The sequence below is a fragment of the Planosporangium thailandense genome (assembly GCF_011947195.1).
Classification (GTDB): Bacteria; Actinomycetota; Actinomycetes; order Mycobacteriales; family Micromonosporaceae; genus Planosporangium; species Planosporangium thailandense.
The window spans coordinates 57,672-112,480 of the sequence record NZ_JAATVY010000005.1; the positions used below are offsets into that span (position 1 = coordinate 57,672).

61 protein-coding genes and 1 pseudogene (2 of these 62 cut by a window edge) are annotated in these 54,809 nt (G+C 71.6%); 34 read left to right on the plus strand and 28 right to left on the minus strand.

The genetic code is table 11. The features are described from left to right. The 6 genes from HC031_RS09970 to HC031_RS09995 form a co-directional block, all read left to right on the plus strand. Positions 1 to 66 carry the end of a DUF2637 domain-containing protein gene (locus HC031_RS09970; protein WP_167924944.1) on the plus strand. 744 nt of this gene lie to the left of the window's left edge, so the window shows 66 of its 810 coding nt (coding positions 745–810); its start codon lies beyond the left edge, outside the window; its stop codon occupies positions 64 to 66. Positions 67 to 366: 300 nt separating this feature from the next. Further along, positions 367 to 1,245, plus strand: coding sequence for a replication-relaxation family protein (locus HC031_RS09975; protein ID WP_167924945.1), 879 nt, complete (start codon positions 367 to 369; stop codon positions 1,243 to 1,245). A 66-nt stretch (positions 1,246 to 1,311) separates the two neighbouring features. Then, positions 1,312 to 1,776 (plus strand): integrase core domain-containing protein, encoded by a 465-nt coding sequence (locus HC031_RS09980; protein WP_167924946.1) that lies wholly within the window; start codon positions 1,312 to 1,314, stop codon positions 1,774 to 1,776. A 655-nt stretch (positions 1,777 to 2,431) separates the two neighbouring features. Further along, positions 2,432 to 2,977 carry a sugar ABC transporter gene (locus tag HC031_RS09985; protein WP_167924947.1) on the plus strand — a complete coding sequence of 182 codons (546 nt, stop codon included), beginning with the start codon at positions 2,432 to 2,434 and terminating at the stop codon, positions 2,975 to 2,977. Between the two features lie 6 nt (positions 2,978 to 2,983). Then, positions 2,984 to 3,310, plus strand: coding sequence for a hypothetical protein (locus HC031_RS09990; RefSeq protein ID WP_167924948.1), 327 nt, complete (start codon positions 2,984 to 2,986; stop codon positions 3,308 to 3,310). A 22-nt stretch (positions 3,311 to 3,332) separates the two neighbouring features. Next, positions 3,333 to 4,172 carry an MBL fold metallo-hydrolase gene (locus tag HC031_RS09995; RefSeq protein ID WP_167924949.1) on the plus strand — a complete coding sequence of 280 codons (840 nt, stop codon included), beginning with the start codon at positions 3,333 to 3,335 and terminating at the stop codon, positions 4,170 to 4,172. Here the strand turns inward: HC031_RS09995 and HC031_RS10000 are convergent. The 3 genes and pseudogenes from HC031_RS10000 to HC031_RS10005 all read right to left on the minus strand — a co-directional run bounded on the left by HC031_RS10000 (position 4,156) and on the right by HC031_RS10005 (position 5,575). Then, a complete protein-coding gene (locus HC031_RS10000; protein WP_240942338.1) occupies positions 4,156 to 4,827 on the minus strand; it encodes a LysR substrate-binding domain-containing protein in 672 nt (223 codons plus the stop codon). The genes HC031_RS09995 and HC031_RS10000 overlap by 17 nt on opposite strands. A 75-nt stretch (positions 4,828 to 4,902) precedes the next feature. Beyond that, positions 4,903 to 5,091 (minus strand): annotated as a pseudogene (locus HC031_RS34765) (LysR family transcriptional regulator); the annotation flags it as partial. Positions 5,092 to 5,284: 193 nt separating this feature from the next. Then, on the minus strand, positions 5,285 to 5,575 hold the full coding sequence (locus tag HC031_RS10005; RefSeq protein ID WP_167924951.1) for a site-specific integrase: 291 nt from the start codon (positions 5,573 to 5,575) through the stop codon (positions 5,285 to 5,287). Between the two features lie 299 nt (positions 5,576 to 5,874). Here HC031_RS10005 and HC031_RS10010 point away from each other — a divergent pair, with 299 nt between their 5' ends. From HC031_RS10010 to HC031_RS10025, 4 genes are all read left to right on the plus strand, one after another. After that, positions 5,875 to 7,443 carry a PP2C family protein-serine/threonine phosphatase gene (locus tag HC031_RS10010; protein ID WP_167924952.1) on the plus strand — a complete coding sequence of 523 codons (1,569 nt, stop codon included), beginning with the start codon at positions 5,875 to 5,877 and terminating at the stop codon, positions 7,441 to 7,443. Then, entirely contained in the window at positions 7,431 to 7,760 is a 330-nt protein-coding gene (locus tag HC031_RS10015) for an STAS domain-containing protein (protein ID WP_167924953.1), read from the plus strand. Before HC031_RS10010 ends, HC031_RS10015 begins: the two co-directional genes overlap by 13 nt. Before the next feature lies 1 nt (position 7,761). Continuing rightward, positions 7,762 to 8,136 (plus strand): ATP-binding protein, encoded by a 375-nt coding sequence (locus HC031_RS10020; RefSeq protein WP_167924954.1) that lies wholly within the window; start codon positions 7,762 to 7,764, stop codon positions 8,134 to 8,136. Positions 8,137 to 8,590: 454 nt separating this feature from the next. Continuing rightward, the gene (locus tag HC031_RS10025; RefSeq protein WP_167924955.1) at positions 8,591 to 8,983 is read left to right on the plus strand and encodes a response regulator; all 393 of its coding nucleotides are present in this window, start codon (positions 8,591 to 8,593) and stop codon (positions 8,981 to 8,983) included. A gap of 826 nt (positions 8,984 to 9,809) precedes the next feature. Here HC031_RS10025 and HC031_RS10030 read toward each other — a convergent pair. Then, the gene (locus HC031_RS10030) at positions 9,810 to 10,088 is read right to left on the minus strand and encodes a hypothetical protein (RefSeq protein ID WP_167924956.1); all 279 of its coding nucleotides are present in this window, start codon (positions 10,086 to 10,088) and stop codon (positions 9,810 to 9,812) included. A gap of 29 nt (positions 10,089 to 10,117) precedes the next feature. Here HC031_RS10030 and HC031_RS10035 point away from each other — a divergent pair, with 29 nt between their 5' ends. Beyond that, positions 10,118 to 10,777 (plus strand): class F sortase, encoded by a 660-nt coding sequence (locus tag HC031_RS10035; protein WP_167924957.1) that lies wholly within the window; start codon positions 10,118 to 10,120, stop codon positions 10,775 to 10,777. Between the two features lie 16 nt (positions 10,778 to 10,793). Here the strand turns inward: HC031_RS10035 and HC031_RS10040 are convergent, their stop codons facing one another. Continuing rightward, positions 10,794 to 11,462, minus strand: coding sequence for a response regulator (locus tag HC031_RS10040; protein WP_338090573.1), 669 nt, complete (start codon positions 11,460 to 11,462; stop codon positions 10,794 to 10,796). Then, on the minus strand, positions 11,453 to 12,655 hold the full coding sequence (locus HC031_RS34330) for a histidine kinase (RefSeq protein ID WP_167924959.1): 1,203 nt from the start codon (positions 12,653 to 12,655) through the stop codon (positions 11,453 to 11,455). The genes HC031_RS10040 and HC031_RS34330 overlap by 10 nt, the downstream gene beginning before the upstream one ends. A 208-nt stretch (positions 12,656 to 12,863) precedes the next feature. Here HC031_RS34330 and HC031_RS10050 point away from each other — a divergent pair, with 208 nt between their 5' ends. Next, a complete protein-coding gene (locus HC031_RS10050) occupies positions 12,864 to 13,592 on the plus strand; it encodes a hypothetical protein (RefSeq protein ID WP_167924960.1) in 729 nt (242 codons plus the stop codon). 54 nt (positions 13,593 to 13,646) lie between these two features. On the opposite strand, the gene HC031_RS10055 is transcribed toward HC031_RS10050, so the two are convergent. Together HC031_RS10055 and HC031_RS10060 are read right to left on the minus strand one after the other, a co-directional pair. Then, positions 13,647 to 14,024 (minus strand): TraR/DksA family transcriptional regulator, encoded by a 378-nt coding sequence (locus HC031_RS10055; RefSeq protein ID WP_167924961.1) that lies wholly within the window; start codon positions 14,022 to 14,024, stop codon positions 13,647 to 13,649. Positions 14,025 to 14,061: 37 nt separating this feature from the next. Next, positions 14,062 to 14,553 (minus strand): universal stress protein, encoded by a 492-nt coding sequence (locus tag HC031_RS10060; RefSeq protein ID WP_167924962.1) that lies wholly within the window; start codon positions 14,551 to 14,553, stop codon positions 14,062 to 14,064. A 95-nt stretch (positions 14,554 to 14,648) separates the two neighbouring features. On the opposite strand from HC031_RS10060, the gene HC031_RS10065 reads away from it, so the two are divergent. Beyond that, on the plus strand, positions 14,649 to 15,341 hold the full coding sequence (locus HC031_RS10065; protein ID WP_338090574.1) for a DsbA family oxidoreductase: 693 nt from the start codon (positions 14,649 to 14,651) through the stop codon (positions 15,339 to 15,341). Positions 15,342 to 15,343: 2 nt separating this feature from the next. On the opposite strand, the gene HC031_RS10070 is transcribed toward HC031_RS10065, so the two are convergent. Then, entirely contained in the window at positions 15,344 to 15,817 is a 474-nt protein-coding gene (locus HC031_RS10070) for a VOC family protein (RefSeq protein WP_167924963.1), read from the minus strand. Here HC031_RS10070 and HC031_RS10075 point away from each other — a divergent pair. After that, on the plus strand, positions 15,816 to 16,685 hold the full coding sequence (locus tag HC031_RS10075) for a helix-turn-helix domain-containing protein (protein WP_167924964.1): 870 nt from the start codon (positions 15,816 to 15,818) through the stop codon (positions 16,683 to 16,685). The genes HC031_RS10070 and HC031_RS10075 overlap by 2 nt on opposite strands. Position 16,686: 1 nt before the next feature. Here the strand turns inward: HC031_RS10075 and HC031_RS10080 are convergent, their stop codons facing one another. Then, the gene (locus HC031_RS10080) at positions 16,687 to 17,562 is read right to left on the minus strand and encodes a Scr1 family TA system antitoxin-like transcriptional regulator (RefSeq protein ID WP_167924965.1); all 876 of its coding nucleotides are present in this window, start codon (positions 17,560 to 17,562) and stop codon (positions 16,687 to 16,689) included. A 205-nt stretch (positions 17,563 to 17,767) separates the two neighbouring features. Between HC031_RS10080 and HC031_RS10085 the strand changes: the two genes are divergently transcribed. After that, a complete protein-coding gene (locus HC031_RS10085) occupies positions 17,768 to 18,658 on the plus strand; it encodes a serine hydrolase (protein ID WP_167924966.1) in 891 nt (296 codons plus the stop codon). Positions 18,659 to 18,669: 11 nt separating this feature from the next. Here HC031_RS10085 and HC031_RS10090 read toward each other — a convergent pair whose 3' ends face one another. From HC031_RS10090 to HC031_RS10115, 6 genes are all read right to left on the minus strand, one after another. Continuing rightward, positions 18,670 to 19,089 carry a PPOX class F420-dependent oxidoreductase gene (locus HC031_RS10090; RefSeq protein ID WP_167924967.1) on the minus strand — a complete coding sequence of 140 codons (420 nt, stop codon included), beginning with the start codon at positions 19,087 to 19,089 and terminating at the stop codon, positions 18,670 to 18,672. Between the two features lie 23 nt (positions 19,090 to 19,112). Beyond that, the gene (locus HC031_RS10095) at positions 19,113 to 19,814 is read right to left on the minus strand and encodes a FadR/GntR family transcriptional regulator (protein ID WP_167924968.1); all 702 of its coding nucleotides are present in this window, start codon (positions 19,812 to 19,814) and stop codon (positions 19,113 to 19,115) included. A 67-nt stretch (positions 19,815 to 19,881) separates the two neighbouring features. After that, entirely contained in the window at positions 19,882 to 20,391 is a 510-nt protein-coding gene (locus HC031_RS32500; protein ID WP_205862541.1) for a PH domain-containing protein, read from the minus strand. A gap of 126 nt (positions 20,392 to 20,517) precedes the next feature. Beyond that, the gene (locus tag HC031_RS10105; RefSeq protein ID WP_167924969.1) at positions 20,518 to 21,408 is read right to left on the minus strand and encodes a hypothetical protein; all 891 of its coding nucleotides are present in this window, start codon (positions 21,406 to 21,408) and stop codon (positions 20,518 to 20,520) included. A gap of 53 nt (positions 21,409 to 21,461) precedes the next feature. Then, positions 21,462 to 22,127, minus strand: a complete 666-nt coding sequence (locus HC031_RS10110) for an RNA polymerase sigma factor (RefSeq protein WP_338090575.1) — start codon at positions 22,125 to 22,127, stop codon at positions 21,462 to 21,464. A gap of 193 nt (positions 22,128 to 22,320) precedes the next feature. Then, positions 22,321 to 22,494, minus strand: coding sequence for a hypothetical protein (locus HC031_RS10115; protein WP_167924970.1), 174 nt, complete (start codon positions 22,492 to 22,494; stop codon positions 22,321 to 22,323). A gap of 201 nt (positions 22,495 to 22,695) precedes the next feature. On the opposite strand from HC031_RS10115, the gene HC031_RS10120 reads away from it, so the two are divergent. The 4 genes from HC031_RS10120 to HC031_RS10135 all read left to right on the plus strand — a co-directional run bounded on the left by HC031_RS10120 (position 22,696) and on the right by HC031_RS10135 (position 28,776). Continuing rightward, positions 22,696 to 24,489: a protein kinase domain-containing protein gene (locus HC031_RS10120; RefSeq protein WP_167924971.1), complete on the plus strand. Its 1,794-nt coding sequence runs from the start codon at positions 22,696 to 22,698 to the stop codon at positions 24,487 to 24,489. A 92-nt stretch (positions 24,490 to 24,581) separates the two neighbouring features. After that, positions 24,582 to 26,063 (plus strand): FHA domain-containing protein, encoded by a 1,482-nt coding sequence (locus tag HC031_RS10125; RefSeq protein WP_167924972.1) that lies wholly within the window; start codon positions 24,582 to 24,584, stop codon positions 26,061 to 26,063. Between the two features lie 37 nt (positions 26,064 to 26,100). Then, positions 26,101 to 26,616 carry a hypothetical protein gene (locus HC031_RS10130; protein WP_167924973.1) on the plus strand — a complete coding sequence of 172 codons (516 nt, stop codon included), beginning with the start codon at positions 26,101 to 26,103 and terminating at the stop codon, positions 26,614 to 26,616. Between the two features lie 42 nt (positions 26,617 to 26,658). Beyond that, positions 26,659 to 28,776, plus strand: coding sequence for a RecQ family ATP-dependent DNA helicase (locus HC031_RS10135; protein ID WP_338090576.1), 2,118 nt, complete (start codon positions 26,659 to 26,661; stop codon positions 28,774 to 28,776). Positions 28,777 to 28,795: 19 nt separating this feature from the next. Here the strand turns inward: HC031_RS10135 and HC031_RS34335 are convergent, their stop codons facing one another. Further along, complete coding sequence (locus HC031_RS34335) at positions 28,796 to 29,779, minus strand: NlpC/P60 family protein (RefSeq protein WP_167924974.1); 984 nt, start codon at positions 29,777 to 29,779, stop codon at positions 28,796 to 28,798. 120 nt (positions 29,780 to 29,899) lie between these two features. Between HC031_RS34335 and HC031_RS10145 the strand changes: the two genes are divergently transcribed. After that, on the plus strand, positions 29,900 to 31,078 hold the full coding sequence (locus HC031_RS10145) for a methyltransferase (RefSeq protein WP_167924975.1): 1,179 nt from the start codon (positions 29,900 to 29,902) through the stop codon (positions 31,076 to 31,078). Here HC031_RS10145 and HC031_RS10150 read toward each other — a convergent pair. Together HC031_RS10150 and HC031_RS10155 are read right to left on the minus strand one after the other, a co-directional pair. Continuing rightward, entirely contained in the window at positions 31,071 to 31,442 is a 372-nt protein-coding gene (locus HC031_RS10150) for a carboxypeptidase-like regulatory domain-containing protein (protein WP_167924976.1), read from the minus strand. The genes HC031_RS10145 and HC031_RS10150 overlap by 8 nt on opposite strands. A gap of 100 nt (positions 31,443 to 31,542) precedes the next feature. Further along, entirely contained in the window at positions 31,543 to 33,180 is a 1,638-nt protein-coding gene (locus HC031_RS10155) for a DEAD/DEAH box helicase (protein ID WP_167924977.1), read from the minus strand. A 299-nt stretch (positions 33,181 to 33,479) separates the two neighbouring features. On the opposite strand from HC031_RS10155, the gene HC031_RS10160 reads away from it, so the two are divergent. Further along, positions 33,480 to 34,136 (plus strand): ferritin-like fold-containing protein, encoded by a 657-nt coding sequence (locus HC031_RS10160; protein ID WP_167924978.1) that lies wholly within the window; start codon positions 33,480 to 33,482, stop codon positions 34,134 to 34,136. Positions 34,137 to 34,245: 109 nt separating this feature from the next. Here the strand turns inward: HC031_RS10160 and HC031_RS10165 are convergent, their stop codons facing one another. From HC031_RS10165 to HC031_RS10175, 3 genes are all read right to left on the minus strand, one after another. Further along, entirely contained in the window at positions 34,246 to 34,473 is a 228-nt protein-coding gene (locus tag HC031_RS10165) for a DUF3107 family protein (protein WP_167924979.1), read from the minus strand. A 52-nt stretch (positions 34,474 to 34,525) separates the two neighbouring features. Next, the gene (locus tag HC031_RS10170) at positions 34,526 to 35,164 is read right to left on the minus strand and encodes a TetR/AcrR family transcriptional regulator (RefSeq protein ID WP_167924980.1); all 639 of its coding nucleotides are present in this window, start codon (positions 35,162 to 35,164) and stop codon (positions 34,526 to 34,528) included. Positions 35,165 to 35,655: 491 nt separating this feature from the next. Beyond that, positions 35,656 to 36,213 (minus strand): hypothetical protein, encoded by a 558-nt coding sequence (locus HC031_RS10175; protein ID WP_167924981.1) that lies wholly within the window; start codon positions 36,211 to 36,213, stop codon positions 35,656 to 35,658. A 1-nt stretch (position 36,214) separates the two neighbouring features. Between HC031_RS10175 and HC031_RS10180 the strand changes: the two genes are divergently transcribed. The 5 genes from HC031_RS10180 (at position 36,215) to HC031_RS10200 (ending at position 42,977) form a co-directional block, all read left to right on the plus strand. Then, positions 36,215 to 38,203, plus strand: a complete 1,989-nt coding sequence (locus tag HC031_RS10180; protein WP_167924982.1) for a hypothetical protein — start codon at positions 36,215 to 36,217, stop codon at positions 38,201 to 38,203. 208 nt (positions 38,204 to 38,411) lie between these two features. Further along, positions 38,412 to 39,479, plus strand: a complete 1,068-nt coding sequence (locus HC031_RS10185) for an alpha/beta fold hydrolase (protein WP_167924983.1) — start codon at positions 38,412 to 38,414, stop codon at positions 39,477 to 39,479. 235 nt (positions 39,480 to 39,714) lie between these two features. Then, positions 39,715 to 40,647 carry a DUF3152 domain-containing protein gene (locus tag HC031_RS10190; protein ID WP_338090577.1) on the plus strand — a complete coding sequence of 311 codons (933 nt, stop codon included), beginning with the start codon at positions 39,715 to 39,717 and terminating at the stop codon, positions 40,645 to 40,647. A gap of 139 nt (positions 40,648 to 40,786) precedes the next feature. Then, positions 40,787 to 41,965 (plus strand): adenylyltransferase/sulfurtransferase MoeZ, encoded by a 1,179-nt coding sequence (moeZ, locus tag HC031_RS10195; protein ID WP_167924985.1) that lies wholly within the window; start codon positions 40,787 to 40,789, stop codon positions 41,963 to 41,965. A 172-nt stretch (positions 41,966 to 42,137) separates the two neighbouring features. Continuing rightward, positions 42,138 to 42,977 (plus strand): helix-turn-helix domain-containing protein, encoded by an 840-nt coding sequence (locus HC031_RS10200; RefSeq protein WP_167924986.1) that lies wholly within the window; start codon positions 42,138 to 42,140, stop codon positions 42,975 to 42,977. A 9-nt stretch (positions 42,978 to 42,986) separates the two neighbouring features. Here HC031_RS10200 and HC031_RS10205 read toward each other — a convergent pair whose 3' ends face one another. Together HC031_RS10205 and proB are read right to left on the minus strand one after the other, a co-directional pair. Beyond that, complete coding sequence (locus HC031_RS10205; RefSeq protein WP_338090592.1) at positions 42,987 to 44,258, minus strand: glutamate-5-semialdehyde dehydrogenase; 1,272 nt, start codon at positions 44,256 to 44,258, stop codon at positions 42,987 to 42,989. 77 nt (positions 44,259 to 44,335) lie between these two features. Beyond that, positions 44,336 to 45,436, minus strand: coding sequence for a glutamate 5-kinase (proB, locus tag HC031_RS10210; RefSeq protein WP_338090578.1), 1,101 nt, complete (start codon positions 45,434 to 45,436; stop codon positions 44,336 to 44,338). 56 nt (positions 45,437 to 45,492) lie between these two features. On the opposite strand from proB, the gene HC031_RS10215 reads away from it, so the two are divergent. Further along, a complete protein-coding gene (locus HC031_RS10215) occupies positions 45,493 to 45,810 on the plus strand; it encodes an MGMT family protein (RefSeq protein ID WP_167925160.1) in 318 nt (105 codons plus the stop codon). A gap of 27 nt (positions 45,811 to 45,837) precedes the next feature. Here HC031_RS10215 and HC031_RS10220 read toward each other — a convergent pair whose 3' ends face one another. Further along, complete coding sequence (locus tag HC031_RS10220; protein WP_338090579.1) at positions 45,838 to 47,355, minus strand: gamma-glutamyltransferase; 1,518 nt, start codon at positions 47,353 to 47,355, stop codon at positions 45,838 to 45,840. 124 nt (positions 47,356 to 47,479) lie between these two features. Between HC031_RS10220 and HC031_RS10225 the strand changes: the two genes are divergently transcribed. Beyond that, positions 47,480 to 48,034, plus strand: a complete 555-nt coding sequence (locus HC031_RS10225; protein ID WP_167925162.1) for an NADH-quinone oxidoreductase subunit B — start codon at positions 47,480 to 47,482, stop codon at positions 48,032 to 48,034. A gap of 59 nt (positions 48,035 to 48,093) precedes the next feature. Here HC031_RS10225 and HC031_RS10230 read toward each other — a convergent pair whose 3' ends face one another. Together HC031_RS10230 and HC031_RS10235 are read right to left on the minus strand one after the other, a co-directional pair. Next, positions 48,094 to 49,341: a hypothetical protein gene (locus HC031_RS10230; protein WP_167924989.1), complete on the minus strand. Its 1,248-nt coding sequence runs from the start codon at positions 49,339 to 49,341 to the stop codon at positions 48,094 to 48,096. Further along, positions 49,334 to 49,906, minus strand: coding sequence for a SigE family RNA polymerase sigma factor (locus tag HC031_RS10235; RefSeq protein ID WP_167925163.1), 573 nt, complete (start codon positions 49,904 to 49,906; stop codon positions 49,334 to 49,336). Before HC031_RS10235 ends, HC031_RS10230 begins: the two co-directional genes overlap by 8 nt. Before the next feature lie 181 nt (positions 49,907 to 50,087). On the opposite strand from HC031_RS10235, the gene HC031_RS10240 reads away from it, so the two are divergent. Continuing rightward, positions 50,088 to 50,804, plus strand: a complete 717-nt coding sequence (locus tag HC031_RS10240) for an NADH-quinone oxidoreductase subunit C (protein ID WP_167924990.1) — start codon at positions 50,088 to 50,090, stop codon at positions 50,802 to 50,804. 1 nt (position 50,805) lies between these two features. Further along, complete coding sequence (locus tag HC031_RS10245) at positions 50,806 to 51,768, plus strand: complex I subunit 1/NuoH family protein (RefSeq protein ID WP_167924991.1); 963 nt, start codon at positions 50,806 to 50,808, stop codon at positions 51,766 to 51,768. A gap of 3 nt (positions 51,769 to 51,771) precedes the next feature. Here HC031_RS10245 and HC031_RS10250 read toward each other — a convergent pair whose 3' ends face one another. Beyond that, a complete protein-coding gene (locus HC031_RS10250) occupies positions 51,772 to 52,335 on the minus strand; it encodes a Uma2 family endonuclease (RefSeq protein WP_167924992.1) in 564 nt (187 codons plus the stop codon). Positions 52,336 to 52,412: 77 nt separating this feature from the next. On the opposite strand from HC031_RS10250, the gene HC031_RS10255 reads away from it, so the two are divergent. From HC031_RS10255 to nuoL, 4 genes are all read left to right on the plus strand, one after another. After that, positions 52,413 to 53,021: a NuoI/complex I 23 kDa subunit family protein gene (locus HC031_RS10255; protein WP_167924993.1), complete on the plus strand. Its 609-nt coding sequence runs from the start codon at positions 52,413 to 52,415 to the stop codon at positions 53,019 to 53,021. A gap of 76 nt (positions 53,022 to 53,097) precedes the next feature. Next, positions 53,098 to 53,613, plus strand: coding sequence for an NADH-quinone oxidoreductase subunit J family protein (locus HC031_RS10260; protein ID WP_167924994.1), 516 nt, complete (start codon positions 53,098 to 53,100; stop codon positions 53,611 to 53,613). Continuing rightward, a complete protein-coding gene (nuoK, locus tag HC031_RS10265; protein ID WP_167924995.1) occupies positions 53,614 to 53,988 on the plus strand; it encodes an NADH-quinone oxidoreductase subunit NuoK in 375 nt (124 codons plus the stop codon). After that, on the plus strand, positions 53,985 to 54,809 hold the start of the coding sequence (gene nuoL, locus HC031_RS10270; RefSeq protein ID WP_167924996.1) for an NADH-quinone oxidoreductase subunit L. It continues 1,041 nt past the right edge of the window; the window shows 825 of its 1,866 coding nt (coding positions 1–825); the start codon lies at positions 53,985 to 53,987; its stop codon lies beyond the right edge, outside the window. The genes nuoK and nuoL overlap by 4 nt, the downstream gene beginning before the upstream one ends.

Sequence of the window (54,809 nt, forward strand, 5' to 3'; positions counted from 1 at the left end):
GCGCGGTCTGCACCTGTCAATGGGAAGCCGGTGTCGACGCCAGCGGGCAGTGCCGCCGATGTGTGACTTTCAGCGGTTCGCCGCCCCGCCTCGGGCGGTCCTGTCGGCGCCGTCGGCCACCGTCGTGGATCTCTCCGGCGGCGCGGTGTCTGTCACCAGCCGGTCGCCGGTGAGAGAGGTGTCCGGCGAGACAGCCTGCGGAGTCGGAGCGGCCCCGGCGGTTCGGGTCACCAGGCTCGGGGTGGTTTGCCGTTTGATCCTGGCGCGAACGGCAACTCCGGCTGGGCTGTCAGTGCCGCTCGTGGGCGGTTTCCGACGATCGGGCCGACCGGCGACTGACACCTATGGTGTCACCGGAAGCAGCCCATGGGCGTCGACGTCGGGGCGGCGGTGGTGACGATGGCCGATCGTGCCTTCCTGACCCGGCTCCGGGCCGGCGATGGCCCGTCCCACCGGCTGCTGGTCTTGCTGGACCAGCATCGGGTGATGACCACCGGCCAGCTGGCCCGCGTGACCGACGCTCCTGAGCGGACGGTGCGGTATCGGCTGGAGCGGCTGCGTGAGGCGCGCCTGGTGGACTGTGTGCGGCCTGGTCGTGAGAGCGGGTCGGCGCCCCGGCACTGGTGGCTGCGACCGGCCGGCGCGCGGATGGTCGCTGGCACGGCGGCGGCTGAGGGCAAGCCGGCCGGGATGTTCGTGGCGCACGCGGCCGCCATCACCGAGGTCTGGCTTTCGCTCGTCGAGTACGGCGGGTCCGTCGGCGTGACCGTGGAGAGTCGGTTGACCGATCGGGCCGGCTGGCAGGGGTGGGACGGCACCCGTCCCTGGTCCCGGCGGCATCGGTTGACCCCGGACGCCGTCGTTCGGCTGGCGCTCGCCGGCGGTGAAAGTCCGGCGGTGCTCATTGAGGTGGACCTGGCCTCGATGACGCAGACGCTGTTGCGGCAGAAGGTGGAGCGGTACCTGGCTTACGCTGCGGCTCGGGCCTGGGGCGGCGTCTTCGCCCAGTGTCCGCCGTTGCTTCTGTTGACGAAGACCGCGACGCGGGCGGCGACCTTCGTCCGCACGGCCCGCTCCCTACTTGAGCAGCATGAGCGCCAGTACGGCGGCGCGGATCCGGCAGACGAGCCGGTGGTCGCCGCGTGCGGTCTGGTGCTGGAGCCGGCTCGGGCAGTCACCGAGGCGTGTTGGATGCTGTCCGATATTGCGGCGAGCGAGGTGACGCTGAGGGAAATCTGGGCCTGACCCGCTTTGACGGACATCCGAGATCAGGGGCATGACCCCGAAAGGATGTCCACCATGATGGAGAGCATGGCAAAGAAGCCGCCCCGGCCGCGCCGCTCGTTCACCCCGGAGTTCAAGGCCGAGATCGTCGAATGCTGCCGCAGCGGTGACCGCTCGATCGGCCAGGTCGCCAAGGCCCTGACCAACGCCGTCACCCGCCGCCGACCCGCGGCCGGGGTGGTGTTCCACTCCGACCGCGGCTGTCAATACGCCAGCGCTCAGTACGCCCGCCTGGCCAGTCGGCTGGGGGTGACGCTGTCGGTCGGGCGCACCGGCCAGTGCTGGGACAATGCCCTGGCCGAGTCGTTCTTCGCCACCATCAAACGCGAGCTGATCAACACCCGGGCCTGGCCGACTCGGACCGGCGCCCACCGCGCGATCTTCGAATACATCGAAAGCTGGTACAACCTGCGCCGGCGCCACAGCGCCCTCGGCTACCTCAGTCCCGCCAGCTACGAGACCGTCCACCAGTTCACGGCTCACGTCGCCTGACCATCACACCGACCCTGTCCGTCAAAGCGGGTCAACCCCACTTCATTCTCGCCCGGCGCACTGTTCCGAACACCACTAGCTTCGGATTCCGCACGGGGAGGCGAGACGCTGGCACAGGTCAAGGCCCGGCGCGGCACGATCGCGCTGAGTCATCAGGTGATCGACCTCGTGACCCGGAACGGCCGGCCTTCCGCGGAAGCGACGTTCGCGCTGATCGAGGAGTTCTTCGGCGCTGGGGACGCTACGCCCCAGCCATCGCCCGATGCGAACGCATCACCGGACGACCCGCCCCAGCCCAGCGATCCTGAACGGGAGCGCAGGGCTGCGGCCCGCATCGGCCTTCGTGGAGTGGCTGATGGGCCTGGAATCCGGATGGGTTACCGGACCTGAGCTCGAACTCACGCATTCGCAGCAGCTAACCGCGCTCGGCAACGGCGTGCTGCCCCGTCAAGCGATCGCTGTGCTCAGATGCCTGCGCATCTGACTGGCTCTTTGAACTTGGAGCGCGGCGCGAACCTTAGGCTGTCGCCTACCAGACGTTGCACTAGTGACTATAGGTAATACTGAAGTGCAATAGCCTCGATGCTGGAGACGTGTAGATGGGCAATATCCGACCTATAGTTTTGACTAAAGGTCATAGTGACAGGAGTACCGGATGATCTACAGTGTTGAGTGCAGTTTCGCGGAGCCCTCGCGCGAGGGCGAGTGGAACGAGTTCTACTCCTACCGCAAGCTCCCCGCGCTCATCTCCGTCTCGGGCTTCCACACGTCGCAGCGGTTCAAGGCGATTAGCGCGGGATGCCCCGTCTACCTCGCCATCCACACCATCGACGGTCTCGATGTGCTCGACGGCGAGGAGTATCACGAAAAGGGCGGCGGCAACTTCGCGCGCTGGCAGCCCGACATCACCGACTGGCATCGCAATCTCTATGACGGAGTCGACCTGGCGCCGGACGTCACGACCGGCGAAATCCTCCTCCTCACCTCGGCCGGCCCCGATGTCCTGACCCGGCTTGGGCTCACGCCCCAGGCGATGCACGCGGTCGCGATGGAGAGGAACCCGGAGCACCGCTGGCTGGCGAGCGCCCCTGCCGCGGACATCCCCTTCCTTTCACAACTCCCGGACGCGGTTCACGTCTATCTCCCCATGACCCCGCGGCTCACCTCGGAATCCGCCCCGGCGAGCACGACGGAGGCATAGCCGCCCATGCCGAACATCACGATGTACGTCGACATCGAGGCGATGCCCCCAGGAAACTCGATGGACAGCCTCACGACACAGTGCACCGACCTCTGCACCGGCACGCTGCGGGCAGCACTCGACAACGTCCACATCATCTACGTCCCGGTCCGCCGCGGCCGAGGGCACCCCGTCTTCGCTGAGGTGCTGTTCCGCGAGGAACCGTTCCGCACCCCCGAGGTTATGGACCGCTTCATGCAGCAGCTCGATGACGCGATTACGACGCACACCGGGCGCATCGCACGCATCCGCTGCTTCAGCTTCGGCAAGCAGCACATCCACGCACGCAACTAGCACGTTCAGAAAGTGAGCGACGATGACGGAGCATCCCTTCCCCCACGTCACGATCGGCAACTACGCGATCACCGCCCTCAGCGACGGATATCTCACCGCAAGCCTGGATCTGCTGGTGAACATCGATCAAGACGAGGCCTCTGAGCTACACCGACGAAGCGGATCGCATGACCACTCGCCGATGCACATCAACAGCTACCTGTTGCACGGAAACGGTCATGTCGCGCTCGTGGACGCCGGAGCCGGAGGCGTCAAGCAGTGGGGAGGCGAACTGGAGGAGCGCCTGCCCCTAGCGGGGGTGCAGCGTTCGGACGTGGACACGATCCTGCTCACCCACGCGCACCCTGATCACATCGGCGGGCTCACTGACATCGCGGGTCGCGCAACCTTCCCGAACGCCGAGTTGGTCATCGACGATCGGGAGGTCGCCTTCTGGCGTGACGACGCGAACCTCGCGCACGCGAGCGAACGCGCCCGCGGGAACTTCCAAATCGCCCGCAGGGCGCTCGATGCCTACGCGGACCGACTCCGCTCATTCACCGCTAACGAGGCGTTGCCTGGCATCGAGGCGGTCCCGCTGCACGGGCACACGACAGGTCACACCGGCTACCTCGTCGGAGGTCCGGCACGAAGCATGTTGTTCTGGGGCGATACAGTCCACTTCCCACTGATCCAGGCGGCACGGCCAGAGGCCTCGGTGATCCTGGACAACGACCCGGTCGGCGCTGCAGCATCTCGGCTGAAGACCCTCGAGATGGCGAGTGCAGAACACCTGCTCGTCGCCGGCGCGCACCTGAACGAGCGCGGCTTCGCCCGCGTGGCCCGGTCAAAGAACGGATACGTGATCACGTACGAGGACTGATCGAGTCCTCCGCGGCAAGCGGCGGCGCATCCGAGGTCGCCTCTCTCACCAGCCAGTTGGAGAACTCGCCGAGCAAGTCCGGCTGGCGAGTCGTTGCTCCGGTCACAAAGATGAAGTCTTTCCCTGTGTCACGTCCCGGCGGCCCAAGAGGAATGAGTTCTCCGGATCTGATCCCATCGGCAACGTAGAGATACGGCACTAGCGCGACGCCAAGCCCGGCGAGAGCCGCCTCAATCAGCATCGAGAATTGCTCGAACCGGCCTCCTGCTGTTGCGTTCTGAAGGTCGATCCCGAACTCGCGCGCATAGTCGGGCCAACTCTCCGGCGTTGCCGTCTTATGCAGCAGCGGCAGCGTGGACAACACGGTGCCGTCGCGCCGGCGGGACGGCAGGACCAAGTCCGGCCGACACACCGGGATCAATGCGCTACGGAACAGGTGTCGTGACTCATTGCCAGCCCATGCCGGATGGGCGAATGCGATAGCGGCATCGAATGCGGTTCCATCCAACACAAACGGGTCGTTTCGAGTGCTGAGATTGATCACGATGTCAGCATGTGCGCGCGTGAACGACGGGAGCCTAGGAATCAGCCACTTGGTCGCGAACGTGCCGATCACGGCGAGCTCCAGCATCTGTTTCCGAGACGGGGTCGTCATGACTTGGAGAGTCGACTGCTCCAACGAGGCAAGCAACCGCCCCACCTCCTCCGCGTAGTGAGCCCCATGGGCGGTCAGCTCAACCCTGTTGCCACCGCGGGCGAACAAAGGCACGCGCAAGAAGGCCTCCAGCCGCGCGACCTGCCTGCTTACCGCCCCCTCCGTGACGACGAGTTCTCGCGCGGCGAGAGAGAAACTTCCATGCCGCGCTGCCGCCTCGAATGCGAGCAATGTAGATGTGCTCGGAATCTGCCTCGATGGCACTACTCATCTCCAAAAGAGTGATCTATGGTCAGGTTGATGTGTCAAAATGTCGGATCTGATCTGCTATTTTAGCGCATCAAGGCCACCTAGCCTTGACTTATAATCAAGGCAGTCGGAGGTTTGAGGGCCACCACAACACGCTGCGCGGTGGCACCATAGAACTGCAACGCCCCCAAGGCGCACAGCGTCCTCGTCAGGATCTTGCACCGCCGACGGGCGTCGCCTGCTCGTCGCCGGGCTGCGGGACACGGTTGCTGTCGGCGTTTGAGTTCCTGCGAACGCTGCCGACGACACGAGCCATCGTCCTCCAGGCCAAGATCGTGCATGTTATGGAATTCGTCTTCGGAGTGCCGAGGACGATCTCGCCGCGTATCTCGCGCGCGGTGGTCTCCACCGTGACGCGTCGACCGACCGTGTCGAGATTGCCCACCCGCAGCCCCGCCAGCTCACCGGCCCGCAGGCCGCTCTCGGCGGCCAGCTCCACCAGCAGCCGCCAGCGGTTGGCCCCGCGCCGGCAGGGCGATAGCGCGGTCGAGCCGCGACGGCGTGTGGCACATCCCGGGTCTCGGCGCGTCATCGGTGCTTCCGCCAGCGGTTTCCCGTCCTGATATACGATCTCGCGACGCGAACCGGCCGCAGCTACGGGCTGTCGGTGTGCGTGGCTCGCATCGCAAGGCCGGATCAGGAGAAGTGGATGTCCCGAGGGCTGCGGGTGGCTCCGCCCGGCAACGTGGCCGGACGGAGGGGATATTCGATGCGGATGGACAGGCGGCACTCCGGCTGATGTCCGTGAAACCGCTGCGCCGCACGGGCATCCTGGTCGCCACCGTGTGCCTGGTGGTCACGGTCGTGGTGTCGTGGGCGTCGTGGACGGTGAACAAGCACAGTAACCAGCGGCTGCTGTCGCTTCAGATGCGCCAGGTTGCGACGTTGATCGCCAATGAGGTGCCGGTCGTCTCGTCGATGTTGCTGGACGCCGCGCACGTGGCCGATGCGACGCAGGCCGACCCGGCGGTCTTCCAGCGATTCGTGGCCCCGCAGCTGGCAAGCAGCACATCCCTGGCGTCGGTGTCGCTGTGGCGGATCGACGGCAACCAGCGAAGCCTGGTGGCCAAGGCGGGGGTCGAGCCGCTGCTGCCCTCCGACCGTTCAGCCGACAGCTTCTTCGCCAAGCTGAAGCCCGGGCGCCAGATGTTCATCACCGGCGTGCTGCCAGGTAGCCCGGCCCACTTCGGCTACGCGGTGCGGACGGGTGGTGACACCTCCGGATTGGTCGTCTACGCCGAGCAGCGCCTGCCCCCGAATCGTCACGTCGCCGTACCGAAGAACTCGCCCTTCGGCAGTCTGCGCCTGGCGGTCTACCTCGGGCGGAACCCGACGGGCTCGCAGCTTCTGGAGGCCACCGCTCCGGTACCGATCCCGGGAAACACCCACACCGAGGTCGTGCCGTTCGGTGACACCGTGCTCACCCTCGTCGGTTCCTCGTCCGAGCCGTTGGCCGGCCCGCTCTCGGCCACACTCCCGTGGATCGTGCTCGTCGTCGGGTGCGTCGTCGCCGTCGTCTCCGGAGGGGCGATCGAGTACGTGAGCCGACGCCGAGCCCTCGCCGAGCGGCTGGCGCGCGAGAACGCGCGGCTCTACCAGGAGCAGCGCACCATCGCCAGTACGCTGCAGCACGCCCTGCTACCGGAGGTTCCGCAGCTCGACGGTGTGCAGGTCGCTGCCCGGTACGTGCCGGGGGTGGCGGGCACCGACGTCGGCGGGGACTGGTACGACGTCATCCACACGGAACCCGGGCGGTGTGTGCTGGCGGTAGGGGACGTCTCCGGGCGCGGTCTGCGCGCCGCAACGACGATGGCCCTGCTCCGCTTCGCCATCCGCGCCTACGTCGCGCAGGGCGACAACATCGAGACCGTACTGGCCAAACTCGGCGGTCTGCTGCAGTTCGACACCCACCGTCAGTTCGCCACCGTGCTGCTCGGTGAGGTCGACACGCGAACAGGGCGCATCACGGTGGTCTCCGCCGGTCATTTCGCCCCGCTGCTGATCACCGGGGACCGCGCGGAGTTCCTCGCCTGTCGCGTGGAGCCACCGATCGGCGTCTCACCCGACGTACGACCCGTTCCGGCATCGGTCACCGTCGACGGGCCAGCCACTCTGCTGGCCTTCACCGACGGCCTGGTCGAGCGCCCGTCCGAACTTATCGACCGGGGCCTGGAGCGATTGCGCGCGGTTTCCCTCAAGACGGGCGACCGCCCGCTGAATGATCTACTGGACGGCTTGACCGCCGCCCTCATCCCCGACGGCACGGAGGACGACACGGTGATTCTGGGGCTGCGATGGGCACGGTAGCGCACCGGCCGCGGGCCTGGCTCGAATGGGCCGAAACCGAGGAAGGCGAGCTCGTGGTCCGGATCGGCGGCGAGCTCGACCTGGACAGCGTCCCGGGGGTCGACCCTGCCGTCGACGGGCTGATCGCGCGTCACAACGGGCGGCACGTGACGGTGGACCTCGGCGAGCTGTCGTTCTTCGACTCCTCCGGAGTCACCGTGCTCATTCGAATCGCCAACGGCTCGGGGTCGATGCGGATCAGACACGCCAACCCCGCGGTTCGGCGGGTCATCGAGGTGCTCGGCCTCGCGTCATGGCTCGGACTGGAGTCTGACTGAGATGCCGGGGCGTCGTTTCGACCAGTCACGATCGGCCGTGCCGGCCGCCCGCCGCTACATCGTCGAGGCGCTCTCCGCGATGCCTTTCGACCTGGTCAGTACCGCCGGATTGCTGGTGTCCGAGCTCGCCTCCAACGCGGTGCTTCACGGTGGCGGCGCCTTCGACGTGTCCGTGGAGTACGTCCCCGACAAGGGCCTCGTGCGGATCGAGGTAACCGACTCCGGCGATGGGCAGCCGACCGTCCAGGCCCCGTCGGTCACCGCCGAGCACGGCCGCGGGCTGCTGTTGGTCGACAAGCTGGCGAACGCATGGGGCGTGCAGCGCGGCTCGACCCGGAAGACGGTGTGGTTCGAGCTGGTGTCACCGCCGGCGTAATTGCGGCACCCGTCGAGCCGCTGGCGCTGTGCGGCAGGGGTTCGCGGCGTCGAGATGACGGTACGCCTCGATGACGCGCCGAGCGGCCGCGTCATCCGGAACCCGGTCCTCGAGCGGTTCGCGGTACTCGCTCCGGATTTCCGACGCGGTGTCGTCGGAGACGATGCCGGTCCCCGTGCGCCCAAGCGGTCGATCGTGCCGCTCGGATCCTGCACGCAGCCGACGCCTCGCTCGGCGGGTCAACGCAGTGCGGCGATCCGCTCTTGCGCCAGACGAAGAGCCGGCAGCGCCGTTACCGTAATGCCCAGACTGCACTAAGTGCACCTTTTTCTAAAGTTATGGCTTTTAGCGCCGAGATGGATGGCAGCACTGCCGGCGTCCGGTGGCTCGGAGCTGCCTCGCCGTCCACACGGTAGATCCATGTCCCAGATCGGCAGAAGGGAGCACCGAACTCGTGCGCGCGCTTGTGGTTGACGACTCACGGGCCGTGCGTCTGATCCTGGTCCGCACGCTCACCCGACTAGGTTTCGAGGTGTATGAGGCGCGAGATGGACGCGAAGCCCTCGACCTGCTCGCAGTCGACGGCGACGACACCACTCTCGTGCTGGTCGACTCGAACATGCCGGTCATGAACGGCCTGGACCTCGTCACGGCGGTGCGCGCCGACGAGCGCCTGCGCCACATCAAGCTGATCATGGTGACCACCGAGACCGAACGGGCCAACGTCCTGTCGGCCCTCGCGGCCGGTGCCCAGGAATTCGTGACCAAGCCGTTCATCCCGGACGCGATCGCCGACAAGCTCGCCGTGCTCGGGGTTTCCTCCGACTACGCCCCGGTCCCCGCCTGACTCTGTCATTTTGACCGATGGCCGCCGGTATGAGGTGGCTCAGCCGGGTGTCCGGGCCGGGTTCGCCAAAAGCCGGGCCGGGTTCGCCAAAGCCGGGCCGGGTTCGTCGAAAGCGATGTGGGAGGCCGCGACGGATGTCGCGGCCTCCCATCGGCGTTTCACCCACGGGTACGGCCGGGTGCCACCCTCAGATCCGCCAAACGCCCGACGACCTGCTGCAGGTCGTTGCTCATCCGGGCCAGGCGCACGCCGTGACCTGTACGGGCGACTCACCGATCCGCGGCGCATCCGGTACAGGCGCGTTTGTGGTGGTCTTTTTCGCCCGGCGCGTCGGACGCCGGAATAACATCCGACCCAACCTCGGGCGAGCCGCCACCCTGACTCCGCGCGCCACTGCGGGTCCTCCGGCGGCCGGCCCGGCTCCCATTTAGTCCGCTCCCGGACGGATAGCCCGCCACACCGGGGGTAGCTCACACCCTGCCGGTCTAACACTGATGGTGTAGCTCACCTACCCGGCTTCTCATACGGCCGGCGCAGTCCGCACCACGCGTGGTCGCACATCGCGGAACCCCAGCAGTTCAAGGTCAGTGATCCGACTTTGTAAGGGGGCAGTGGTGCACAAGCCGATCCAGCACGGATCCTCGCCGCGAGCGGGAGATCACGATCGTCGGCGCGGTCGGGTACGGCTGCGTCTGTTGGCAGTGGTGTCGTTCGCCGTCATGGCGGTAGGGGCTGGCAGCGGCGTAGCCGCGGCGAGTGAGCATCCGGAGTCGCTGTCGCTGTGGCCCGTCCAGGAACCGTCGGAGTCGCCGTCGCCGGAGGCGAGTCAGTCCACGTCGGAGTCGGCGTCACCCGAGGCGAGCCAGTCCAGCGACCAGCCCTCGCCGGATGCCGGCACGTCCACGTCGGCCTCACCCTCCATGGGGCCGACCGGGTGCGGCGCCGCCTCGCCGTCACCCGCGGCCGGTGGATGCCCGACGCCAACGCCTTCTCCGCAGGCCGTGACGCCGAGCGGCGCACCCAGCACCGGCGGTGGCGGTACCGCGTCCCAGGCCATGTTCCTGGTGACGGTGGCCGCCGCGGCGATCCTCGTCCCGCTCGGCATGGGCCTGACCCGGCGGCGTCGGACGACAGATGAATGATCGCCAGCCGCTGGTCCGTGGCGCCGGCCTGCTCGCCGTGCTCGTCGCCGTGCTGATGGTGGGGGCGCGCGGGCAAACCACGCCGGACACGTCCCGGCTGACCTGGGCTGCTCCGTCGACCGCCCCACGCGGGTCGGCGGGGCGGCCCGCGCCGCCGGCGTCGGGCGGACCGCAGCCGGAGGCGTTGCCCCGCTCCGCTCCACTGCGGGTGTCGATCCCCGCCATCGACGCCGAGTCCGCACTGGTCCCGCTGCGGTTGAACCCAGACCGGACCGTCGAGGTACCTCCGGTGGAGGACCCGATGCAGGCCGGTTGGTACGCGCTCGGTCCGACGCCCGGTGAGGCGGGAGCGAGCGTCATCCTCGGGCACGTGGACGGGTACACCCAGCCGGGGATCTTCTTCCGCCTGCGGGACCTGCGCTCCGGCGACCAGGTACTCGTCGCCCGCGCCGACGGCGCCACGGCCCGGTTCGTGGTGTACCGGACCGAGCAGGTGCCCAAGGACGCCTTCCCGACCGCGGAGGTGTACGGCGGCACCAGCCGTCCGGAGCTTCACCTCGTCACGTGCGGTGGAGCGTTCGACCGGCAGGCGGGTAGCTACCTCGACAACATCATCGTCTTCGCGGTGCTGGCCGGCTCCGGCTCCGGCTAGCACCGCGTCTAGCCCATCAGCTTTCGCCGGGCCGGACGAGGCCGGTTTCGTACGCCGCGACGACCGCCTGCACCCGGTCCCGGACGCCGAGCTTGGCGAGGACGCTGGAGACGTGGGTCTTCACGGTCGCCTCGCCGAGGTAGAGCTGACCGGCGATCTCCGCGTTGGACAGGCCCCGGGCCACGAGGCGCAGCACGTCGCGCTCGCGCTCGGTGAGCGTATCCAGCACGGCGGCGCGAGGCGTGCGCACGGACGGCGCGGCGGCGAACGACTCGATCACCCGGAGCGTCACGGACGGGTCGAGCAGGCCGCCGCCGGTGGCGACCGTACGCACGGCCTCGATCAGCTGTTCCGGCGGTGAGACCTTGAGCAGGAACCCGCTCACGCCGGCCCGAAGCGCCGCCTCGACGTAGTCGTCTTCGTCGAACGTGGTGAGCACCACGACCCGGACGTCCGGGTGGCCGGCGAGTACCCGGCGGGCGCCTTCGATGCCGTCGACGTGCGGCATCCGGATGTCCATGAGGACGACGTCGGGGCGTGTCGACGCCACGACGTCAACCGCGGACGCGCCGTCCGGGGCCTCCCCGACCACCTCGATGTCGGGTTCGGCGGTGAGGACCATCCGCAGGCCGACCCGGACCATCGCCTCGTCGTCGACGAGGACGACCCGGATGTTCACTGCCACCTCCGTGGGATCGGAAAGCGCGCCGTCACCGCGAATCCGCCCTCGTCGCGCGGTCCGACCCGCAGGGTCCCGTCGAACATCGCGGTGCGTTCGCGCATGCCGATGAGGCCGTGGCCACCGACGGCCCCGGCGTGGGACGTGGCGCCGGTCCGACCGGCGGGCAGCGCGACGGTGGCTGCTTCGCGGCCCGGCCCGTCGTCGGTCACCTCGACGGTCACGGCGTCCGCGGCGTAGCGGATGGACACGTCGGCGTGGCTGCCCGGGGCGTGCCGCAGCACGTTGCTGAGAGCTTCCTGCAGGACGCGGTACGCCGAGACGTCGAGCGCGCGGTGCAGTTCGGCGGGCTGTCCGTCCACCCGCAGCGTGACGGACAGGCCGGCCGCGCGTACGTCGGCGATCAGATCCTCGGCCCGGGCCAGGGACGGCGCCGGCGCCGCGGGCGCGGCCGTACCCGATTCGCGCATGATCCCGACGAGCGAGCGCAGCTCCTCGACCGACTGACGCCCGAGCCGTTCCAGCCCGAGCATCACCTCGCGCTCGGCGGGCCGGGTCTCCAGGACGTCGTTCAGTTGCCGGCGCAGTCCGCCGATCTGCAACGTCATGACGCTGACCGAGTGGGCGACCGCGTCGTGGATCTCGCGGGCGATGCGGGTGCGCTCCTCGATCACGGCGGCCTGCGCCACCGTCTCCCGCTGGGCGTCCAGCGCCGCGGTCATCTCGATCAGCGTCCGGCTGCGCTCCTGCTCCCGCCGTACCAGAGCACCGCTCCACCAGGCGGCCACGAAGATCAGTGGGAAGAACATGTTCATCCAGGAGAAGCCGTCGCGGACGGTGTCCGAGGCGGCGAAGATGACCATGGCGGCGGCGAGCCCCCAGCGTGACCGGCGCGCGGGCTCGGCGTACCCGGCCCAGCCGACCGCGACGAGGGTCGAGATCAACCCGGTCCCGCCGGGGCCGGGGATGTCGAGCAGGATGCCGACGGGGTAGAAGCCGGCGACCATGACCGCGCCGGCCGCCGGCCACCAGCGGGCGAGGATCAGCCCCGCCGGAACCCACGCGGCGACCGCGACCAGGTGCACCGGGGTCGGGTCGAAGCGTGCGTCCGAAAGGGCCTCGACGACGGCGAGCACCGCAAAAGCCGGCGGCAACAGCCAGGCCAGGCGGCGGAGGTCACGACGTCGAGGTGTACGCACGCCGTACACCCTAGGGGCGCCGGGTTGCCGAGCGTGATCCGTCGGACGACGGAGATCCGGGCAGCCGTTCTCCGTCGTACGGGGGAGGCGAACCGGCTGCGCCGCGACGGAGGTGCGCTGAGTGGGCCGCTCGGCACGATCGTCTGTGTCGCCGACCGGCGGCGCCGACCGTCACGGTCCGGCCCTATCCCCGAAAGGACCTCACACCATGGCCACCAGCCAGTTCGCCGTCACCGCCACCGCCGACACCGACACCGACACCGACACCGCGGACGTCACGACGCCCGCCGGCACCCGCACGCGTGGCGCGCTGCGCCTGCTCGCCGGGGTCGCGCTCGTGGCCGGGCCGGTCCTGTTCGCCGCCGGCATGGCGACCTCACCCGAGGCGGCGAGCGCCTCCGACGCCGACTACATCGCCTCCCTGGCCCGGGACGCGACACAGACCCAGGTGTCCGCCCTGTTCCTGCACTACGCCAATCTGCTGATCGGCCTCGGCATCCTGGCGGCGCCGGCCCTCGTACGCGGCCGGCGCGGCTTCTGGCCGGCGCTCATCGGGGCGGTACTCGCCGCCATCGGGTTCGCGAACCTCTCCGGCACGCTGCTGAGCGACTGGTGGAACCTCTCGGCCGGCACCCACCTCTCGTCGGACCAGGCGGTGGCCGTGTTCCACGGCTTCAAGCAGGCGTCGCTGCTGGGCCCGTGGAACGCCACCACCCCGTTCAACCTGATCGGCCCCGTGCTCGTCCTCGTCGGGCTCGCCCGGGCGGGCGTCGTGCGGTGGTGGACGGTGCCGCTGCTGGTCGCCGGCGTGATCGGTCTGATGGTGATCCCGCCGAGCCTGCCGCAGGTCACCGCGGCGGCCGTACTCGTGGGCTTCTCGCCGCTGGCCCTCATCGGCGCGCGCCTCGTGGGGCGCTACCGCGCCGGCACGGTCTGACACGCTGACCGCACAACGGGCCCGCCACCCCGCCGGGTGGCGGGCCCGGACACGTCAGGACGCGCAGCGGATGCAGGTCCGCGCCGCCGGTCGCGCGGCCAGCCGCTCGGCCGCGATCGGCTGCCCGCAGCGCTCGCACCGGCCGTACGTACCCGCGTCGAGCTGCTCGAACGCCCGGTCCAGGTCGGCCAGGCGCTCGCGGGCCCGGGTGAGCAGGGCCGCCACCTGGGCGCGTTCGAAGGCGATGGTCGCGCCCTCAGGGTCGTGCTCGTCGTCGGTGGCCACCGAGGTCGAGGCCTCGATGATTCCGCCGAGGTCGCGGGTGAGCGCGGCGACCTGGGCGACGGTGCTCGCCCGCTCCTCGGTGAGCCGGTCCCGCAGCAGCGCCCGCTCGGAGTCGGACAGCGGAGCGCCGGACGTCGGTTCGTTCATCTGACGATCTTCGCGCAGTGGATGGCGGACCCGTACCTCACCCGCGCGCCGACCGGTGGTCCCGGACCACCACCACCGGGCAGGGCGCCCGTTGGATCAGGTCCCGGGACGTACTGCCCAGCAGCAGTTCGCTGAGGGCCCGGTGGCCGTGTGTGCCCACGACGACGGCCGGGCTGTCGCGCTCCCTCGCCAGGCGGATGAGCGTGTCGGAGACGGTGGCGTCGTCGGCGACGACCAGGCTCTCCGCGTCGAGGCCGGCCGCTCTGGCCAGGGTCGCACCGTGCTGTGCGGTGCGCTCCGCGGCTTCGTACGCCGCCTGGTCGAGTTCGAACCCGGCGCGGACGTCCAGGACGGTGGGTGGCTCCTCGAGTGCGGCGATGGGCTGCGTCGCCCGTTCGAAGGCCCGGCCCGCCTCCCACACCACGACGACGAGGACGTGGTGCCGGAAGAGCAGGGCCGCTGTCTCGCGGAGCGCGTGTTCGGCGGCCGGCGTGCCGTCGTAACCGACGATGACGGGGCCAGAACTCATGGCAGTTGTCACGTTACGCCTGCGCCCGAACCGGCCTCCGGTGCCGCGACCGGCGCGCGCTATTGTTGAGCATTCAATAACTTGGAGTGCCTGACGTGATCACTGTCGAAATCTGGTCCGATGTCGTCTGCCCGTGGTGCTACATCGGCAAGCGTCGGTTCGAGCGCGCGCTCGAGAGCTTTCCGGGGGAGGTCACGACCGTATGGCGTAGCTTCCAGCTCGATCCGGAGGCGCCGGCCCACGAGGACCGTCCGCTCGTCGAGTCGTTCGCGGCTCGCAAGGGGCTGTCGGAGAGCCAGGTCCGCGCCATGTTCGCGCAGGTGACCGAGGTTGCCGCCGGCGAGGGGCTGGCGTACGACTTCGACCGGGTCCGCGCCGCCAACACGCTCGACGCGCACCGCCTGCTCCACTTCGCGCGGGCGTTCGGCGCGCAGGGTGAGCTCAAGGAGCGGCTGCTGCGGGCGTACTTCACCGAGGGTGAGCAGGTGGGCGATCTCGAGGTGCTCGCGCGGCTCGCCGGCGAGGTCGGCCTCGACGCGGCGCAGGCGCGCACGGCGCTCGAGAGCGGGGCGTACGCCGACGGGGTACACGAGGACTTCCGCACCGCGCGGGAGTTCGGCATCACCAGTGTGCCGTTCTTCGTCTTCGACCGGCGGTTCGCGGTCTCCGGCGCGCAGCCGGTCGAGGTGTTCACGCGGGCGCTCGAGGCCGCGGCGGCGGAGGCGTCCACCGTGGACGCCACCGACGCCGACGGCCGGGCGTGCGACGACGACAGTTGCGCGGTCTGAGCTCAGCCCTGCTCGGCCACCCACGCGCGGGCCGCGGCCTCGATCTCCTCGGCCGACACGTCCCGGTCGTGCCGCGCCACGCACCAGCGGATACCGAACGGGCAGCGCACGACGCCCATCCGGTCACCGGAGAAGGCGTCCTGCAGCGGCGTCACGACCGTCGCGCCGCCGGCGACGAGCCTTTCGAACACCGCGTCGACATCGGCTGTCCAGTACGTGATCGTGAAGTTGTTGCCCTCCGGCGGCGGCGCGAGGAGACCGTAGCCGGGTGACGCCTCGCCCAGTTCGAAGACGCACCCGCCCAGCCGGATCGCGGCGTGCATGACGGTGCCGTCGGGCATGGTCGCCCTGGTCAGAAGCTCGGCGCCCAGCGTCTCCCGGTAGAACTCGATCGCCTTCGCGCAGTCGTTCACCGCGAAGTAGGTCACGAGTCGCTGGCTGCCGGGCGGGGCGACGGTCGCAGAATTGTCAGTCATGTGCGCCATGCTGACGGGCATGGGGACGACCGGGCTTGGACAAACGCGACACGCGGCGACGACCAGTGAGTACGGGATTCTCGGCGGCCGGGGCGCGGACTTCCGGCTCGACCGGGTGCCCGCCGCCGCCGACCTCGCCGACCTGGTCGAGCGGCACTGGCTGGTCAGTTGGCGACTGCCCGCGGGCCGGCGCGGCTCGGTCACGCTGTTGCCGCACCCGTGCGTCAACCTGGTCTTCGACCGGGGTGTGGTCGCGGTCGCCGGGGCGGGCGGCGAGCGCTTCACCTACGAGTACGAAGGTGCGGGGCGGGTCTTCGGCGTCAAGTTCCGGCCGGGCGGTTTCCTGCCGTTCCTGGCCGGTCCGGTGTCGCGCCTGACCGGCCGGTCGTTCCCGCTGGCGACCCTGTGGGGCGCGGCCGACTCGCGGCGCTTCGCCGACGACCTGGCGGCGAGCGACGACCTCGACGACCTCGTCGCGGTCGCCGAGCGGCACCTGCGGGCCCACTGGCCGCAGCCCGATCCCGAGGTCGCCGTGGTCGGCCGGATCGTCCACGCGCTGCTGCACGACCGGTCGGTCCGCCGGGTCGACGACGTGAGCGCCCGGTTCGGCGTCTCGCCACGCTCGCTGCAACGGCTGTTCCAGCGGTACGTCGGGGTCAGCCCCAAGTGGGTGCTGCAGCGGTACCGGTTGCACGAGGCCGCCGCCCGCCTCGCCGAGGGCACGGCCGGCACGTGGGCCGAGGTCGCCGCCGACCTGGGCTACTTCGACCAGTCGCACTTCATCCGCGACTTCACCCGCGCCGTCGGGATGACCCCGGTGGCGTACGCGACCGCCTGTGCGCAGGGACGGGCGCCGGTGAGCGCCTGACTCAGGAGGCTGCCGCCGCCGGCTCCGGCCAGTACCGCTCGAGGTCGGCGGCGAGCGATCGGAGGTACCCGGCCGACTCGGTCGGGTCGAGCGCCGCGCTCTGCAGCGCCGCGAACAGCGCGGCATACCGCGTGATGTCGTCCGGTGCGGCGAAGAAGGCGTCCCCGGCCGGGCACTCGACACGTACGAGGGGCCGGCTCCCGGCGGCCCGGAAGTCGTACATCATGAAGCCGGTGCTGGCGAAGACGGGCAACGGCCGGCCGATGGGGATCACGCGCAGGTCGAGCCGGGGCAGGCGCCGCGCCCGGACCGCCAGCGACAGGATCTGGTGGCGGACCGCCTCCACCGGCGCCACGGCAAGCAGGAGCGCCCGGGCGTCGAGGACGACCTCGTACCGGACACCGTCCACGGTGGTCAGTACCTCCTGGCGGCGCATCCACGCGTCGGCCCGGGCGTCGGGATCGCTGTCGCCGGTCGCCTGGGCGACCGCCCGGGCGTACTCGCGGGTCCGCAACAGACCGGGCAACTGGACCGGCTGGTGATGGCGGATCCGGGCCGTCCCGAACCCCGGTGCGGCGCCCGGGTCGGGGTGCCCGTCGTCGCGGCCGGTTCGCACGATCCAGGCGCCCTCGCCGTTGTCGGCCGCTGTCGCGCCGAGCAGTTCGGCCCGCAGTTCGCCGTCCGCGCCGTACACCGCGAGCAGGTCCGCGACGTCGCTGACGGTGATGCTGTGCAGGCCGCCCTCGGCTCGCGAGACCTTCGACTGGGACCAGCCGAGCGTCCGAGCGACCTGGTCGCCGGACATGCCGGCGGCGACGCGCAGCCGGCGAAGCTCGGCCCCGACCCTTGCCCGCGCGGCGGTGGCCTCCGGTGGCACGGCGCCTCCTTACCCACGCATGCATGAAACTGCTTGAGGCTAGCAGGGCAGAAGGTGGGTAAGAGTTTGATTCCGAGCATTTTGCCGATTCGTCGTGTGCGCACAGCAGCCGGGAAGTGTCCGGAAAAGAAGTGCATACTTCGACACAGCCCGGGTAGGCCCGGCGGCCGTGATCAGATGGCGTCTCTTGTTGACAGGTGTGGCGTTGACCGCGGGAGTGAGCGCCGCGGTCGTCGTCGTCGACCCGTTCACGCTCCAGCGCGCGCCCGGGCGCGAAGCGGCGCCGCGACCGTCCCCTCTGAACGCGCTCGTCGTACCCGTGCAGACCCCGTCGGCCAGCCCCACGGCGGCCCTGTCGGCGGTCCGATCCCCGCAGGAACAGCGGCAGCAGAACGAGGCCGCGTTGACCGCGGCGCTGCAGAAGTACGACGAAGACACCTATGCCGATCTCGCGGTGACGGTGGTGGATCGCAGGACCGGCCGTACCTTCAGCTTCAACGGGCAGCGGCCGTTCGAGACCGCCAGCACCGTCAAGGTGGACATCCTCGCGACGCTGCTGTTGCAGGCACAGCGCGCCGGGCGGACGCTCACGTCGTCGGAGAAGAGCCTCGCCAGGTCCATGATCGAGGAGAGCGACAACGACGCGGCGACCGCGCTGTGGAAGAAGACGGGGGGCATCTCCGGCAGCGCCGGTGTATTCGGTCTGATCGCCACCACGCCCGGCGCGCGCGGCAAGTGGGGAGTCACCACCACGACGACGGAGGACCGGGCCAGGCTGATCGACACCCTCGCCGATCCGGCAGGCCCGGTCGCGAACGCCGACTACCTGTTCGGCCTCATGAGAAACGTCGCCGACGACCAGTCGTGGGGCATCAGCGCCGCCGCCCGCCCGAGCGAGACCGTCGCCGTGAAGAACGGCTGGATGACGAGGGACGATGACGACGGCCGATGGGAGATCAACAGCATCGGGCGGATCACCGGCGCCGACACCGACGTCACGATGGCCATCCTGTCGCGCGGCCACGCCAGCCAGCAGGCCGGCATCACCATGGTGGAGGCGGTCGCCAAGCTGGCGCGGACCTACCTGGAGTGGTGATCCGGCGTACCTCAGCCGGTCCGCGCCGGTTGGCCGGTGTCGCGCCGCTGCATGCCCGGCCGGTCCGGGTCGATGCCCCACGAGAAGATCCGGCGCGGATGGATTCGGATCATCTCGGCGCTGGCGTACGACGCGGCGGCCGGCACGTCACGCAGCGCCTCCGCCCACCCGCGGACCTCGATGCCGCGTACCCGCCACGGGTCGAGGGAGGCGATGTCGTCCACCACGAAGGAGACCTGGCTGTTGGCTTCCACGTTCCGGAACTTGCGGCTCGCGCCGAGGTTGTAGCCGGTGATGTCGATGGTGCCGGTCTCGGCGTTGTAGCGGAATCCGACCGGGTTGTTCTGCGGTGCCCCGTCGGGGCCGACCGTGGCGAGGCGCCCGAGGCGTTGGCTCGACAGGTAGCGGTGTTCGGCTTCGGTGAAAACCATGCCCTCAAGCCTTCAACCTGAAGTCAGGTTGAGGTCAAGGAGCCGTCGCAGGCGAGCGTCCGCAGCAGGTGGCGGCGCACGTTGGCGACGTGCGCCGCGGCGGTGACGCGGGCCGCCTCGGCGTCGCCCGTGGTGAGGGCCGCCACGATTCCGAGGTGGTCGTCGTACGTCGCCGCACGAAGGTCGGCCGGCGGCGCGGTACCCAGGATGCGGGGCTGCAGCGCGGGCGGGGAGATCGCCTCGACCAGGGTCGCGACCGCCTCGTTGCCGGAAAGCTCCACGATCCGCCGGTGAAGGGCGAGGTCCGCGTCGAGGAAATCGGACACGGGCGCGTCCGGCGCGCCCCGGCGGACAAGCGTCGAGAGCGCTTCGGCGTCGCCGGTCGTGATCCGTGCCGCGGCGAGCGCGGCCGCGTACGGTTCGAGCGCCGCCCGCAGGTCGAGAAGCTGGACGAGCTCGTCGTCCGGGAGGATGTCGGCGGCGAAGCCCAGCGGCCGCAGCAGCAGCGGGGTGCGCAGGCTCGACACGTACGTTCCGTCGCCCTGCCGGCTGACGAGGACGTTCATGGCGGTCAGTGAACGCACCGCCTCCCGCAGCGCGCTGCGCGACAGGCCCATCCGGTACGCCAGGTCGTCCTGACTGGGCAGGCGGCTGCCCGGGGACAGCTCGCCCGAAGCGATCATGTGCTTGATCCGGATGACCGCCTCGTTCGCCACCGTCATCATGTCGGCCCCTCTCCGACGAGGCCGGCTCGACCCCGTCAGGAAGGGACGGTAGGCATCAGATGTTTCGTCAACCGGTCACGATGTTGCGGGAATGTTGCCGGTACATGGTCAGGTGCCGGCGCAGCTCCTGATACGCGGCGTGGAAGGCGTGCCGGCGAAACGCGAAGTCGATGCCCTGCGCCCAAAGCGTGGTCTCGATCGGGCCACCGTCGTGCGGGTCGATCTGGACGCTCATGCCGCCGGCGACCCGCAGACCGCCGATCGAGTACCGGGTGTCGCGAACGGTGATCCGGTCCACCTCCGACCAGGGCACCGTCCGGCGACCCAGCAGGCCCAGGACGCGTACGCCGTGGCCGCTGACGTACACGCCCATGCGCAGGATCCGGTAAGAGGCGACGACCCAGAGCGCGAACAGGGCGAGTACGAGTACCCAGATGCCGGAAGGGGTCCAGCCGACGGCCGGCTGGAGTATGCGCTCGGTCGTCCAGCCGAAGAACGCCAGACCGAAGAGCTCCCATGCCACCACGACCCAGCGACCCGGGCCGGGGGAGTAGGGGCGGTGCCACTGCGAAGTCACCGGACGAGTCTGGCAAACCGCGCGTGCCCGTGTACCCGCTATTCGGCCAGTACCTCCCGAATCCGGGTTGATTCCGGTGACCGCCACGCCCACCGTTGGGGGGGGAACGGTGGGCGTGGCGGTCGCTTACCGGTGTCCTCCCCGGGAGGAGGACACCGTCGCCGACCGTGTAGCGGGGGTGGAGGAGGGGCTACGGTCGGCGGCGTTGGGGTCGGGCTGACTCGACGTCGGCACCGGAGAGGGCCGCGGCGAGTGCGACTTCGAGGCGGACGGGCTGGGCCTTGCGGACAGGCTGGCGGAGCGGGGCTGGGGCGACAGCGGCGCGGTCGGGCTGGCCGGGTTTGCCGGCGTGGCCGCGCTCGCCGGGCTCGGCAACTGCGACGCCGGCCGGACCGGTACGCCCAGCAGACGTGAGCAGTAGGGCCCCACCGCCGCGGGATCGCCACCGGCCAGGGCGATCAGGGTGGCCAGGGCCTGGCTGTCGAGGCCGCTGCTGCCGATCCCCGCCGGCCCGGTCGGCCGGTCGGCGAGCAGGAGCAGGCAGAGGTTCTCCGGCGACGGATGTGTCGACGGCAGGGGTGTCGGCGTGCTTCGCGGCGATGCCGACTGACGACCGGCGCCCGATGTGGTCGCGCCCGGCGCGAGCCCCGCTCCGGAGGTCGCCCTGCCGCCGAACCGGGAGCCGAGGCTGGAGACGCCCGGAATGCGCGGCAGGGCGTCGACGGCGGCCAGGGCCACCCCGCCGGCGGCGGTCAACGCGAACGCGGCGGTGACCTTCACTGTGAGGAGCCTCGTGACGAGCGTTCGGCGCCTGGACGGGTGCCCCGGGGCGAGAGCGGGCGCGCGGAAGGCTGCGAGGGCCGCCTCTTCCCCGTCCAGTTCGTGCGGACGTGCCGGAGCGGTCGCAGCGGTGAGCAGGTGAACGAGTACGTCCGGAGCGCCCGCGTGACCGAGGTCGCCTCGTAGTAGCGACTCGGCGGCGCTGGCGTCCAGTCCGGGAACTGCGCCTCTTCCCATCCCACGTCCTTTCAGCGTTCCAGCTCCGTCCGGTGTTACTCCCTTCGGAGAATTCATCGTTTCCGCAGCCTGACGGTGGTCTCCCGGCGCCGGCCGGCCGGCCGGTCGGGGTGACCGAGGCGTTCGGCGAGGCGGCGCAGCCCGCGGTGCGCGGCGGTCCGGATCGCGCCGGGCCGCTTGCCCAGGACCTCGCCGGCGGCTTCCGCGGAGAGCCCGACGACCACCCGCAGCATCACCGCCTCGGCCTGGTCGCGCGGCAGGGTGGCGATCAGCGCGACCGCGGTGTCGGTCGACAGCGCGTCCAGCGCTCCGCCGGCCGTGTCGTCGGCGGCCGCCAACTGCGTGAGCTCCTCGACGGGTATGTCCACTCCCGGCCGCCGACGTACCCGCCGCAACAGGTCGAGGGCGCGATGGCGGGCGATGGTCGCGGCCCAGCCCCGGAAGTCGTCGACATCACCGCGGAACCCTTGTATTCCCCGGGCGATCTCCAGCCAGACGTCGGCGGCGACGTCCTCGGCGTCGCACGGCACGAGCGTGCGCAGGTAGCGCAGCAGGCGTGGCTGCACCTCCCGGTACAGCAGCCGGAAGGCCTCCTCGTCACCGCGCTGCGCGGCTGCGATCAGGTCGTCGCTCTCGAGCCGGTCCCCGTGGGTCGCCCCGGCGGTGGACAGTCCACATACGACAAGATCGAGGGACTGGCCGTATTCGCCCCGAGTCACCCGGACATGATGGGGTAGCTCCGGTCGGGTGGGAAGCTGTCGAATTCCTCGGCGCGGTTCCTGCTGCGCGTAGTGGCAGAGTCGCGTCGCGTCACCAGGGGCGTGTCCCGTTTGCGGGATAACGGGCCGAATGCTCTTCGTTGCGTGTGGCGGTCCTGACTGTGGGTAAAAGCCCGTTATGAGCACACCACGATCAGGCGACGAGCGGGCCGAACTCCAGCCGCGAACAGGGGCTGAACAGCCCTGGGACCCCGAGGATCTCGCGGCGGCCGAGGGGAAGGACCCGACGCCGGAACATGTGAATTTCGCACGTCGAGAGCTGGAGCGCCTCGGACCTGCTGCGATCGAGAAAACTGTCCCATAACATCAGCCGCACTACGGCCGTCCGGTGCTCCTGCCGGCGGCCGACATCGACCGGGGCCGGGGGGCTCCGGCCAGCCGGTGGCAGCGAGTCACTGTCACGAGCGTCGACGGCGTATGCGGGGGAGCCGCCGTTGTAGTCGCGCAAACTGAAGTTCTCGACCGGATCGGCTCCGGTCATCCTCGCTGGGGGGCAGGGGTCAGTCAGGTGGAGGCGGTCCAGGTACTCGGGGGTCGGTATCGACTGGTGGAGCGCCTCGGCACGGGTGGCATGTCCGTCGTGTGGCGGGCCTACGACGAAGTGCTCGGCAGGCCCGTCGCCATCAAGGTCCTCGCCGCCAAGCTGGCGGCCGACCGGGACTCGCGGGAGATGATCCGGACCGAGGCCAAGGCCGCCGCCCGCCTCTCCCACCCGCACGTGACGGGTGTCTACGACTACGGCGAGTCCACCACTGAAGACGGCACCACCGTTCCGTACGTGGTCATGGAGCTGATCTCCGGACGTACCCTCGCCGAGCGCCTGGGCGGCGGACCGCTGCCCTGGCGGGCGGCGCTGCGGGTGGGTGCGGAGGTCGCGGCGGCGCTCGCTGCCGCGCACGCGCAGGGGCTCGTCCATCGCGACGTCAAGCCCGCCAACGTCATGCTCACGGCGACCGGTGCGAAGGTCGTCGATTTCGGGATCGCCGCCGTCGTCGGCGAGGCGGGCCAGTCCGAGCCGGACGGGACGGTGCTCGGCACCCCCGCCTACCTCGCGCCCGAGCGGCTCGGAGGCGGCCCGGTCCAGCCCGCCTCCGACGTCTACGGCCTGGGCGTGCTGCTGTACCGCGCGCTGACCGGCGCACCGCCGTGGGATGCCGAGACCACGACGCAGATGATCAACGCGCACATGTACGCGGCGCCCGAGCCGTTGCCGCCGATCACCGGGCTGCCCGCGGGGATCGCCGAGCTGTGCCGGCGGTGCCTGGCGAAGGATCCGGCCGACCGGCCGTCGAGCCTCGACGTCGCGCGTACGCTCGCCGCGGCCGCCGGTGTCAAGGTGCCGCTGCCCGCGGGCGCGGACGATCCCGACGATCTCGTACTCGATCCGGAAGCGCCCGACCCGGTCCTCGACGCCCTGGCCCGCCGCGGCCGGCGTCGGCTACGGCGTCGGCGCGCGCTCCAGGTGGTCGGGGCCACGGCGGGCGTGGCGACCGCCGGCCTCGTCCTGGCCACCTGCGCGGAGTTGCCGCGCGGGCAGAGCAGCCCCCTCGCGATCGCCGACCGGGCCGGCACCAGCCCTGCGCCCTGCGCCGTCCGCTATGTGACCCGGTCCGACTCCGGCGGCCGGTTCACGGTCGATCTCACCGTCACCAACGCCGCGCCCAAGCCGCTCGACGGGTGGGCCCTGGAGTTCACGTTCACCGGCGGCCAGACGCTCGTCGAGGGATCGGCGGGCCAGTGGAGCGAGTCGCCGGCGGGCGCGGTCACCGTACGCTCGCCGGCGACCGGCGCGTCGCTTGCCGCCGGTGCGTCCAGGTCCCTGCGCTTCTCCGCCGCGTACCACGACTCGAATCCGATGCCGACCGCGTTCGCTCTCAACGGGGCGGCGTGCGCGTACGTGCTGGTCGGCGCGTCGGGCGAGACCCGGACCGGAGGGCCCGGAACGGGCAGCGGGTCCGATGTGGAGGCTGACGGCGGTGGCGCGGCCCCGGGCGGGCGCTCCGGCCGGCTACCCGCCGATGGAGCGGTCCCGGCCGGTGGCGCAGCCGTGGTCGACGGCACCGTGGGCGGTGTCCAGGGCCCCGCTGTCCGCGGCACGCCGGCGCCCGGCCCGGCCAGCGGTCGCCCGGGCGTCGAACCCTCCTGTTCCGCTGTCGCCGGATGGCCCACCGCCTCCCACTCCGCTGGCGCGACCCCCGATCCGACCCCGACGCACAGCCCCGAGCCGACCGCCGCCGGGCCGACCGGGTCGCCCGCTCCGACCAGCCAGTCACCCTCAGCCGGGAGTACCCCCTCCCACTAGGCCGAGGCGGCGGTGTCTCTCGCGTTCACGTCCGCCGGCGGTGGCTTGTCAACTAGGGTGTGGGTGCGACATCCACGTAAGCGGGAGTGACCGTGCGCTTCGAAGTCAGCAATGTGATGGACACCATCGAGCGGCGCCTCACCACCGACATCGTGATGGCTCAGGCCGTGGTCGACATCGGCGAGATCGCCCGGTACGTGGATCTCGACGAGGGCCGGCCGGTCAATCTGATCCGCCTCGGCATGGTCGTCGACGCTTTCGGCCGCTACCTGCGCGACGGCGGAGCGATGATCTACCCCGTCGCTCCCCGCCAGTTGCTGTCCGAAGCGGCGCTCACCGCGAAGGAACGGATGGTTCTGGGCCGGTGGGTCGGGGACGGGCTGATCGAGGCGACGCAGGACGCCGCCGCGCGGATTGTCGAGATCGCCGAGCTGACCGGGCTGCCCCTCATCGGTCTGCGTGGCCACGCCGAGCTGGCGAAGCGGTACGAGTGGCTGCGCGACGCTCCGTTGCGGGTGCTGACGGTGAGCCCGCGTGGCGGAGGCGCACTGCTGACCGACGGCAAGGGCGGCACCGGCGGGGTGAAGCTGCCCCGGCCGGGCGGCGTGGTCGCCGCTCCGTCCGTCGGTCCCCAGCCGGCGCCGGCCGGAGGTGCCGGCAAGGGGGACAGCGCCGGTGCGGTGGACAGCGCCGGCAAGGAGAACAGCGCCGGCAAGGGGGACACCGCGGGCAAGGGGGACACCGCGGGCAAGGGGGACAGCGCGGGCAAGGAGAACAGCGCGGGCAAGGGGGACAGCGCCGGCAAGGCCGGGAGCTCGGGCGCCGGCCGCGTGGTCAGTTCAGCTCCGGTGCCCGCGCGTCGGGACGGTGCGGGCGGGGCGCGGGTCTGGCCCGACCCGGTGGACTCGCTGCCGGAGCCGCTGCCGGAGCCGCCCGACTACCTGCCCGCGCCGAGCCCGACCGGCGCCGCCCTGATCGGTCGCGCCTGGCGCTGCGACGCGTTCGACTGCCCGAGCTTCGGCGAGAGCCGCCGCCTCGGCCAGCCCGTACCGATGCTGCGCGGCAGCAAACCGGTCTGCCCCCGCCACGACGAACTGTTGCGCGACATCGGGCCGCGGCCGGTGGCGGTACCCATGACCCTGATCGTCGCCGGCATGCGGCGCCGGCACTTCGTGGTGACGGCCGACCACCCGGTGTTCGTCGGGCGGGGCCCCGAGGAGGCGGACGGGATCGAGGTCGGGGAGTGGCTGCACGACGCCGCTGGGCGCTGGATCAGCCGGACCCATGTGAAGTTGCAGATCAGCGACGACCGGATCGTCGCCACGGACGTCAGCAAGAACGGCACGCTGGTGTGGGTGCGCTCCGGGCCGAGCGACCGGCCGGACGCCTACCGCTTGACCCGCGGCCGGTCGTACCCGCTGGGCGAGTGGGACACCGTCGAGCTGTACACCGGCGTCGAGCTGTGCCGCGCGGACCGCCGGCCCTGGGGCGTCGACGGTTCGCGCGACGAACCGCCCTCGGTCCTCACCGACGCGCCCACCTTCGCGATGAGGCAGTTGCCGACCAAAAGGTAGGGCATGTTCACGGCGCGCGCGTGATGGAAATACGAAAGTGGTGGAAACGAATGCGTGGGAGCGGGCCGAGGGTGGCCTCGAGCGGGAACCGCCCGTCCTGCCCCGGATCCGTCCCGTACCGCGCTGGATAGCTCCGCTGTTCGCCTGCCTGGCCGTGGCGACCGTGCCCTGGACGATCTATCTCGCCGCGACCCTTCCCCATGTGATCCGCACACGTCACTACCGCATCGCGTGGGTCGGGTTCGACATCGGTCTGGTCCTTCTTCTCCTCCTCACCTCGGTTCTGGCCTACCGCGGTCAGCGGCACACGGCGATGACGGCTACCGCCACCGCGACCGCGCTGGTGATCGATGCGTGGTTCGACGTGCTCACCTCGCCGCCCGGGCGGGAACTGATGGTCGCGATCGTGACGGCGCTGGTCGGGGAGTTGCCGCTGGCCGCGCTCTGCCTGTGGATAGCGCTGCAGGTCGACCGCGTGATCGCCCGCCGCCTGCAGCAGTTGGCGCGCCGCGCCGAGCGGGGCGGCCGCTGGCCGCGGTACCGGCGGGGCTGATCGCCGCGCCGGATTGTCACCGGCTGCTGGTAGAAAGGCTGGGTGGACGAGCGGGAGGCGACCAGAGCGCGGGCGGAGGAGGTGCTGCGGGCGCTGGCCGGGCCGCGGGCGACGCTGCGACCCGATCAGTGGCGCGCGATCGAGGCGCTGGTGATCGACCGGCGCCGGGTCCTGTGCGTGCAGCGCACCGGGTGGGGGAAGTCAGCGGTCTACTTCGTGGCGACGGCGCTCCTGCGCCGGGCCGGTGCGGGGCCGACCGTCATCGTCTCGCCGCTGCTGGCGCTGATGCGAAACCAGGTCGACGCGGCCGCCCGGGCGGGGATCGCGGCCCGCACCATCAACTCGGCCAACCTCGAGGAGTGGGATCAGATCACCGCCGAGGTGCACGCCGGTGAGGTGGACGTGCTGCTGATCAGCCCCGAGCGGCTCAACAACCCCGATTTCCGCGACGGCGTGCTGCCCAAGCTCGCCGGCACGACCGGTCTGCTCGTCGTCGACGAGGCGCACTGCGTCTCCGACTGGGGCCACGACTTCCGCCCCGACTACCGGCGGCTGCGGACGCTCCTGGACGAGCTCGCTCCCGGTACGCCGGTGCTCGCCACGACGGCCACCGCCAACGCCCGCGTCACCACGGACGTCGCCGAGCAGCTGGGCGACGCCCTGGTCCTGCGTGGCACGCTCGACCGCGAGTCGCTCCGGCTGGGCGTGCTCGGCCTTCCGGACGCCGCCCACCGGCTGGCCTGGCTGGCCGAGCACCTGGCCGAGCTGCCCGGGTCCGGCATCGTGTACACGCTCACCGTCGCCGCGGCGCAGGAGACCACCGCGTTCCTGCGGGCGCGCGGCTACCCGGTCGCGTCCTACACCGGGCAGGCCGAGGACGCCGACCGGCGGGCCGCCGAGGCCGACCTGCTCGATAACCGGATCAAGGCGCTCGTCGCCACGTCCGCGCTCGGTATGGGTTTCGACAAGCCCGATCTCGGGTTCGTGGTGCACCTCGGCGCGCCCTCGTCGCCGATCGCCTACTACCAGCAGGTGGGCCGGGCCGGCCGCGCCGTCCGCAGTGCCGACGTGCTGCTGCTGCCCGGCCGTGAAGACGAAGCCATCTGGCGGTACTTCGCCGCGCTCGGGTTCCCACCCGAGGACCAGGTGCGTGCCACGCTCGACGCGCTCGCCGAGGTCGATCGCCCACTGTCGACCCAGGCGCTGGAGGCCCGGGTCGACCTGCGGCGCAACCGGCTGGAGCTGATGCTCAAGGTGCTCGACGTCGACGGGGCGGTGCGCCGGGTGCGCGGCGGCTGGGTCGCCACCGGGGCGCCGTGGCGACACGACACCGCCCGCTACGAGCGGGTCGCCGCCGCGCGCCTCGAAGAGCAGGCCGCCATGCGGGAGTACGCGACGACCGGCGCCTGCCGGATGGAGTACCTGCGCCGGTGTCTCGACGATCCCGAAGCCTCGCCCTGCGGCCGCTGCGACAACTGCGCCGGCCCGTGGTACCCGACCGCCGTGTCGTCCGAGGCGCTGGCCGCCGCGCAGGCGCATCTTGGCAGGGTCGGTGTCACGGTGGCGCCCCGGCAGCTGTGGCCGACCGGGCTGCCGGCCGTCGGCGTTGCGCTGTCCGGGCGCATCCCGGCCGACGAGCAGGCCGGGCCGGGCCGCGCGCTGGCGCGCCTGTCCGACCTGGGCTGGGGTGATCGGCTGCGTCGGCTACTGGCCGACGGCGCCCCGGATTCGGCGGTGCCCGACGACGTCTACGCGGGGGTGGTGCGGGCGCTGGCCGACTGGGCCCGCGGGGAGGACCCGTGGCCGGCCCGCCCCGCCGGGGTCGTGACCATCGCGTCCCGGCGCCGTCCGCAGCTCGTCCAGGATCTGGGCGCCCGGATCGCCGCGACCGGCCGGCTCCCGCTGCTCGGCGGGGTGTCGTGGGCGGGGGACCCGTACGCCACCGGAGCGCCGGGCAACAGCGCCCAGCGGGTACGCCTCCTGCACGACGCCTTCCGCCTCTCCGACGAGCTGGCCGCCCAGGTGGCCCGCCTCGACGGCCCGGTGCTGCTGGTCGACGATCTGATCGACACCGGGTGGACGATGGCGCTGGTCGCGCGGCTGCTGCGGCGCGCCGGGGCGCCGGCCGTGCTCCCGTTCGCGCTGGGGCTCGCCGGCTGACCGTCCGGGTGTGAGGTCGTCAGACCACCCGCCCGTACCCGACGATCGGCGCGTGGTCCATCTGATGGATCGAGATCTGCTGGCCGGTCTGGGGCGCCTCGATGATCCGCCCGTCGCCGGCGTACATCGCGACGTGGTGGATGTCGCTGTAGTAGAACACCAGATCGCCGGGGCGGAGGTCGTCGCGCGTGATGTGCCGGACCTGCTTCCACTGCAGCGCCGCGCTGTGGGGCAGCGTCCGGCCGGCCTGCCGAAAGGCGGCGAGCACCAGTCCCGAGCAGTCGAAGGTGTTCGGGCCGGCCGCGGCCCACTCGTACCACTTGCCGAGTTGCTGGTACGCGTAGCGCAGGGCGGTGCCGCCGGCGTCGTTGGGGAAGACCGGCACGTACGGGTCGCGCAGACCGCTGCGGCTGGCGCGGGCCGCGTACACCTTGGTGCGCAGGGCCTGCAGTTCGGCGAGGTTGCTTTCGATGACCGCCTTCGTCACGGTCAGTTCGCGGTCCTGGGTGGACTGTTGCCGCTCCAGGTTCTTCAGGGCCCGCCGCTGGGTCTCGTACCGGTCGGTGACGACGCGCAGGGCCTGGATGGCCTGGTCCTGGTCGCGCGCGACGTGATCGAGCAGGGCGAGCTGATTCAGCAGCGAGCCCGCTGACTCCCCGCTGAGCAGCGCGGTGGCCGGGCCTTCGCCGCTGCTCTTGTAGATCCCGGCCGCGATCGTGCCGACCTTGCGCTGCAGGTCGTCGATCTGCTGGTTGAGCGGTGCGAGCTGGGCGTCGGTCGCGGCCACCCGGGCGCGGGTGGCGGCCAGGTTCTCCCGGGTGGTGTCGTAGTGCTCGACGACGCTCTCCAGCTCGTCCCAGGCCGTCGCGACCTGCGCGTCCAGCTCGGCGGGGGTCGGGTCGGCGTACGCCCGGACCGGGCCGGGGACCGTGAGCAGCGTGGCTACGGCCGCGAAGGCTGCGGCAGCGCGTACGGCGGCGCCCCGGGTGCGATGAGTGCCCACACCCTTACAACGAGCAAAAGTAACAAAAGCCACTGTACGTATAAATCGGGCGCGACCGCGCGGTGCCCGCCGGGGTTGGCCGCTCGGCTGGCGCCGTTGCCGAAATGGCAGGCTGAAGGGGTGCCGGAAGCCCTCGATGCCGCCCTGACCGAGATACGCAGCCTTCTGCTCGATCCGGACCACCTCGTCCGCGCCGTAGCCGCCGGCCGGCGGCGCGGCACCCAGCCACGCTGGCAGCGCGCCGAGCTGCGCCCGGTCTCGGTGAAGGCCGGCCACCAGCTCCAGGTGGTCACCGACGACGGCAGCCGCCCGTACACCCGTAACGTGCCGTGGGGGCGTTCGGCCGACGAGGCGGTCGATGCGCTGCTGGCCGAGCCGTTCGGCAACTGGTACGTCGAGAGCACCGAGCGCGTGCTCCAGCTACGTGTCACCAAACGCGGGGACGCGCAGGTGCACCGCGCCGCTCCGGTCGCCGGCCCGTCGACGGCGCGGCCCGCCGCCGGCGCCGCGCCCGCGCACGACCGGGCCGCCGCCCACCTGATCGATCCCGGTGACCCGCTGTTCGAGGTGATCGGCGGCAGCGCCGCCAAACGCCGGCAGGTCGACGCGTTCCTGCGGGCCCTCGCCGCGACGCTCGCCCATGACGAGCTGCCGCAGCCGCTGCGCGTGGTCGACCTCGGCTGCGGCAACGCCTACCTCACCTTCGCCGCGTACCGCTACCTGTCGTCGCAGGGCATCGACGTACGGCTGACGGGCGTGGACGTCCGGCCCGACCAGCGGGCACGCAACGCCGAGCTGGCCGAACGGCTCGGCTGGTCGGACCGCGTGGAGTTCGTGGCGGGGACCATCCTCGAGGCCGACGTCGACGGCGCCGACGTGGTGCTCGCGCTGCACGCCTGCGACACCGCGACCGACGAGGCGCTGGCCCGCGCCGTCGGCTGGGGCGCGCCCTGGGTGCTCGCCGCGCCGTGCTGCCACCACGACATCGCCGCCCAGCTGCGGGGCGGCTCCGCGCCCGAGCCGTACCAGCCGCTGACCCGCCACGGGATCCTGCGGGAGCGCTTCGCCGACGTGCTCACCGACGCGGTACGCGCGTCGCTGCTTAGGCTGCACGGGTACCGCGTCGAGGTCGTGGAGTTCGTGGGATCGGTACACACGCCACGCAACCTGCTGCTGCGGGCCCGGCGTACCGGCGCCCCCGTCACCCCGCAGTTGCGGGCCGAGTACGACGAACTGGTCGCGCAGTGGGGCATCACGCCCGCCCTGGCCCGGCTGTTGGGGCCGGTGCCCGTCACCTGACGTGGCAGACGACGTCGGCCCGGCTCGTGCGGCCCGACGTGACGGTGACTGGTCGGTCGGCCTGGCAGGGGCCCGTGCCGCCGGGAACTTCCGCGGTCACGGAGTACGTCCCGGGCGGCAGGGTGAGCCGGTAGCTGCCGTCGGAGCCGGTAGCGACGACGTGGCGGCCGCCCGGTCCTTCGACCGTCACGGAACCGTGAAGCGGCCGCGGGCCAGCGGTACCGGCAAGGCCCAGCGGGCCTCCGCTCGCGGCGAAGCGCCCCGTCAGGGTGCCGGTGCCGGGCGAGCCGGTGCAGCCGGCGAGCCCGAGCAGCGCCGCCACCACAACCCAGCAGTACGCTCCTGACCAGGTCTTTCTCGTCATCATCGCCGTTGGACGCGGTCCTGGCGGCAACGGTTCCGGGCACTGTCCGCAAACGACGAACGGGGCGGCCACCTGGGCCGCCCCGTTCATTCGATTCAGGTCACTCGCTGTCGGCGGACGCCGCTCCCGCAGCGCCCAAGCCACCGCCGCGACGGCGGCGCCGGCGCGGACGCCGAGGTCCCTCGCCCTCGCTCGCCGACGGCGCGGCCTCCACGGTGGCCACCTCGGCCGTAGCGGTGTCCGCTTCGGTGCGTCGGCGGCGTCGGCGCCGGCGCGAGGCGGCCGAACCGCTCTCGCCCTCGTCACCCGCCGACACTGGCCTGCTGGCCGCGCCGGATCCACCCCGGCGGTTCCGGCGGCGGCTCGGCTTGCCCTCGACGTCCTCCAACTGCTCGGCCGACAGGCCGGCGCGCGTGCGGTTGGCGGTCGGCAGCGTGCCGGTGACCTCTGGGGAGATATCGAGGTCAGTGAAGAGGTGCGCCGAGGTGTGGTACGTCTCGGGCGGCTCCGGCAGGTCCAGGCCGAGCGACTTGTCGATCAGTCGCCAGCGCGGCATGTCCTCCCAGTCCACGAAGGTCACCGCGACGCCGGTGTGGCCGGCACGGCCCGTGCGGCCGATCCGGTGGGTGTAGGTGTCCGCGTCCTCGGGGCAGTCGTAGTTGATGACGTGCGTGACGCCGGAGACGTCCAGCCCGCGGGCTGCGACATCGGTGGCGACCAGTACATCGATCTTGCCGGCGCGGAACGCCCGGAGCGCCCGCTCCCGCGCGCCCTGGCCCAGGTCACCGTGGACGGCCGCGACCGCGAAGCCACGGAAGTCCAGCTCCTCGGCCACCTTGTCGGCGGCGCGCTTGGTACGCGTGAAGATCATCGAGAGGCCGCGGCTCTCGGCCTGCAGGATCCGGGCCACCACCTCGACCTTGTTCAGCGGGTGGGCGCGGTAGACGACCTGCCGGGTCAGCGGAGACGGGCCGGTCCGGTCGTCGTGGTTGGCGTGGATGGTCACCGGCTGGCGCATGAACCGCCGGGCCAGCGCCACGATCGGGTCGGGCATCGTCGCGGAGAACAGCATCGTCTGCCGGTCGTCGGGCAGCATCGCGAGGATCTTCTCGACGTCGTCGAGGAAGCCCAGGTCGAGCATGCGGTCGGCCTCGTCGAGGACGAGCCCGCGCACCCGGTCCAGCCGTAGCTGCTTGCTCTTCGCGAGGTCGAGCAGGCGGCCGGGGGTGCCGACGACGACCTCCACGCCACGCTTGAGCGCCTCGGTCTGCGGCTCGTACGCCACGCCGCCGTAGACGGCGAGGACGCGCAGGCCGAGGGTACGGCCGGCGATTTCGAGGTCGCGGGCGACCTGGATGCCCAGCTCACGAGTGGGTACGACGACGAGCGCCTGCGGAAGGCCGTCGGCGCCCTCGCTGGGGGACAGGGCCCGCTGCAGCAGCGGCAGGCCGAAGCCCAGCGTCTTGCCGGTGCCGGTCGGCGCCTGGCCGATCACGTCGGCGCCGCGCAGGGCGATGGGGAGCGCGTGCTCCTGGATCTTGAACGCGTGGGTGATGCCGGCGGCCGCCAGGGCGGCCACGATCTCCGGGTGGACGCCCAGGTCGGCGAAGGTGGGGCTGTCGGGACGGACCGGGGCGCTGTCGGTGGGTTCGGACTCGACTTCGGCCCCGGTCGATTCGGTCGTGGTGAGTTCGGCTGCGGCCGTTTCTTGGGCCGCTTTCGCTTCCTCGTTGTTCATCAAGTTTTTGGGGTGTCTCTCTCGCGGGAGCGCCCCGACTTGACGGGTGCGCTCGGATGTATGGCGCGCCACGGGCGAATAGAACAGGAGCGAAGGAAATCGCTGGCCGCGCGCTCGCCGGACGCAGCAGGCGTCGGCGGAAGTGAGAACAATGTTATCACTAGCTTTGGCCTGCTAAGTTGTGCCGCTTTCGACCTCGCGTCAAGGGCCACCGGCTCCGAGACGCTTGATCTAACAGCCACCGCAACTACTTACTGATCGGCACCTATTGCGGTCGGTATAAGGAGTAACCTTCCGTCGTGTCTGAGTATTCCGCGCCGCTACCGCCCGTCGCCGACCTGTTGGGCCTGTTGGCATATGCCGAACTGGTCGCGTTCGACCAGATGGCGGCCGATGCGCGACTCGCTCCTGATCTGGGCCGACGAGCGCTGCTGAGCGAGATGGCCGCTCGGGAGATCGACAACTACTGCCGGCTCGCCACCCGGCTGGGTGAGCTCGGCGTCGAGGTCGAGGACGCCATGCGCCCGTACGTGGCGGCGCTCGGCGACTACCACCAGCAGACCGAGCCGAAGGACTGGCTCGAGGCGCTGGCCAAGGCGTACGTGGGCGACGGCGTCGCGGACGACTTCTACCGCGAGATCGCGGCCTACCTCGAACCGAAGGACCGGGACCTCGTTCTCGACGTGCTCCACGACTCGCGGCACGCCGACTTCGCGGCCGAGGAGCTGCGGGCGGCGATCGCCGCCGATCCGAAGGTCGCCAACCGGCTTTCCATGTGGGCGCGCCGGCTCGTGGGTGAGGCTCTCTCCCAGGCCCAGCGGGTGGCCGCGGAGCGGACGGCGCTCGCCGGCCTCATCGCCGCCGGCGGCGGGGACCTGTCGGACGTGCAGGCGCTGTTCAGAAAGCTGACCAGTGCCCACACCGCTCGGATGGCGGCCGTGGGCCTCAACAACTGACCCGTCGCCGTACCTTGACCTGATCCGCCCGTGATCCTGGGCGCTCAAGCGCCGGCCTGAGCGCCCAGGATCACGGCCCGGGCGTACCCGGGGCGCGGCGCCGCCGCGCTCAGCTCGCGGTGAATCCGACCGGGCGCGGGGACGATTCCGCGATCTCGACGTACGCCAGCTTGTCGATCGGCACGATGACCCGGCGACCCTTTTCGTCGAAGAGCGTGAGAACACCGTCTCGGCCGGAGAGGGCCTCGGCCACCGTCCGCTCGACCTCAGCCGGCGACTGGGCGCTCTCGAGTGCGAGCTCGCGCGGCGCGAACTGTACGCCGATCTTGACCTCCACGTCTTCCTCCTTGATCAGGCGGCCCGTTCGCCGCCTCCGAAGGGTAACGCGGTCAGGACTGCTCGCCGTGAAGCGGGAAGCTCGCGATCCCGCGCCACCCCAGCGTGGCGACTAGTTCCACTGCTTCAGCCTTTCGCACCTGCCGCCCACCTGCCAACCAGAACCGGGCAGCGGTCTCCGCCGCACCCACCAGGCCCGCCGCCAGCAGCTCGGCCCGGGCCCGGCTCACACCGGTGTCGGACATGATCGTGTCGGTGATCGCGGCGATGCAGCTCTGCTCGAGCCGTTCGACCCGCTCCCGGACGGCGGGATCGTTGCGCAGGTCCGACTCGAACACGAGCCGGAACGCCTCGCTCTCGTGGTCGACGAAGTCGAAGTACGCCTGCGTCGCCCCGTTCACCCGCTCCCGGTTGTCGGCCGTGGCCTCCATGGCCTGGCGCACGCGCTCGACGAGCGCGTCGCAGTGGGTGTCGAGCAGCGCGAGGTAGAGCTCCAGCTTGCCGGGGAAGTGTTGGTAGAGAACCGGCTTGGAAACGCCGGCGCGCTCGGCGATGTCGTCCATCGCCGCGGCGTGGTAGCCCTGCGCGACGAACACCTGCTGCGCGGCGGCGAGAAGCTGCTTGCGTCGTGCGGAACGCGGTAGTCGCACCGGTCGTCCGGTTGCCTGCACACCGCCCGTCGCCGAGGTCATCTTCAACCCTCTCCAATCACGCCGCCGGATGCAACTTACCGCCCTTATCCGTTCACGGTAGCCTCACGTCAGGCGACGGAGGAGCGCACGGTGGACGAAACGGGACAACCAGGCGCGGATGCTACCGCTGCGACGAACGGTGCGGCCGAACGCGACGGCCCGCACGACAGTACGCCGACGCGCGACAGCACACCCTGGCCGGCCAACGGCTCCTCCGGGGAGGCCCTTCCCGGATGGCGTCAGTATGGCTCGGGCACGGGCTGGCCGCCCGTCGGCACCGCACGTGTGCGGGGAGACGATACCTCGGTTCGGGCCCGGACCGACCGGCAAGGGTCGTACGGGGACCCCGTGCCGTCCATGGGCAGAGGCCTCAACGGCGCCGACCCGGACGGGCGACCGGGCCAGCCGGTACGGCCGTTTGCCGGTTCCGAGCCCGGCGGGTGGGTCGACGGCCCCCGCTACGGGGACGCCACCGCCGGTTATCGCGCCCCTCATCGGTCGCCGGCCGAGTCCGGACCCGAGATCCCGCCACGCGCGCCGGTCGGCTCGGCGTCGGAGCCGCTGGCGGCCGGTTCCACGGCACCGGTGACCGTGCCACCCGGCCGGCCCGGTCCCGCTGCGCGACCGCCGTTGTCGCTCGTCCCGCCGCTTGCCGATGCGCCGACCCGCGCCGAGACGGGCTCGCGCGCCGAAGCGCCGTCGTACGGGGACGTGCCGTCGTACGCCGCTCCCACGGAGCGACCGGCGGGCGACACCATGATGGACGGACCGACCGGCCAGACACCCGTCGCCGGCCGGCAACCGGCCGGTCCCACGGCCGGCCCGGCGTCGGGAGCGTCGCCGTTCAGCCCGCTCGAACCGGCACGACCGGTCACTCCGTCGGAACCGGCCCGACCGGTGCGCTCGGTGTCCGCGCCGCCGACGCTGCCGGGTCCGCAGTCGGCGTCACCGCTGCAATCCGCGTCACCGCTGCAATCGGCGTCACCGACGCCGCCGGCGGACCCGTCGCCGCAGCCGATGACGCCGCCGTCACCGTCCGGTCGGACCACCGTGGATGGTCCACTCGGGGACGGCCCCGGCCGATCGGAGTCCGTACTGTTCCAGTCGCCGCTGCCGGAGCCTGCCGCGCCGCCGCTGCCGGAGCCTGCCGCGCCGCCGCTGCCGGCCGCCCTCCCGGTTCCGTCCGAACCCGACCCGACGGCCGATCCTGTCGGCGGCGGACCGGTGCCGGACGCGGCCCGGGCCGACGCCGGCCGTCATTACGAACCGTCCGGCGGGAACACCTATGAACCGTCCGGCGGGAACACTTTCGAACCGTCCGGTGGGGAACCCTCCGATCGGCCAGCCGACCAGCGGGAGTGGCGAGGGACGGCCGCGTCCGGCCGGCACTACGGCGAGCGGCCGGCGCAGCGGTCACCGTGGGCCCCGGCTTCGCTACCCCCCGGGTACGAGCGGATCCCGACCGCCCGGGTCGCGCCGCCCACCGAGTACGAGGAGGTGTCCGCCTACCGGGAGCCCGGCGGCGGGTACGGATCAGCCGCCGAGCCGGCTGCGGCCGGTGAGCAGAGCGCGCGGCTGGACCCGCCGTGGCGCGCGACGGACTCGCCGTGGCCGGAGCCGCACTGGTCGGAGCCGCGCTGGTCGGAACCTTCACGCGCGGGCGACACGCCCGGCTGGACCGAGCGCACGGCCGAGGCGGCACCGCACCGGGCGCTGTTGCCCCAGCGCGTGCCGGCCGCGCCGGACGTGCCCGGCGTATCCGGTGCGCCGGGCATCGAGCCGGAGGGAGGCCTCCCGGCCGCCGCGCCCGAACTGGCGCGCATCGCGAGCTACCTGCGGGACGAGGACGACGACGGGCAGGTTGCCCAGCCTGACGGCTTCGACATCCCCGCGGTGCTGGCGGCGGTGCGGATCGTGCCCGGGGTGCGCGACGCCCATGTGCGCACCAATGCGAGCGGGGCGCAGACGCTCCGGCTGGAACTGGCCGACGACGCCGATCCCGGCGAGGTCAGCCGCGCGGTCACCCGGCTGCTCAACGAGCGCATGGGGCTCGCGGCCGAGCCCAACGACGGGCTCGAGGCCCCGGTGCCCGCGTACTCCGACCCGCTGTCCGCGCCCTCCGACCCGACGTCCGCGTACTCCGACCCGCTGTCCGCGTACTCCGACCTGGCGTCCGCGCCGACGGTCCCCGGCCGCCGGCGCGCCGTCGAGGACGACGACCTCCTCGATCGGCCGGGTCGACCGTCGACGCGTTCGGACGATGCCGGCAGGCATGACGGAGCGGACGAGCGGCGCCCCGGCGAACCGTCGATGACCGACGAGGACCGATCGAAGGTGGACCCCCTGAGCACTGACAGCGCGTCGGCAACGGACTCCCTCCAGGTGGACGAGCCGGCCGCCGGCCGCCGCCGGGCCCGGCTGGCCGAGACCCAGGGGATCGAGCGCGGGGTCACCGAGTACCGGGCGCTCGGAAGTCGGGGTACCCGCAGCCGGGTGGCCGAGTCGGTGAGCGGCGCGGCCTACCAGCCGGGTACCGACGTGGGCCGCACCGACCCGGGCAGGGCTGAGCCTGGCAGGGCTGAGCCGGGCAGAGAGGTCGCGGCGCCGGCGCACCGTCCCCTGCGCGGCGCTTCCGGCGTCGCCCGCGTCATCCTCGACCGGGTCGAGGTCAGCACGCAGGGCACCGACGCCGTCGTCGAGGTGCGGCTGTCCGCCGCCGCCGCGGCGGCCGTCGGGGTGGCCCAGGGGCCGGCGTTCGACGGGTACGTGCTGCGGGTGGCCGCGGTCGCCGCGGCCAACGCGATCGACGACCTGCTGACCGGTTCGGACGGCGTCCCGGCCGCGCGCTGTCTCATCGAGAACGCCACGGTCGTGCCCATGGGCGGCTGTGAGGTCGCCGTGGTCGTGCTGCTCCTGGCGCACAACGGCTGGGCGGAGCAGTTGTCCGGTGCCGCGGTGGTCGACGGCGACCAGCGCCACGCGGTCGTACGCGCGACCCTCGCGGCGGTGAACCGGCGGTTGGAGGCCCTGCTGCCCTGAGGTGGCGCGGCTGTCGCGCCCCGTACCCCGGGCCCGGGCGTGTTTCGGACCCCGGGTACGGGCAGGTCGCGGCGTCCGGGCCCGGGCGGCCTTCGCAATGGAGGTTGGTGCGGCCGCGACGTTACGAACCGACAATCCGGACAGCGTGGGCGTTTTCAGAAGTGAAAGTTAACGGCAAGTCAGTTTCGGGCGAGGCAGTATGGGTCTCATGGAGGCCGCCCGTCTCGTACCGGACGACGTGCTACCAGCGTCCGACGGGATCACGCCGGCTTGGCCTGGACGTTCCGTCGTGGTGGACGGAGCCAGCATCCACGTGCGGGACACCCCGGCCCGGTCGGCCGGCGCCGAGCCTGCCGTCTACGTGCACGGCCTCGGCGGCTCCTCGCTGAACTGGACGGATCTGGCCGGCCTGCTGGCCGATTACCTCGAAGGTCAGGCGATCGACCTGCCCGGCTTCGGGCGTAGCGACCCGGCCCGCAGCTACACCGTGACCGCATTCGCCGACCGGGTCATCCGCTGGATCGAGTGCTCCGGCCGGGGACCGGTCCACCTGTTCGGCAACTCGCTGGGCGGCGCGGTCGCGGTGTGCGTCGCGGGTACCCGTCCCGAGCTGCTGCGCTCCCTCACCCTGGTATCTCCGGCGATGCCGTTCCTGGACCCGCGGCGGTCGTTTCACGGCCGGCTGCTGCCGCTGCTGCTCATTCCGCGCGCGGACTGGCTCGCGGCGCGGCGGCTGGCCGCGATCGACCCCGCCGACCTGGCCCGGATGGTGATCGAAAGCTGCTTCGCCGACCCGACCCGCATTCCGGAGCAGCGCTTCGCGGAAGCCGTCGAGGAGGCCCGGCTGCGGTACACGGTCCCCGAGTACACCAGCGCGTACGTGCGCACGCTGCGCAGTCTGATCCTCAGTTTCGTGCGGGCGTACCTGCCCGGTTCGGCGTCGCTGTGGCAGGTGGCGCGGCGGATCAGCACACCGACCCTCGTCATCGGAGGGCAGCGGGACCTGCTCGTCGACGTGCGGGTGGCCGCGCAGGTCGCCCGTACGATCCCGAACAGCCGGCTGCTCACCTTGCAGGATGTCGGCCATGTGGCCCAGATGGAGGAGCCACGGACGGTCGCCCGCGCCTTCCTCGCCATGCTGGAGGACTCCGGCGCGGTCAAGCTGCTGCGTGCCGGGCGCAACGGGCGACCCGGGCGGACCCGGCGCAAGAGTTCGCGGCAGGGGGACATCACCTATGGTGGTGGCGTGACAGCGGCTGGTGAAGCGGCCGGGTGATCCCGGGGTGTCGGCGGCGGGTTTTGCGCCGACATGGCAAGCTGACTAACCGATGACGTACGGCGCGACGAGCGAACCCAGGAGACGACGCCCGCCCGGTGCGCAGCCCGCCGGAGCCGATCCGGGATCCAGAGCGCGCCCCGGGAACGTGCCCGGGGCGCCGATCGGGCGTGCTCCCGCAGGCGGTGACGCCCGGGGCTGGTCTGATCCGCCGTCGGTCGGATACGAGCCGGGTGTGCGCATACCCACGGGAGCCCGGCAGCAGTCCCAGGCTCGGGCCCGCGCGCAGGTGACCGCCCAGGCGCCGCCCGGAGTCGGCCAGTGGCCCGTGCCGGCCGGCACGGGCCGGCGGTCCTCGCCGCCACCGGGGCGGCGTCGCCGGTCCGGGCGCCGGTACGTCTTCGTGAGCCTGGTGCTCATCCTGGTCGCCGCAGCGGGGCTCAGCGGCGTGATCTGGCGAAGCGGATGGCTGACCCGGGCGTCCGGCCAGCCGGCCCAGGCCCATCCGGTGGGCGCCGCTCCGGTGCCGTCCACGTCGGCGGCCCCGTCGGCCGCCCCGCAGGCGGCCCCGTCGGCGACGCCCAGCGCCGCACCGGTCGTTGTGGACAAGGGCGCCGGGACGTTCACCGGCGTCACGACCGAGGGCAAGGTCCTGGGCACGGCCGGGCCGCTGCGGCGCTTCCGGATAGCCATCGAGAACGGCATCAACGAGGACCCGACGGCCTTCGCGGACTTTGTGGACCAGGCGCTCGGCGATCCGCGCAGTTGGATCGCGAGTGGCCAGTTCCGACTGCAGCGGGTGACGGCGGCGACCCCCGCCGAGTTCACCATCTACCTGGCCAGCCCGACGACGTCGGAGGCCATGTGCGCCAAGGGCGGCCTGAGTACCGAGAAGTTCACCTCCTGCCGGCTCCCGGGACAGGTGATCATCAACGACGCGCGGTGGCTGACGGCGATTCCCGACTACGGGGCGTCGCTGGAGGTCTACCGGACGTACGCGATCAACCACGAGGTCGGGCACCAACTGGGGCACGGTCACGAGGCGTGCCCGGGTCCAGGGCAGTTGGCGCCGGTCATGCAGCAGCAGACGTACGGGCTGAAGGGCTGCGTCGCCAACCCCTGGCCGTTCGTCAACGGGAAGCGGTACGCGGGCGCGCCGATCCCCTAGCGCGCCGGCGGCCCCGGGGCAGGCGCCCCCGGCGCCGGTGTCCCGCGTAGCGGACTGGTAACCGAGGTCACGTCAGCACCGCGTCCAGGCGCGGCAGAATGGGTGGACGGACAGCTCTCATCGAGGGAAAGGCACGCCCGTGTCATTACCACCGCTCGTCGAGCCGGCCGCCGAACTGACGATCGACGAGGTTCGGCGCTACTCGCGTCACCTGATCATTCCCGATGTCGGGATGGCGGGCCAGAAGCGGCTCAAGAACGCGAAGGTGCTGGTCGTCGGCGCCGGCGGCCTGGGCTCGCCGGCCTTGATGTACCTCGCCGCGGCCGGGGTCGGCACGCTCGGCATCGTCGAGTTCGACACCGTCGACGAGTCCAACCTGCAGCGCCAGATCATCCACGGTCAGTCCGACATCGGCCGGCCGAAGGCCGAGTCGGCGCGCGACTCGATCCGCGAGATCAACCCGTACGTGAACGTGATCGTTCACAACGAGGCGCTCAGCAACGACAACGTGCTGGAGATCTTCGCCCAGTACGACCTGATCATCGACGGGACCGACAACTTCGCGACCCGGTACATGGTCAACGACGCGGCCGTGTTCCTGAAGAAGCCGTACGTCTGGGGCTCGATCTACCGCTTCGACGGGCAGGCCAGCGTCTTCTGGGCCGAGCACGGCCCGTGCTACCGCTGCCTGTACCCGGAGCCCCCGCCGCCCGGCATGGTCCCGTCCTGCGCCGAGGGTGGCGTGCTCGGCGTGCTGTGCGCGTCGATCGGCTCGATCCAGGTCAACGAGGCGATCAAGCTGCTCGCCGGTATCGGCGAACCGCTGCTCGGCCGGCTGATGGTCTACGACGCCCTCGAGATGACCTACCGTTCGGTGCGTATCCGCAAGGACCCCAACTGCGCGGTCTGCGGTGAGAACCCGACCGTGACCGAGCTGATCGACTACGAGGACTTCTGCGGCTCGCTGTCCGACGAGGCGAGCGAGGCGGTCGTCGGCTCGACGATCACGGCGCCCGAGCTGAAGGAGTGGATCGACGCTGGTAAGTCGATCCACCTGGTCGACGTCCGTGAGCCCGCCGAGTGGGAGATCGTCCGCATTCCGGGTGCGACGCTCATCCCCAAGGGTGAGATCCTCGCCGGCAGCGCGCTCGCCGACCTGCCCCAGGACAAGCAGATCGTCCTGTACTGCAAGGCCGGCACCCGGTCGGCCGAGGCGCTCGCCGCGCTGAAGGCGGCCGGGTTCAAGGACGCGGTGCACGTACAGGGCGGGGTCTCGTCCTGGGTGAAGTCGGTCGATCCGTCGCTGCCGTCGTACTGATCGGGCGGCCCCTCCCGTCGTGACAGCGGCGGCCCCTCCTTCGAAGGAGGGGCCGCCGCTTTCGTATCCGTCCGTCCGATGTGCACGCACCGGTCGTGCCATTTCGGCAACGCACGACTTCTGATCGGCGAAAGTGTGATCTGCGTCGATGTGGCTGCGGCACACTGTGTCCATGCCTCCGCCCAGCCCGACCCTGCGGCGTCGACGCATCGCCGCCGAGCTCCGGAGACTTCGTGAAGAGCGCGGCCTGACCCTCGACCACGCGGCGCGCGAGCTGGGGGTGGCCCGGTCCACGATGTCCCGGATCGAGAACGCGCAGGTCTCGGTACGCCTGAGCGATCTGCGGACGCTGCTGGAGCTGTACGGCGTCCACTCCGACGAGGCGGCGTCCCTGGTCCAGGCCGCCCGCGACGCCCGCCTGCGGGGCTGGTGGCACGCCTACTCGGACGTGCTGCCGAGCTGGCACGAGGTGTACGTGGGCCTGGAGCAGGAGGCGTCGGAGATCTGCGTCTTCGAGGTGGCGCTCGTGCCCAACCTGTTGCAGACGGCCGACTACGCCCGCGCCGTCCTGCGGGCCGAACTGCCCGGCGCGCCGGCGACCGAGATCGAGCGCCGGACGGAGGTGCGGATGAAGCGCCAGCACGAGGAGGGCCGGTCCGCGCTGCGCGTGGTGCTCGACGAGGCGGCCGTCCGCCGGGTCGTCGGCGGGCCGGCCGTCATGCGCGCCCAGCTCGAACGCCTGGTCGCCGGGGCCGAGGCGCCCGAGCTCACGGTGCAGGTCGTGCCGTTCGGGGCCGGCGCGCACCCGTCGATGATCGGCTCGTTCTCGATCCTCGCCTTTCCCGAGCCGGTCGACCCGCCGGTCGTCTATGTGGAGAGCCTCACCGGCAGCCTGCACGTCGAGGGCGACGACACCGAGGTGTACGCGCGGACGTTCCGGGCGTTGCAGGCGGCGGCCCTGCCCGCCGCCGAGTCGCTCGAGCTGATCCGCGAAGCCGCCAAAGCGATGTGAGGCTCCCGGTCAGCGGACGTGCCCGGTGCCCAGTACCACGTACTTCGTCGAGGTCAGCTCCGACAGCCCCATCGGCCCCCGCGCGTGCAGCTTCTGCGTGGAGATGCCGATCTCGGCGCCGAACCCGAACTCCTCGCCGTCGGTGAAGCGGGTGGAGGCGTTGACCAGCACCGCGGCCGCGTCGACCCGGGTGGTGAACTCCTGCGCGGCCTCGACCGAGCCGGTCACGATCGCCTCGCTGTGCCCGGTACCGAACCGCGCGATGTGCCCGATCGCGGCGTCCAGCGACCCGACCACCGCCACCGACAGGTCCAGCGAGAGGTACTCGGCGCCGAAGTCCTCCTCGGTCGCCTCCAGCACCGGCACGCCGCGGCGGCCGCCGGCCTCGACCACGTCGGCGTCGCCGTGCACGGTCACCCCCGCGTCGCGCAGGGCCGGCAGCGCACGGGCCAGGAACGGCTCGGCCACCGCCCGGTGCACCAGCAGCGACTCGGCGGCGTTGCACACCGACGGGCGGGAGGTCTTCGCGTTGAGCAGGATCTCCAGCGCCATGTCGAGGTCGGCGGCGGCGTCGACGTAGATGTGGCAGTTGCCGACCCCGGTCTCGATGACCGGTACGGTCGACTCCTCGACCACCGACCGGATGAGCTGCGCGCCGCCGCGCGGGATGAGGACGTCGACCAGGCCACGGGCGCGCATGAGCTGCTTGACCGTCTCCCGGCTCGACGCCTCGACCAGCTGGACCGCGTCCGCGGGCAGGCCCGTCTCGCTCAGCGCGTCGCGCAGCACCCCCACGATCGCGGCGTTGGAGCGCTCCGCCGACGACGAGCCGCGCAGCAGCACCGCGTTGCCGGCCTTCAGACACAGGCCGGCCGCGTCGGCCGTGACATTCGGCCGGGCCTCGTAGACGATGCCGACGACGCCGAGCGGCACCCGTACCTGCCGCAGCACCAGGCCGTTGGGCAGCGTCGAGCCGCGTACCACCTCGCCGACCGGGTCCGGCAGGCCGGCCACCTGGCGCAGGCCACCCGCCATGCCCTCGATGCGGTACGTGTTGAGGGCGAGGCGGTCGAGCAGCGCCGCGCTCATGCCGGCGTCGCGGCCCGCCGTGACGTCCGCCTCGTTCGCCGCCAGGACCTCGGGCGCCCGCCGGACCAGCGCGTCCGCCATCGCCCGCAGCGCGGCGTCCTTGGTGGCGCGGGTGGCTGTCGCGATCGTCGCGGCCGCCGCCTTCGCCCGCCGCCCCTGTTCCTGCACCGACATCGTCTTCGCTCCCTCAATCCGTTGAGCGCACTCGAGCCTTCGAGAAGTACCAGTGTTCTAGAGAAGTACCAGTGTTCTAGAGAAGTACCAGTGTTCTAGAGAAGTACCAGGTCGTCCCGGTGGACAACCTCTCGTTCGTACCCCGGACCCAGTTCCGCCGCCAACTCCCGCGTGGAGCGACCGAGCAGCCCGGGAAGTTCGGTGGCGTCGAAGTTGACCAGGCCGCGGGCCACCGGCCGGCCGTCGCCGTCCACCAGGTCGACCGGGTCGCCGGCCTCGAACCGGCCGTCGACCGCGGTGATGCCGGCCGCCAGCAGGGAGGCCCGGCGATCGACCACCGCCCGTACCGCACCCGGGTCCAGGTGCAGGCGGCCCCGCGGCGAGGTGGCGTGGGCCAGCCAGAAGAGGCGGGCGGCGGGCCGTTCGCGGAGCCGGTGGAAGAGGGTGCCGACCTCTTCGCCGGCCAGGGCCGCCGCCGCCTGGTCGGCCGAGGTCAGGATGACCGGAATGCCAGAGTTGGTGGCGATACGAGCGGCCTCGACCTTCGTCACCATCCCGCCGGTGCCGACCCCGGCTCGGCCGGCCTTGCCGATGGAGACGCCGACGAGATCCTCCTCGTCGCGGACCTCCGTGATCTTTTTCGTGCCCGGCTTCGCCGGATCGCCGGTGTAGAGCGCGTCCACGTCGGACAGCAGGACGAGCAGGTCGGCGCGTACCAGCGCGGCCACCAGCGCGGCCAGTCGGTCGTTGTCGCCGAACCGGATCTCCTCGGTGGCGACCGTGTCGTTCTCGTTGACGATCGGAACCGAGCCGAAGTCGAGCAGGCGGCGCAGGGTCCGGTACGCGTTGCGGTAGTGCGACCGCCGGGTGACGTCGTCGACGGTCAGCAGAACCTGACCCACGGTCCGCTCGTGCCGCGCGAAGGACGCCGTGTACGCCTGCATGAGCAGCCCCTGCCCGACGCTGGCCGCGGCCTGCTGGGTGGCCAGGTCACGCGGGCGCCGGGGCAGTCCGAGCGGGGCGAGGCCGGCGGCGATCGCGCCGCTGGACACCAGTACGGTCTCGGCGGGGTGCGCGGCGAGCGCGTCCACCAGCGCGTCGACCCGCTGGTGGCACAGCCCACCGGCGGCAGTCGTCAACGACGATGAACCGACCTTGACCACGATCCGGGTAGCAGCGGTGACCTGTACGCGCACGGAGCCCATTGTTGCTCTTGGCGCGTTTCGATCAGCGTCGGGATCCCATATCGTGGCTGGTCGTGGACGACTACGTCGAAGATGTGCTCGCCCTGGTCGAGCGCATCCCGCCCGGCCGGGTGATGTCCTACGGGGCGATCGCCGACTGGGTGGGGCGGGGTGGTCCGCGGCAGGTGGGAGCGGTGATGGCCCGCTACGGCGGCCCGGTGCCGTGGCATCGGGTGGTCGCCGCGAACGGCCGGCTACCGCCCGGCCACGAGACCGAGGCGCTGCGCCGGCACGCCGCCGAAGGCACGCCCATGCGCGGCGAACGCGTCGACATGCGGCTCGCCGCCTGGTACCCGCCCGATCTTGGACACTTGCGACACCTATAGGTCGCATAAGTGTCCAAGATCGGCGGGTTAGGCGAGGCGGCCGACCCCGCCGCGCCGGGGATCGCCGGCCGCGCCCGCGTGGCCGACCGCGCTCGCCCCGCCGAAGTAGTGGTCGACACGGTCCCACCAGCGCACCTCGTAGCCGGCCGCGACCAGCGCCGCCACCTCGTCGGCCGGGTAACCGGGCTCGACGTGGGCGACGGGCGCGCCGCCGGCCAGATCGGCCACCACGTGGAACCGTGGCTGGCTGATCGCGGCGGTCATGTCGGCGCCCTTGACCAGGACGTTGACAAGCGTGTGCAGCAGGGCCGTACGGATGCGGGACGCGCCCGCGGAGCCGGCCGCGATCAGCAGTTCGCCGTCGTCGTCGATGACTACCAGCGGGCACATCATCGACGACATGCGCTGGCCGGGCACCGGCTCGCCGGTGATCAGCTCGCCTTCGCCGAGCATCGAGTTGAGGTGTACGCCCAGCCCCGGCAGCCACACCCCGGAACCGAGGCCGAGCGTCATCGTGATCACACAGGCGTTGCCCTCGAAATCGACGACGGAGATGTTGGTCGTGTCGCCCACCCGCTGCGCGCCGTGGTTGAGCAGCGCGCCGGCCAGCGCGACGGCCCGCTCGCCGGCCGAGAGCCCGGGCAGGTCGGCCGGCAGCGCCGCGATGGTCGGGATGGTGTTGTTGAGGTCACGGCGGGCGTACACGCCGGCGCCGGCCAGCGGGGCGCGCTCCACGGGAAGCTCCAGCACCCGGTACCCGGCCAGGTCGGCCGGGCCGATCGTGCCACCGCCGGCGCGGACCGTCTTGACGAGTTGGTCGCCGATCCAGCCGGTGTAGAACACGGCCGGACCCTCCGTCGCGAGCGCGTCGAGCGCGACGTCGAGACCGGGATGGAAGAGCAGGTCCCCGCCTTCGAGCAGCTTGCCGCCGGGGGAGTAGATCGTCGCCCCGACGCCCGGGACCATCGCGGGCGCGATGGAGATCAGCGTACGGGCCTGCGCCGCCGGCAGCACCACGCCGCTGCGGGCCAGGCTCACCGCCGGGGTCACCACGCGGTGCCACGGCAGCCGGCCCCACCGCCGGTGCACCTCACCGACGCCGGCCGGCAGCCCCGGAACCGCGACGCTCGACTCGCCGATCTCGTAGCTCATCGGGACGCCCCCGAACACCACCTCGATCGGCGCCATCGGCCCCGGCGTCACGTCACCGTCGAGGCCGGGTACCGCACAGAAGAAGTCCAGGCAGGTCACCGACCCGGAAGCGGCGTCGTAGTAGGTCGCGAAACCGCCGCCGGTGATGCCGGTGAGCACGCTCTCGGCGACGCACCCCGCGAGCACCGCCGCGACGGCCGCGTCGGCGGCCGAACCGCCCGCGTGCAGTACGCGCAGGCCGACCTCGGCGGTGGCCGGGTGACCGGCCGCGACACCGGCGGGCACGGGCTTCGCCTCCAATCGCTGCCGGCGGCGGCAAACTGCGCCGACCACCGCGGAGCCGTCAGGGGACACCGGACCGGCGGGACGGGGCGCCAGTGCACTAGTGCTCACGGCGGGCAGCGTAAAACCATCCCACCGTCATCGGGGAGGTCTGCCGGCCAAGCAAGGATGTCAGGCGGGGAGATCGTGGCCTTTCGGCCGGTACCGGCCGTGGTTAACTGGCGTTGTGACCGCATTGCCTGGTGTCCTCGGTGAGCCCATCCGCTTCGTGCTGAACTGGGGCCGCCGGTACTCGCTGTGGGTCTTCAACTTCGGGCTGGCCTGCTGCGCCATCGAGTTCATCGCCACCTCGATGGGGCGGCACGACTTCATCCGGCTCGGGGTCATCCCGTTCGCCCACGGGCCGCGCCAGGCCGACCTCATGGTGGTCTCCGGGACGGTCACCGACAAGATGGCACCCGCGATCAAGCGGCTCTACGACCAGATGCCCGAGCCCAAGTACGTGATCAGCTTCGGTTCGTGCAGCAACTGCGGCGGACCGTACTGGGACTCGTACTCCGTGACCAAGGGCGTCGATCAGATCATCCCGGTCGACGTCTACGTGCCCGGCTGCCCGCCGCGCCCGGAGGCGCTGCTGCACGGCATCCTGCGCCTCCAGGAGAAGATCGCCGGCGAGCAGGCCGGCGTGGGCGGGGTCGCCCGCCCCGACCTGGGGGTGGCCACCGAACGGAAGGTCCAGCGGGACGTGGCGGCGCTGTCCGCGCCGCCGGTACGCCCGCCGCAGCCATAGTCGGGCGCGGGCGGCCCCGCCGGGACCGCCCGCACCATCCTGCCGAGGTGGCGTGGTGATCAGTCGACGCGGCTGACCTTGAGGGCCGCGCTGTTGTTGGTGTCGGCGGGCGACTCCGTTAGTGACGTCCCGCTTGCCGCCAGCATCGTCACCTCGGCGCTCCAGGTCGCGTCGGAGCGCGGTGCGGTCGGGATCACCTGGTCGTTGGCCTGAGGCGAGTCGAACTGGAACGTGTACGTCACCGATGCGCCGGGAGCGAGCGGCGTGAGATCGCGGCAGCCGAGAGCCTTGGCGGAGCCCGTACCGCCGTACTCGCACTTGCCGAGGTTCGTGAACGTCTCGACGGCCGCGGGCTGACTGCCGTTGACGTAGGGGGACACGGTCAGATCCATCCCTTGTACGGTGAACGGTCCGACGTTGCGGACAGTGACGGTCGTGCTGCCGTGCCGTACGCCGTTCGACAGCGGGCCGAGCGTGACGTCCGTCGCGGTGATCGACAGATCGGGTCGCCTGGGGAACGCGGTCGGGCCGTCGACCTGGTGGAAGCGCTGGCCGTCCCAGGCGTACCGGCGCCACTGGTGGATGACCTGATCCTGGTGGACGCCGCAGCACACGGATACGTCGCCGACCTGGACGCTTACCGACCCGTCGGCCTCTCCGCGCACGTCGAACATGTGCTGGATGCTCGCGTCCTCCCTGACCACCTGGCCCAGCGTGACGATGTCGCCTGCGGAGTTCCGGTCGAACACGGCCACCTGGTAGTCGACCCGGGCGAGGGCGCAGCCCAGCAGCGCGACCGTCTCCTGCGCGCCGTCGTGGTCGACGTCCGCGTAGACCACCTTCCAGATCATCGTGACCGCGGTGTGGTCGTTGACCTGCCTGGTCTGACCGCCCGTGAACTTCTGTCGCTTCGTGGCGCACTGGTTGCCCTGCGCCGGCCAGGCCGGTATGTCGAGGGTGGCGTCGCCCAGTTCGTCGGGGCTGATCTTCCCGTCCGGCGCGGGCGGGGCGGTCGACGCGGACGCGGACGGCGACGCCGACGGCGAGGCGGACGCGCTGGGCGAGGTCGACAGGCTCGGCCGGACCGCCGGCGGCCCGCTGTCGGACCGGCCGACGAGCGCGTACGCGGCGACGGGTACGGCGAGGACCAGCGCGGCCATCGCTCCGATCACGCCGGCTCGGGTGGCGCGCCGGCGACGGGCGATGGCCCGTACCCCGGCGACGTCCTGTGGCGGTACCGCCGTGAGCGCGTCGGTGTGGAACTGGGAGAACGCCTCCCGGAGCGTCAGATCGTCGAACTCAGACATCGGGTACCTCCGCGCGGGGGTCAGCCAGGGCGGCGGCCAGGGCCGCCCGGCCACGGTGCAGCCAGGACTTCACGGTTCCGGCGGCGACGCCTTCCTGGGCGGCGATGTCGGCCACGGACATGTCGGAGAGGTAGTGCAGGATCACCGCGCGCCGCTGCGTCGCGGGGAGCGTCGCCAGGGCGGCGGCCAGGGCGACGCGGTCGGGGGTGGGGCCGTTCACGTGCTCCTCCCGCTGCCTGCGGGCGAACGCGCGGAAGGTGCGTAGCTGCCGCCACCGGCTGGTGGCGAGGTTCCAGGCCACCCGGCGCACCCAGGCGGTCGGATCGTCGTAGGTGCGCAGCTTCTCCCAGCGCGGTAGCGCCCGGGCGAACGCCTCCTGCACCACGTCCTGCGCCTGTGCCATGTCGCCGGTGTACGCGTACAGCTGCACGATGAGCCGGTCGAAGTGGGCCGCGTAGAACTGGTCGAAGCTGACCGCCGGCTCGGCGGTCGTCGCACGGCGTACCGGCCCCAGCCGTGCGGCCGGCCCCGCGTCCGGTCCGCCACCCTCGGCGGCGAACTGCATAGTGGTCATCCTCGGTCCTCCCCGGGAAGCTCGTCGAGCCAGACACGCACGCCGCACCCGATCGGTTGCGGTGGATCCGGCTGCGCACCGGCCCCGCTCGGCCGCCGACGGGCCGGGTCGGCACATCGGAACGCGGGATAGCGATGCCGTCGGCGGCGTCGGCGGCCCATAGGATCGGCGCATGACACCGGAAGAAGTGGGCGCCCGGATGTCGGGACTGCTGGGTGGAGACGGCGACGACGCGCCCGTCGTCTCCGTCTCCGGTGGCAACGGCTGGGCGCGGGGCACCGTCGACGTGCCGCCGTCCCGCTGGCACGACGCCCTGCGGGCCGCCCGCGACGACGCCGAGCTCGGATGCGACTTCTTCGACTGGCTGTCGGCCGTCGACGAGCTGGACGCGGGCTTCCGGGTGGTGGCTCATCTGTGGTCGACCACGCGGCGGCACGGCGTCCTCGTCCGGACGCTGATCGGCGGGGACGCGCCCGCGATCGCGTCGGTGGTGGATCTCTACCCGGGCGCGGCGTGGCACGAGCGCGAGACCCACGAGATGTTCGGCATCGACTTTCCCGGCCACCCGGGGTTGACACCCCTGCTGCTGCCCCCGGAGTTCGAAGGCCACCCGCTGCGCAAGGAGTTCGTGCTCGCCTCCCGGGTCGCCAAGCCCTGGCCCGGTGCCAAGGAGCCGGGAGAGAGCCACGACACGACGGCCGCGAAGCGCCAGCCGATGCGGCCACCCGGCGTGCCCGAGCCGGGTACGTGGGGGCCGCACGCCGGCGAGGAGCCCGCCCGGCCCGCACGCGCGCCGCGCGAACGTCCGGCGCGGCCCGCACCTGGCCGGGCCGAACGGCCGGAGCGCCCGGAGGCGGACGGCGGCGCCGGCCCGGACGGGGAGTCCTGACATGCCTGTCTGGCTCGAGCTGGTGTTCCGCGTCGTCGCGGTGTTCGTCGCGTTCCTCACCCTGCCGCTGATCGTCGGCCAGACCGAACACAAGGTCATGGCGCACATGCAGGGCCGGCTCGGCCCGATGTACGCCGGGGCCTTCCACGGCTGGGCCCAGCTCGTGGCGGACGGGATCAAGTTCGTGCAGAAGGAGGACGTCACTCCCCGGGCGGCGGACCGGGCGGTCTTCCGGCTCGCCCCGATCGTGTCGCTGCTGCCGTACCTGCTGGTGCTGCTCGTCATCCCGCTCGGGCCGCACGGCCTGGTGGCCCAGCCGCTCGACATCGGGCTGTTCTTCGTACTGGCGGTCGTCGGGATCGGCGTGGTCGCGGTGCTCATGGCCGCCTGGTCGTCGGCCAACAAGTACGCGCTGCTCGGCGGTCTACGCGCGGCGGCTCAGCTGCTCGGGTACGAGCTGCCGTTCGTCCTGGCGGCGGCAAGCGTGGCGATGGCGGCCGGCACGCTGAGCCTGTCCGGCATCGTGCGCGCCTGGCAGCCGTGGTGGCTGGTGTGGCAGCTGCCGGCTCTGCTGATCTTCTTCACCGCTGGCCTGGCCGAGATCCGCCGCCCCCCGTTCGACATGCCGATCGCCGAGTCCGAGCTGGTCTTCGGTTACCTGACCGAGTACACCGGGCTGCGGTTCGCGTTCTTTCTGCTCGCCGAGTACGTCGGGATCGTGGTCGTCGCCGCGCTCACCACGGTGCTGTTCCTCGGGGGTTGGCGGGGCCCGTTCGCCGACGCCCAGCTCGGCTGGCTGTGGACGCTGCTGAAGGTGTTCGTCGTCTCGTTCGTGATCATCTGGGTCCGGGTGTCGTACCCCCGGCTGCGCGAGGACCAGCTGCAGCGGCTCTGCTGGCTGGTGCTCGTACCGTTGGCGCTCGGCCAGCTGCTGCTGACCGCCGCCGTGAAACTGATGATCTGAACGTCAGGGTGTGATCTCGTCGATCGGAATCTTGATCGGCCACGGCACCGGGACGTCGATCGTGTTCCGGAACTCGCCGGTCAGCCGGTAGACCTCCTCGACGAGGTCGAGCCGGTAGGTCGAGACCTCGATGCCGCCGTCGGTCTCCACGCGCCAGTAGTACGGGATCCCGGCGGCGGCGTACAGCGCGGGCTTGGTGATGCGGTCCATCAGCAGCGACGTGGGCGCGACGACCTCGATGGCGATCAGGATCTCGCGGGGTACCAGCCACCGGGACGGGTCGACACACCGGTCGCCGATGACCACCGCCACGTCGGGGATGAAGCACCGCTGGTCGCCGAAGCGGACCGTGACGCCCTGGGTGACGCTGTGACCGGGTGGGCAGAGGACGCCCATCCGCGTGCCCAGCAGCGCGCCGACCGCCTCGTGGAACGGGCCGGGCGCCGGTTCGACGAGCACCACGCCATCGATCAACTCCCGCCGGTGCCCGCTCGGGGCCAACCGGCGAAGGTCCTCAGCGGTCCAGCCGGCAGGCGGCGGATCGGCCCAGTCGGTCGGTGACGTCATAGGACTCGCACGCTACTCCCTGGTCGTACGGTGGGTGCGGCTCGCATCCGGCGTGGTTGTGCGGGCAGGATGGGTGCATGAGCGGTGTACCAGGAGGCGGGCTGGCCAAGGGTCTGGCGGTCACGTTGAAGACGATGACCAAGAGGGCACATACCCACCAGTACCCGGATGTAGAGCCCGACCTGCCACCGCGCTCCCGTGGCGTCATCGCGCTGCTGGAGGAGAACTGCACCGTCTGCATGCTGTGCGCCCGGGAGTGCCCCGACTGGTGCATCTACATCGACTCCCACAAGGAGGAGGTCGTCGTTCCGGGCGCGGCCCGGCCGCGCCAGCGCAACGTGCTCGACCGGTTCGCGATCGACTATTCGCTGTGCATGTACTGCGGCATCTGCGTCGAGGTCTGCCCGTTCGACGCGCTGTACTGGTCGCCGGAGTTCGAGTACGCCGAGTACGACCTGCGCGACCTGTTGCACGAGAAGGACCGGCTGGGCGAGTGGATGCCCACCGTGCCCGCGCCGCCCGCGCACGACCCGAACGGCGAGCCGGCCAAGGAGGAGACGACGGCGGCGAAGAAGGCCGCCGCACCCGCGCGGACCGCCGCGCCCCGGCCGGGACCCACAAGCGGACCGGGGCCCGCGAGTCGGCCGGGGCCGGCGGCTCCGCCCGCTGCTCCGCCGGCGGAGTGATGATCATGATCACTGCTTTCGCGAAGTAACGATCTCGAGGCACCGGCCGACTACCGGTTGATGGCAGGATGTCGCCATGGGTATCGAGCCCGTGGACGTACTGCTCGCCGCGCTTGGCGCGATCGCGCTCGGCGCCGGCGCTCTCGTCGTCTCGACCCGCCACATCGTGCGCGCGGGCCTGTGGCTGGTCGTGGCGCTGGGGGCGATCGCCGGGCTCTACCTCGTCCTCACCGCCGAGCTGGTCGCCTGGGTGCAGGTGCTGCTCTACGTCGGAGCGGTCGTCGTGCTGCTGTTGTTCGCGGTGATGCTGACCCGCGCGCCGATCGGCGCCAGCGAGGACCTCGACCGGCCCCGCTGGGCCGGCCTGCTCGTCGGCGGCGGGGCGGGGCTGGGGCTGGCGGCGCTACTGATCGACGCGTACCGGTGGAGCCGGGTACCGCTGCCCGGGCAGGGGACCGGGGCCGCCCCGATCGGCACCGAGGTGTTCCGGACCTGGGTACTGCCGTTCGAGGTGCTGTCGGTGCTGCTCCTCGCGGCGCTGATCGGCGCGATCGTGGTGTCGCGCCCGGACATCGGCCGGCGGGAGAGCTGAATGCACCCGGTCATCCCGTACGTGGCCGCAGCCGGCCTGTTCGGCCTGGGCTGTTACGGCGTGGTCGTACGCCGCAACGCCGTCCTGCTGCTCATGGCCGTCGAGCTGATGCTCAACGCGGTCAACCTGATCTTCGTCACCGCCGACGCGAACGTCCGCGCGGCGCTACCGCACAGCGGGCAGGTCTTCGCGCTGTTCGTCATCGTGCTGGCGACCGCCGAGATCGGCGTCGGCCTCGCGATCGTGCTCCAGCTGTACCGGCTGCGCCAGAGCGTCGCGGTCGACGAGGTGCCGCTGGGCGAGCGCAACGACGGCCCGGACCGCAACGGGCCCGCCCGGCACACCGCGCCCGGACCCGGTGGAGCCGCCCGATGAGCCCCGGCGCGCAGACGGCAGCGGGAGCGCTGCTTCCGGCCGTACCGTTTCTCGCCGCCCTGATCGGGCTGCTGGTGCCGAGGGCGTCGCGCGCGGTGGCCGCGGCCCTCGGGATCGTCGGCGCGGCGGTCGCGTTCGTCGTCGCGGTCGTCCTGGCCGTCGCCGTGCACGCGCCCGTGGAGACGTTCCGGCGCTGGGCCGACTTCGGCGATCTGCAGGTGACGATCGGCGTCCGACTCGATCCGGTCGCGGCGCTGGTCGCGGTGGCCGTCGCGACCGTGGCGCTGGCCGTACAGATCTACTCGACCGCGTACCTGGCGGCCGACGACCGGTACCCGCCCTACGCCGCGCAGGTGAGCCTGTTCACCGCGGCGATGCTGCTGGTCGTCGTCGCCGGGGACCTGATCGAACTGCTGGTCGGGTGGGAGGTCATGGGCATCTGCTCGTACCTGCTCATCGGCCACGACCGGTGGCTGCCGGAAGCGCCCCGGGCGGCGGTCAAGGCGTTCCTGGTGACCCGGTTCGGTGACGTCGGCTTCCTGCTCGGCATCGCCCTGCTGGGGGTGAAGCTCGGCAGCTTCCGGATCACCGAGGTGCTGGCGGGCGCGTCGCGGCTGTCCGTCGGCGAACTGACCGTCATCACGCTGCTGCTGCTCGCCGGGGTGGCCGGCAAGAGCGCGCAGTTCCCGCTGCACACGTGGCTGCCCGACGCGATGGCCGGCCCGACGCCGATCTCCGCCCTGATCCACGCGGCCACCATGGTCGCGGCCGGCGTGTACGTGGTGGCCCGGCTGTTCCCGCTGTTCGGCCGCGCGCCGGCG

What these genes read in the sequence shown, in the direction of transcription:
- HC031_RS09975 (WP_167924945.1), top strand. Translation starts at nt 367, where the DNA reads ATGGGCGTCGACGTCGGGGCGGCGGTGGTGACGATGGCCGATCGTGCC.
- HC031_RS09980 (WP_167924946.1), top strand. Translation starts at nt 1,312, where the DNA reads ATGGCAAAGAAGCCGCCCCGGCCGCGCCGCTCGTTCACCCCGGAGTTC.
- HC031_RS09985 (WP_167924947.1), top strand. Translation starts at nt 2,432, where the DNA reads ATGATCTACAGTGTTGAGTGCAGTTTCGCGGAGCCCTCGCGCGAGGGC.
- HC031_RS09990 (WP_167924948.1), top strand. Translation starts at nt 2,984, where the DNA reads ATGCCGAACATCACGATGTACGTCGACATCGAGGCGATGCCCCCAGGA.
- HC031_RS09995 (WP_167924949.1), top strand. Translation starts at nt 3,333, where the DNA reads ATGACGGAGCATCCCTTCCCCCACGTCACGATCGGCAACTACGCGATC.
- HC031_RS10000 (WP_240942338.1), bottom strand. Translation starts at nt 4,827, where the DNA reads ATGACGACCCCGTCTCGGAAACAGATGCTGGAGCTCGCCGTGATCGGC.
- HC031_RS10010 (WP_167924952.1), top strand. Translation starts at nt 5,875, where the DNA reads ATGTCCGTGAAACCGCTGCGCCGCACGGGCATCCTGGTCGCCACCGTG.
- HC031_RS10015 (WP_167924953.1), top strand. Translation starts at nt 7,431, where the DNA reads ATGGGCACGGTAGCGCACCGGCCGCGGGCCTGGCTCGAATGGGCCGAA.
- HC031_RS10020 (WP_167924954.1), top strand. Translation starts at nt 7,762, where the DNA reads ATGCCGGGGCGTCGTTTCGACCAGTCACGATCGGCCGTGCCGGCCGCC.
- HC031_RS10030 (WP_167924956.1), bottom strand. Translation starts at nt 10,088, where the DNA reads ATGCCGAGCGGGACGAGGATCGCCGCGGCGGCCACCGTCACCAGGAAC.
- HC031_RS10035 (WP_167924957.1), top strand. Translation starts at nt 10,118, where the DNA reads ATGAATGATCGCCAGCCGCTGGTCCGTGGCGCCGGCCTGCTCGCCGTG.
- HC031_RS10050 (WP_167924960.1), top strand. Translation starts at nt 12,864, where the DNA reads ATGGCCACCAGCCAGTTCGCCGTCACCGCCACCGCCGACACCGACACC.
- HC031_RS10055 (WP_167924961.1), bottom strand. Translation starts at nt 14,024, where the DNA reads ATGAACGAACCGACGTCCGGCGCTCCGCTGTCCGACTCCGAGCGGGCG.
- HC031_RS10060 (WP_167924962.1), bottom strand. Translation starts at nt 14,553, where the DNA reads ATGAGTTCTGGCCCCGTCATCGTCGGTTACGACGGCACGCCGGCCGCC.
- HC031_RS10075 (WP_167924964.1), top strand. Translation starts at nt 15,816, where the DNA reads ATGTGCGCCATGCTGACGGGCATGGGGACGACCGGGCTTGGACAAACG.
- HC031_RS10070 (WP_167924963.1), bottom strand. Translation starts at nt 15,817, where the DNA reads ATGACTGACAATTCTGCGACCGTCGCCCCGCCCGGCAGCCAGCGACTC.
- HC031_RS10090 (WP_167924967.1), bottom strand. Translation starts at nt 19,089, where the DNA reads ATGGTTTTCACCGAAGCCGAACACCGCTACCTGTCGAGCCAACGCCTC.
- HC031_RS10095 (WP_167924968.1), bottom strand. Translation starts at nt 19,814, where the DNA reads ATGATGACGGTGGCGAACGAGGCGGTCATCCGGATCAAGCACATGATC.
- HC031_RS10105 (WP_167924969.1), bottom strand. Translation starts at nt 21,408, where the DNA reads ATGGGAAGAGGCGCAGTTCCCGGACTGGACGCCAGCGCCGCCGAGTCG.
- HC031_RS10115 (WP_167924970.1), bottom strand. Translation starts at nt 22,494, where the DNA reads ATGTTATGGGACAGTTTTCTCGATCGCAGCAGGTCCGAGGCGCTCCAG.
- HC031_RS10150 (WP_167924976.1), bottom strand. Translation starts at nt 31,442, where the DNA reads ATGACGAGAAAGACCTGGTCAGGAGCGTACTGCTGGGTTGTGGTGGCG.
- HC031_RS10155 (WP_167924977.1), bottom strand. Translation starts at nt 33,180, where the DNA reads ATGAACAACGAGGAAGCGAAAGCGGCCCAAGAAACGGCCGCAGCCGAA.
- HC031_RS10170 (WP_167924980.1), bottom strand. Translation starts at nt 35,164, where the DNA reads ATGACCTCGGCGACGGGCGGTGTGCAGGCAACCGGACGACCGGTGCGA.
- HC031_RS10185 (WP_167924983.1), top strand. Translation starts at nt 38,412, where the DNA reads ATGGAGGCCGCCCGTCTCGTACCGGACGACGTGCTACCAGCGTCCGAC.
- HC031_RS10200 (WP_167924986.1), top strand. Translation starts at nt 42,138, where the DNA reads ATGCCTCCGCCCAGCCCGACCCTGCGGCGTCGACGCATCGCCGCCGAG.
- HC031_RS10230 (WP_167924989.1), bottom strand. Translation starts at nt 49,341, where the DNA reads ATGTCTGAGTTCGACGATCTGACGCTCCGGGAGGCGTTCTCCCAGTTC.
- HC031_RS10235 (WP_167925163.1), bottom strand. Translation starts at nt 49,906, where the DNA reads ATGCAGTTCGCCGCCGAGGGTGGCGGACCGGACGCGGGGCCGGCCGCA.
- HC031_RS10240 (WP_167924990.1), top strand. Translation starts at nt 50,088, where the DNA reads ATGACACCGGAAGAAGTGGGCGCCCGGATGTCGGGACTGCTGGGTGGA.
- HC031_RS10245 (WP_167924991.1), top strand. Translation starts at nt 50,806, where the DNA reads ATGCCTGTCTGGCTCGAGCTGGTGTTCCGCGTCGTCGCGGTGTTCGTC.
- HC031_RS10250 (WP_167924992.1), bottom strand. Translation starts at nt 52,335, where the DNA reads ATGACGTCACCGACCGACTGGGCCGATCCGCCGCCTGCCGGCTGGACC.
- HC031_RS10255 (WP_167924993.1), top strand. Translation starts at nt 52,413, where the DNA reads ATGAGCGGTGTACCAGGAGGCGGGCTGGCCAAGGGTCTGGCGGTCACG.
- HC031_RS10260 (WP_167924994.1), top strand. Translation starts at nt 53,098, where the DNA reads ATGGGTATCGAGCCCGTGGACGTACTGCTCGCCGCGCTTGGCGCGATC.
- nuoK (WP_167924995.1), top strand. Translation starts at nt 53,614, where the DNA reads ATGCACCCGGTCATCCCGTACGTGGCCGCAGCCGGCCTGTTCGGCCTG.